The 53,270-nt window shown below is 72.7% G+C and carries 54 protein-coding genes (1 of these 54 cut by a window edge); 16 read left to right on the forward strand and 38 right to left on the reverse strand.

Going from position 1 to position 53,270, the window contains the following annotated elements:
- Positions 1–561, reverse strand: the 5' portion of a protein-coding gene (gene hxlB / locus DEI83_RS01635) for a 6-phospho-3-hexuloisomerase (RefSeq protein ID WP_111080051.1). It extends 12 nt beyond the left edge of the window; the window shows 561 of its 573 coding nt (coding positions 1–561); the start codon lies at positions 559–561; its stop codon lies off the left edge, out of view.
- Positions 562–674: 113 nt separating this feature from the next.
- Here hxlB and DEI83_RS01640 point away from each other — a divergent pair, with 113 nt between their 5' ends.
- The 3 genes from DEI83_RS01640 to DEI83_RS01650 all read left to right on the forward strand — a co-directional run bounded on the left by DEI83_RS01640 (position 675) and on the right by DEI83_RS01650 (position 2,668).
- The gene (locus tag DEI83_RS01640; protein ID WP_258371007.1) at positions 675–1,613 is read left to right on the forward strand and encodes a LuxR C-terminal-related transcriptional regulator; all 939 of its coding nucleotides are present in this window, start codon (positions 675–677) and stop codon (positions 1,611–1,613) included.
- 66 nt (positions 1,614–1,679) lie between these two features.
- Complete coding sequence (locus tag DEI83_RS01645; RefSeq protein WP_111080130.1) at positions 1,680–1,991, forward strand: transcriptional regulator; 312 nt, start codon at positions 1,680–1,682, stop codon at positions 1,989–1,991.
- Positions 1,988–2,668 (forward strand): nucleotidyl transferase AbiEii/AbiGii toxin family protein, encoded by a 681-nt coding sequence (locus DEI83_RS01650; RefSeq protein WP_181431024.1) that lies wholly within the window; start codon positions 1,988–1,990, stop codon positions 2,666–2,668. The genes DEI83_RS01645 and DEI83_RS01650 overlap by 4 nt, the downstream gene beginning before the upstream one ends.
- On the opposite strand, the gene DEI83_RS01655 is transcribed toward DEI83_RS01650, so the two are convergent.
- From DEI83_RS01655 to DEI83_RS15675, 7 genes are all read right to left on the reverse strand, one after another.
- A complete protein-coding gene (locus tag DEI83_RS01655) occupies positions 2,644–3,330 on the reverse strand; it encodes a response regulator (RefSeq protein WP_111080053.1) in 687 nt (228 codons plus the stop codon). The genes DEI83_RS01650 and DEI83_RS01655 overlap by 25 nt on opposite strands.
- A complete protein-coding gene (locus DEI83_RS01660; protein ID WP_111080054.1) occupies positions 3,327–5,819 on the reverse strand; it encodes an ATP-binding protein in 2,493 nt (830 codons plus the stop codon). Before DEI83_RS01660 ends, DEI83_RS01655 begins: the two co-directional genes overlap by 4 nt.
- A gap of 123 nt (positions 5,820–5,942) precedes the next feature.
- On the reverse strand, positions 5,943–6,545 hold the full coding sequence (gene kdpC, locus DEI83_RS01665; protein WP_111080055.1) for a potassium-transporting ATPase subunit KdpC: 603 nt from the start codon (positions 6,543–6,545) through the stop codon (positions 5,943–5,945).
- Positions 6,542–8,689 (reverse strand): potassium-transporting ATPase subunit KdpB, encoded by a 2,148-nt coding sequence (kdpB, locus tag DEI83_RS01670; protein WP_111080056.1) that lies wholly within the window; start codon positions 8,687–8,689, stop codon positions 6,542–6,544. Before kdpB ends, kdpC begins: the two co-directional genes overlap by 4 nt.
- Positions 8,686–10,368, reverse strand: a complete 1,683-nt coding sequence (gene kdpA / locus DEI83_RS01675; RefSeq protein ID WP_111080057.1) for a potassium-transporting ATPase subunit KdpA — start codon at positions 10,366–10,368, stop codon at positions 8,686–8,688. The genes kdpB and kdpA overlap by 4 nt, the downstream gene beginning before the upstream one ends.
- On the reverse strand, positions 10,368–10,457 hold the full coding sequence (locus tag DEI83_RS01680; protein ID WP_017887940.1) for a potassium-transporting ATPase subunit F: 90 nt from the start codon (positions 10,455–10,457) through the stop codon (positions 10,368–10,370). The genes kdpA and DEI83_RS01680 overlap by 1 nt, the downstream gene beginning before the upstream one ends.
- Complete coding sequence (locus tag DEI83_RS15675; protein ID WP_146243206.1) at positions 10,454–10,726, reverse strand: hypothetical protein; 273 nt, start codon at positions 10,724–10,726, stop codon at positions 10,454–10,456. Before DEI83_RS15675 ends, DEI83_RS01680 begins: the two co-directional genes overlap by 4 nt.
- Positions 10,727–10,786: 60 nt before the next feature.
- On the opposite strand from DEI83_RS15675, the gene DEI83_RS01685 reads away from it, so the two are divergent.
- Entirely contained in the window at positions 10,787–11,527 is a 741-nt protein-coding gene (locus DEI83_RS01685; RefSeq protein WP_111080058.1) for a hypothetical protein, read from the forward strand.
- 35 nt (positions 11,528–11,562) lie between these two features.
- Here the strand turns inward: DEI83_RS01685 and DEI83_RS01690 are convergent, their stop codons facing one another.
- Positions 11,563–12,393, reverse strand: coding sequence for a putative RNA methyltransferase (locus DEI83_RS01690; RefSeq protein ID WP_111080059.1), 831 nt, complete (start codon positions 12,391–12,393; stop codon positions 11,563–11,565).
- A gap of 36 nt (positions 12,394–12,429) precedes the next feature.
- On the opposite strand from DEI83_RS01690, the gene DEI83_RS01695 reads away from it, so the two are divergent.
- Positions 12,430–13,044 (forward strand): hypothetical protein, encoded by a 615-nt coding sequence (locus DEI83_RS01695; RefSeq protein WP_111080060.1) that lies wholly within the window; start codon positions 12,430–12,432, stop codon positions 13,042–13,044.
- A 131-nt stretch (positions 13,045–13,175) separates the two neighbouring features.
- A complete protein-coding gene (locus DEI83_RS01700) occupies positions 13,176–14,114 on the forward strand; it encodes an aldo/keto reductase family oxidoreductase (protein WP_111080061.1) in 939 nt (312 codons plus the stop codon).
- A 33-nt stretch (positions 14,115–14,147) separates the two neighbouring features.
- Here the strand turns inward: DEI83_RS01700 and DEI83_RS01705 are convergent, their stop codons facing one another.
- The 12 genes from DEI83_RS01705 to DEI83_RS01760 all read right to left on the reverse strand — a co-directional run bounded on the left by DEI83_RS01705 (position 14,148) and on the right by DEI83_RS01760 (position 25,612).
- Entirely contained in the window at positions 14,148–14,348 is a 201-nt protein-coding gene (locus DEI83_RS01705; protein ID WP_111080062.1) for a hypothetical protein, read from the reverse strand.
- A gap of 50 nt (positions 14,349–14,398) precedes the next feature.
- Complete coding sequence (locus DEI83_RS01710) at positions 14,399–14,665, reverse strand: hypothetical protein (RefSeq protein ID WP_111080063.1); 267 nt, start codon at positions 14,663–14,665, stop codon at positions 14,399–14,401.
- Positions 14,666–14,719: 54 nt separating this feature from the next.
- Entirely contained in the window at positions 14,720–16,357 is a 1,638-nt protein-coding gene (locus DEI83_RS01715) for a serine/threonine-protein kinase (protein ID WP_111080064.1), read from the reverse strand.
- Between the two features lie 45 nt (positions 16,358–16,402).
- On the reverse strand, positions 16,403–17,242 hold the full coding sequence (locus tag DEI83_RS01720) for a phosphatase PAP2 family protein (RefSeq protein ID WP_111080065.1): 840 nt from the start codon (positions 17,240–17,242) through the stop codon (positions 16,403–16,405).
- 49 nt (positions 17,243–17,291) lie between these two features.
- On the reverse strand, positions 17,292–18,977 hold the full coding sequence (locus DEI83_RS01725) for a bifunctional 3'-5' exonuclease/DNA polymerase (protein WP_111080066.1): 1,686 nt from the start codon (positions 18,975–18,977) through the stop codon (positions 17,292–17,294).
- 48 nt (positions 18,978–19,025) lie between these two features.
- Positions 19,026–19,220 carry a multidrug transporter gene (locus tag DEI83_RS01730; RefSeq protein ID WP_146243207.1) on the reverse strand — a complete coding sequence of 65 codons (195 nt, stop codon included), beginning with the start codon at positions 19,218–19,220 and terminating at the stop codon, positions 19,026–19,028.
- 46 nt (positions 19,221–19,266) lie between these two features.
- Positions 19,267–20,073 carry a hypothetical protein gene (locus DEI83_RS01735; RefSeq protein ID WP_111080068.1) on the reverse strand — a complete coding sequence of 269 codons (807 nt, stop codon included), beginning with the start codon at positions 20,071–20,073 and terminating at the stop codon, positions 19,267–19,269.
- Positions 20,070–20,984: a carbohydrate ABC transporter permease gene (locus DEI83_RS01740; RefSeq protein WP_111080069.1), complete on the reverse strand. Its 915-nt coding sequence runs from the start codon at positions 20,982–20,984 to the stop codon at positions 20,070–20,072. The genes DEI83_RS01735 and DEI83_RS01740 overlap by 4 nt, the downstream gene beginning before the upstream one ends.
- Positions 20,981–21,940: a carbohydrate ABC transporter permease gene (locus DEI83_RS01745; protein ID WP_111080070.1), complete on the reverse strand. Its 960-nt coding sequence runs from the start codon at positions 21,938–21,940 to the stop codon at positions 20,981–20,983. Before DEI83_RS01745 ends, DEI83_RS01740 begins: the two co-directional genes overlap by 4 nt.
- Before the next feature lie 131 nt (positions 21,941–22,071).
- Positions 22,072–23,388 carry a sugar ABC transporter substrate-binding protein gene (locus tag DEI83_RS01750; protein WP_111080071.1) on the reverse strand — a complete coding sequence of 439 codons (1,317 nt, stop codon included), beginning with the start codon at positions 23,386–23,388 and terminating at the stop codon, positions 22,072–22,074.
- Positions 23,385–24,635: a Gfo/Idh/MocA family protein gene (locus DEI83_RS01755; protein ID WP_111080072.1), complete on the reverse strand. Its 1,251-nt coding sequence runs from the start codon at positions 24,633–24,635 to the stop codon at positions 23,385–23,387. The genes DEI83_RS01750 and DEI83_RS01755 overlap by 4 nt, the downstream gene beginning before the upstream one ends.
- A gap of 188 nt (positions 24,636–24,823) precedes the next feature.
- Positions 24,824–25,612 carry a DeoR/GlpR family DNA-binding transcription regulator gene (locus DEI83_RS01760; protein WP_111080073.1) on the reverse strand — a complete coding sequence of 263 codons (789 nt, stop codon included), beginning with the start codon at positions 25,610–25,612 and terminating at the stop codon, positions 24,824–24,826.
- Positions 25,613–25,743: 131 nt separating this feature from the next.
- Here DEI83_RS01760 and DEI83_RS01765 point away from each other — a divergent pair, with 131 nt between their 5' ends.
- The 5 genes from DEI83_RS01765 to DEI83_RS01785 are packed head-to-tail and all read left to right on the forward strand — an operon-like array spanning position 25,744 to position 30,524.
- Positions 25,744–26,622 carry an SIS domain-containing protein gene (locus DEI83_RS01765; protein ID WP_111080074.1) on the forward strand — a complete coding sequence of 293 codons (879 nt, stop codon included), beginning with the start codon at positions 25,744–25,746 and terminating at the stop codon, positions 26,620–26,622.
- The gene (locus tag DEI83_RS01770) at positions 26,622–27,596 is read left to right on the forward strand and encodes an ROK family protein (RefSeq protein WP_111080075.1); all 975 of its coding nucleotides are present in this window, start codon (positions 26,622–26,624) and stop codon (positions 27,594–27,596) included. Before DEI83_RS01765 ends, DEI83_RS01770 begins: the two co-directional genes overlap by 1 nt.
- Complete coding sequence (locus tag DEI83_RS01775) at positions 27,593–28,729, forward strand: N-acetylglucosamine-6-phosphate deacetylase (protein ID WP_111080076.1); 1,137 nt, start codon at positions 27,593–27,595, stop codon at positions 28,727–28,729. The genes DEI83_RS01770 and DEI83_RS01775 overlap by 4 nt, the downstream gene beginning before the upstream one ends.
- Positions 28,726–29,691 (forward strand): 1-phosphofructokinase family hexose kinase, encoded by a 966-nt coding sequence (locus DEI83_RS01780; RefSeq protein ID WP_111080077.1) that lies wholly within the window; start codon positions 28,726–28,728, stop codon positions 29,689–29,691. The genes DEI83_RS01775 and DEI83_RS01780 overlap by 4 nt, the downstream gene beginning before the upstream one ends.
- Positions 29,688–30,524, forward strand: coding sequence for a class II fructose-bisphosphate aldolase (locus tag DEI83_RS01785; protein ID WP_111080078.1), 837 nt, complete (start codon positions 29,688–29,690; stop codon positions 30,522–30,524). The genes DEI83_RS01780 and DEI83_RS01785 overlap by 4 nt, the downstream gene beginning before the upstream one ends.
- 66 nt (positions 30,525–30,590) lie before the next feature.
- On the opposite strand, the gene DEI83_RS01790 is transcribed toward DEI83_RS01785, so the two are convergent.
- The 4 genes from DEI83_RS01790 to DEI83_RS01805 form a co-directional block, all read right to left on the reverse strand.
- Positions 30,591–32,900, reverse strand: a complete 2,310-nt coding sequence (locus tag DEI83_RS01790) for a S8 family serine peptidase (RefSeq protein WP_111080079.1) — start codon at positions 32,898–32,900, stop codon at positions 30,591–30,593.
- Between the two features lie 129 nt (positions 32,901–33,029).
- Positions 33,030–34,427: an L-serine ammonia-lyase gene (locus DEI83_RS01795; protein ID WP_111080080.1), complete on the reverse strand. Its 1,398-nt coding sequence runs from the start codon at positions 34,425–34,427 to the stop codon at positions 33,030–33,032.
- 66 nt (positions 34,428–34,493) lie between these two features.
- Positions 34,494–34,688 carry a PspC domain-containing protein gene (locus DEI83_RS01800; RefSeq protein WP_111080081.1) on the reverse strand — a complete coding sequence of 65 codons (195 nt, stop codon included), beginning with the start codon at positions 34,686–34,688 and terminating at the stop codon, positions 34,494–34,496.
- 105 nt (positions 34,689–34,793) lie between these two features.
- Complete coding sequence (locus DEI83_RS01805) at positions 34,794–35,732, reverse strand: NADP-dependent oxidoreductase (protein WP_111080082.1); 939 nt, start codon at positions 35,730–35,732, stop codon at positions 34,794–34,796.
- A 90-nt stretch (positions 35,733–35,822) separates the two neighbouring features.
- Between DEI83_RS01805 and DEI83_RS01810 the strand changes: the two genes are divergently transcribed.
- A complete protein-coding gene (locus tag DEI83_RS01810; protein ID WP_111080083.1) occupies positions 35,823–36,641 on the forward strand; it encodes a shikimate 5-dehydrogenase in 819 nt (272 codons plus the stop codon).
- 116 nt (positions 36,642–36,757) lie between these two features.
- Here the strand turns inward: DEI83_RS01810 and DEI83_RS01815 are convergent, their stop codons facing one another.
- The 9 genes from DEI83_RS01815 to DEI83_RS01855 form a co-directional block, all read right to left on the reverse strand.
- Positions 36,758–37,201 carry an SRPBCC family protein gene (locus tag DEI83_RS01815; RefSeq protein ID WP_111080084.1) on the reverse strand — a complete coding sequence of 148 codons (444 nt, stop codon included), beginning with the start codon at positions 37,199–37,201 and terminating at the stop codon, positions 36,758–36,760.
- 1 nt (position 37,202) lies between these two features.
- A complete protein-coding gene (locus DEI83_RS01820; RefSeq protein WP_111080085.1) occupies positions 37,203–38,648 on the reverse strand; it encodes an NAD(P)/FAD-dependent oxidoreductase in 1,446 nt (481 codons plus the stop codon).
- Positions 38,649–38,695: 47 nt separating this feature from the next.
- Positions 38,696–39,367 (reverse strand): hypothetical protein, encoded by a 672-nt coding sequence (locus DEI83_RS01825; protein WP_111080086.1) that lies wholly within the window; start codon positions 39,365–39,367, stop codon positions 38,696–38,698.
- A 127-nt stretch (positions 39,368–39,494) separates the two neighbouring features.
- Entirely contained in the window at positions 39,495–40,514 is a 1,020-nt protein-coding gene (locus DEI83_RS01830) for a glycine betaine ABC transporter substrate-binding protein (RefSeq protein WP_111080087.1), read from the reverse strand.
- Positions 40,511–41,275 carry an ABC transporter permease gene (locus tag DEI83_RS01835; RefSeq protein ID WP_111080088.1) on the reverse strand — a complete coding sequence of 255 codons (765 nt, stop codon included), beginning with the start codon at positions 41,273–41,275 and terminating at the stop codon, positions 40,511–40,513. The genes DEI83_RS01830 and DEI83_RS01835 overlap by 4 nt, the downstream gene beginning before the upstream one ends.
- Positions 41,272–42,597 (reverse strand): ABC transporter ATP-binding protein, encoded by a 1,326-nt coding sequence (locus tag DEI83_RS01840; protein ID WP_111080089.1) that lies wholly within the window; start codon positions 42,595–42,597, stop codon positions 41,272–41,274. The genes DEI83_RS01835 and DEI83_RS01840 overlap by 4 nt, the downstream gene beginning before the upstream one ends.
- Positions 42,584–43,231, reverse strand: coding sequence for an ABC transporter permease (locus DEI83_RS01845; RefSeq protein WP_111080090.1), 648 nt, complete (start codon positions 43,229–43,231; stop codon positions 42,584–42,586). Before DEI83_RS01845 ends, DEI83_RS01840 begins: the two co-directional genes overlap by 14 nt.
- A 206-nt stretch (positions 43,232–43,437) precedes the next feature.
- Positions 43,438–44,079, reverse strand: a complete 642-nt coding sequence (locus tag DEI83_RS01850; protein ID WP_111080091.1) for a hypothetical protein — start codon at positions 44,077–44,079, stop codon at positions 43,438–43,440.
- A gap of 114 nt (positions 44,080–44,193) precedes the next feature.
- Entirely contained in the window at positions 44,194–45,114 is a 921-nt protein-coding gene (locus tag DEI83_RS01855; protein WP_258371008.1) for a phosphotransferase, read from the reverse strand.
- 52 nt (positions 45,115–45,166) lie between these two features.
- Between DEI83_RS01855 and DEI83_RS01860 the strand changes: the two genes are divergently transcribed.
- A complete protein-coding gene (locus DEI83_RS01860; protein WP_146241506.1) occupies positions 45,167–45,598 on the forward strand; it encodes a hypothetical protein in 432 nt (143 codons plus the stop codon).
- A 46-nt stretch (positions 45,599–45,644) separates the two neighbouring features.
- On the opposite strand, the gene DEI83_RS01865 is transcribed toward DEI83_RS01860, so the two are convergent.
- Both DEI83_RS01865 and DEI83_RS01870 read right to left on the reverse strand, forming a co-directional pair.
- Entirely contained in the window at positions 45,645–46,430 is a 786-nt protein-coding gene (locus tag DEI83_RS01865; RefSeq protein ID WP_111080094.1) for a ThuA domain-containing protein, read from the reverse strand.
- Entirely contained in the window at positions 46,427–47,590 is a 1,164-nt protein-coding gene (locus tag DEI83_RS01870) for a Gfo/Idh/MocA family protein (RefSeq protein ID WP_111080095.1), read from the reverse strand. The genes DEI83_RS01865 and DEI83_RS01870 overlap by 4 nt, the downstream gene beginning before the upstream one ends.
- A 155-nt stretch (positions 47,591–47,745) precedes the next feature.
- Here DEI83_RS01870 and DEI83_RS01875 point away from each other — a divergent pair, with 155 nt between their 5' ends.
- A complete protein-coding gene (locus tag DEI83_RS01875; protein ID WP_111080096.1) occupies positions 47,746–49,182 on the forward strand; it encodes a DUF4832 domain-containing protein in 1,437 nt (478 codons plus the stop codon).
- 82 nt (positions 49,183–49,264) lie between these two features.
- Positions 49,265–49,723: a DUF3817 domain-containing protein gene (locus DEI83_RS01880; protein ID WP_111080131.1), complete on the forward strand. Its 459-nt coding sequence runs from the start codon at positions 49,265–49,267 to the stop codon at positions 49,721–49,723.
- Positions 49,724–49,864: 141 nt separating this feature from the next.
- Here the strand turns inward: DEI83_RS01880 and DEI83_RS01885 are convergent, their stop codons facing one another.
- Both DEI83_RS01885 and DEI83_RS01890 read right to left on the reverse strand, forming a co-directional pair.
- Entirely contained in the window at positions 49,865–52,075 is a 2,211-nt protein-coding gene (locus DEI83_RS01885) for an NADP-dependent isocitrate dehydrogenase (protein ID WP_111080097.1), read from the reverse strand.
- 182 nt (positions 52,076–52,257) lie between these two features.
- Positions 52,258–52,746 carry a hypothetical protein gene (locus tag DEI83_RS01890; RefSeq protein WP_111080098.1) on the reverse strand — a complete coding sequence of 163 codons (489 nt, stop codon included), beginning with the start codon at positions 52,744–52,746 and terminating at the stop codon, positions 52,258–52,260.
- Between the two features lie 193 nt (positions 52,747–52,939).
- Here DEI83_RS01890 and DEI83_RS16105 point away from each other — a divergent pair.
- The coding region (locus DEI83_RS16105) for a hypothetical protein (RefSeq protein ID WP_220036743.1) at positions 52,940–53,270 on the forward strand (331 nt) is incomplete at its 3' end.

The raw sequence follows: 53,270 nt of genomic DNA on the forward strand, positions 1-53,270 counted from the left end.
GGCGTGCCGCGGCCAGAGGTCGTCGGCGGAGTGTCCGCTGCGCTGCCAGAGCGCGTGGAACAGCGCGTCGCCGAGCAGGACGACGCCCTGCTCGAACAGGCTGCCCGCGTACTGCGCCGAGGCGGTGCCGGAGCGGTCGGTCTTCGTCGCGGCCGGCAGCACGAGGGTGACCTCGGCCAGCTCGGCGAGCGGCGACGACGCCGTGGTCGACACGGCGACGACCTGCGCGCCGACGTCCACCGCGGTGCGCGCGGCCTGCACGATGCCGCTGGTGGTGCCCGACCCGCTCGCGGTGAGCAGGACGTCGCCGGCCTCGATCGCGGGGGTCGTCACCTCGCCGACGACGTGGACGTCGAGCCCGAGGTGCATGAGGCGCATCGCGGTCATCCGCAGCGCGAGCCCGGAGCGGCCAGCGCCGTGCACGAAGACGCGCTCGGCACCATCGAGCAGGTCGAGGGCCCGGGCAGCGGGAGCCGGATCGCTCTCCCCGACCGCGTCGACGAGGTCGTCGAGTTCGTGGCTGACGAGGTCGAGCGAGTTGGCGAGCGTCTGTTCGGACATGTCTCGAGCCTGCGCCTGTCAGGTGCAGTGCGCCGCTACCCGACACGGCGGGCGTCCCGTCCGATCGGGTGGGCGGGCTCGCCGTGCAGAGCAGGGCGGGTAGGTTCGGCCTGGTGGACGACGAGACGGACCCGGAGACCGGCCGGGAGGCGCGTACCGCCCTCGACGACCAGGTGACGCCCGTCCCGAGGCCGGATCGGGCCTCCCGTCCGGCGCTCCCTGCACCCATCGGTGGCACCGTCGGCCACGCGAGCCGCGCTGAGGCCGCGGAGCACGCGCGCGTCGTCGCGGACCTGACCGACCGGCACTCGCTCACCCTCGAGTCGGTGCTCGCCGTCCTGCGCTCCCCCCGTGTCGGCGATGCGGCAGCCCGGGCGGAGGCGGTCGAGGTCGCGTCCGCGGCGCTCGTCGACCTCCGGACCTCGAGCGACCGACAGCGGGAGGTCCTGCTCGAGCCGGTGACGGGGGCGTTCTCCCGCCTCCGCGCCGACCTGCGTCCCCTCGTCCGGTTCGGTGACCTCGACGTGCAGTTCGTCGAGCCGCCCGCGACGGGACGGGCACTCCCCGGGGACGTCGCACATGCCGCCCGGGCGATCGTCCGGAACGCGGTGCTCACCCTCGTCGACGAGGGCAGCGCGAGCCGGGTCCGCATCCAGTGGGACTGCGATGGGCGCAACCTGCTCATGCAGTTACGGGACGACGGTGCCGGGACGCACGACGTGCAGGACGACGCCATGCGGCCGATCGCCGAGCGGGTCGGGGTCCTCGACGGACGGATGCAGGTCGACTCGACGCCGGGCTGGGGGTCCGTGCTCGACATCACGATCCCGCTCGACCCCGCCCCCGGATCGGTGTCGAGCCCGGACGAGGCCGACCTGACGCCCCGCGAGGCCGAGGTCCTGCGCCTCGTCGCAACGGGCGTCGGCAACCGCGAGATCGCGGACGGCCTCGGCATCTCGGTGAACACGGCGAAGTACCACGTGGCGAACCTGCTCCGGAAGCTCGGGGCGCGGACCCGGGCGGAGCTCGCGGCGCACGTGCACGCCGGCTGAGGCGGTAGCACCCGGGCGGTGGCGTCCTGCCGACGGCTCTGGCACGATCGGAGCGAGGGAGGTGTGATGAACCCGCGTGTGCTGTTCCAGGACGTCAAGCCGGTCGACGTCGTCGCCTCCCTCGAGGACCTCCACGGCCCGGCAACCGGTCCGCTCGTGCTCCCGCTGGAGGTCTACTGGGGTCCGGAACCGCTGGTCGACCTGGCATCAACCTCGGACGTCGCCAAGGCCTACCAAGCGGTCCTCCGCGAGGGTGACACCAGAACTCAGGCGGCCCTGCTCGATCGGGACCTGCTCGTTCGGACATGGCCGGATCTCCTGCTGCCCGATCGCGTCCGCGCAGCGTGGGAGGCGCATTTCCCGGAGTTGACGGCGTGACCGACCTCCGCGCTGCGCAGCGAGAGGTCACCGCGCTCGTCCTGAGGACGGTCGGCGGACAGGGCTTCGTGCTCGCCGGCTCTGGCGCGATCCGCGAACACGGCCTCGTCGACCGGTCGACCCGTGACATCGACCTGTTCACCGACCGGTACGACCGCGAGTTGTTCCGTACCGCAGTCGAGGACGCGGTCGGCGTCCTCTCCGGACACGGCTACCGGGTCGACATCCGACGGCACGACGAGCTGTTCGCGCAGCTCCTGGTGACGTCCGCGCAGGGTGACCGTATGGAGATGGACTTCGGGTACGACTGGCGCGGCCAGGCCCCGGCGGATCTCCCGATCGGACCGGTGCTGGCCGCGGACGACGCCGTCGCAGCCAAGCTCGACGCGCTCTACGGCCGCCTCGAGGTGCGCGACTTTATCGACGTGGACGCGATCCGGGCCTCCGGCAGGTGGACGGACGCCGATCTCCTGCGTCTCGTCGCTGAGCGGGACGACGGGTACGACCCAGTCGTCTTCGCACAGCAACTCCGCCTCGTGACCCGCGTCGCGGACGACCGGTTCGCCGAGTACGGCGTCGCTCCGCCGGAGGTCGCCGCCCTCCGCCAGCGCGCGCTCGCCTGGGCGGGCGAGTTGGAGGACGAGACCGGCGGTCAGCCCGCCGGCGCGAACCGGTAGCCCATGCCCGACTCGGTCACGAGGTAGCGCGGGTGCGACGGCTCCGGCTCGAGCTTCCGCCGCAACTGTGCCATGTACAACCGCAGGTACCCCGAGTCGTTGCCGTGCGTCGGACCCCACACCTCGGTGAGGAGCATCTCGCGCGTCAACAGCCGGTCCGGGTTCGTCACGAGGACCTCGAGCAACCGCCACTCGGTCGGGGTCAGGCGGATCGCGGGACCGTCGGGCGCGGTGACCTGCTTGGCGACGAGGTCCACCACGAGGTCGCCGATCCGGATGGTGGGAGCCGCCTCACCGCCGACGGGTGCCCGGCGTCGGCCGAGCGCCCGGAGCCGCGCGAGCAGCTCGTCCATCTCGAACGGCTTGGTCACGTAGTCGTCGGCCCCGGCGTCGAGGGCGTCCACCTTGTCGCCGGAGTCCGTCCGCCCGGACAGCACGAGCACCGGCACCTGTGACCAGCCGCGGATGCCCTCGAGCACCCCGATGCCGTCGAGCCGGGGCATGCCGAGGTCGAGCATGACGATGTCCGGCCGCTCGGTGATGACGGCGTCGATGGCGGCCCGGCCGTCCCGGGCGGTGACCACCTCGTACCCGCGGGCGTTCAGCGTCACGGCGAGCGCACGCACGAGCTGCACGTCGTCGTCCGCGATCAGGACCTTCATCTGCCCACCACTCCCAGGTGCCCCGCGATCGGCAGCCGCACCACGACGGTGAGACCACCACCCGGGGTGTCGTCGACCTCGATCGTGCCGCCCATGCCCTCCGTGAAGCCCCGCGCGAGTGCCAGGCCGAGGCCGAGCCCGTTGTCGTTGTCGGTGTCCCCGAGCCGTTGGAAGGGCTGGAACACGTCCTCGCGCCGGTCCTCGGGGATGCCGGGACCACGGTCGGCGACGCGGAGTTCGACCCCGCCGGCGAAGGCGCTCGCCGCGATCCGGACCCGCTGGCCGTCGGGTGAGTACCGGACGGCGTTCGCGAGCAGGTTCACGACGACGCGCTGCAGGAGCACCGGGTCGGCGAGGACGGGCGGGAGTTCGGCGGGCAGGTCGAGGTCGACGTCCTCCGGACCGAGTTCGAGCTCGTCCAGCGCGGGGGCGACGACCGTGTCGAGCGAGGTCGGCACGGGCGACGCGGCGAGCACCCCGGCCTGCACCCGACTGACGTCGAGCAGGTCGGCCAGCAGGACCGCCAGTTGCCGGAGGCTCTCGTCGGCGGTGGCGAGGAGGGCCTCCCGGTCGGCTTCGCCCAGCCGCACGTCACGCGCACGGAGGGACTGCACGGCGGCCGACGCGGCCGCGATCGGTCGCCGGACGTCGTGGCTGACGGCCGCGAGGATGGCGCTGCGCACCCGGTCGACGGCCGCGATGCGTTCCGCGTCGACGGCGGTGCGGGTGAGCGCGCGGTGTTCGAGGGCCGCGTCGAGCTGCTGCTCGACGACCCGCAGCAACCGGCGCTGGGCCGGGTCGTCGGGCGCACCGGCGAACTCCAGGACGGCGCCGGACGGGAGGGTCGTGGCCGCGTCCGGCGCGTCGCCGAACTCGCCCGACGTGGCCGGGACCTCGTCACCCTGGCGGACGCGGACGCCCGCGTAGCCGAACGCCTCGCGGGTGCGCTCGACGAGGGCCTGGAGGGCGTCGTCACCGCGGAGGACGCTGCCGGCGATCCCGACGAGCAGCCCCGACTCGGCGGCCGCGCGACGGGCGGTGCGGGAGCGGCGGGCGGACCGGTCGACGACGAAGCTGACGAGGACCGCGCTGACGACGTACATGACGAGGGCGACGAGGTGCCACGGCTGCTGGACGGTGACCTGGTGCAGGGGTTGCACGAAGAAGAAGTCGAGGCTCAGCCCGGACAGCACCGCGGCGAACACGGCGGGGAGCATGCCGCCGACGAGGGCGACGACGAGGACGAGCAGCTGGTACGCCAGGACGTCGACGGTGATGGAGTCCGGGTCGTTCCCGAAGGACAGGACCCAGGTCAGGAGCGGCCCGGCGACGAGCGACAGCACGAAGGCGGCGACGATCCGGGAGCGGGACAGGCTGCCACCGAGCTTCGGCAGGGCGAGTCCGCCGCCGGCGCGTTCGTGCGTGACGACGTGGACGTCGATGTCCCCGGACTCGCGGATGACCGTGCTGCCGATGCCCGGGCCGGTCAGCGCGGCGGCCAGTCGGCTCCGACGGCTGATGCCGATCACGATCTGGGTGGCGTCGACGGAGCGGGCGAACCGGACGAGCGTCGTCGGCACGTCGTCGCCGACCACCTGGTGGTAGGTCCCGCCGAGCTGTTCGAGGAGGGCACGCTGCGTGCCGAGGGCACCGGGGTGCCGCTCGCGCAGGCCGTCGTTCGTGGTGACGTGCACGGCGGCGAGCTCGCCACCGGCGGAGCGGGCGGCGATGCGGGCACCGCGGCGGAGCAGGGTCTCGCCCTCTGGGCCCCCGGTGAGGGCGACGAGGACGCGTTCGCGGGTCTCCCACCGGTTCGCGATGCCGTGTTCGGCTCGGTAACGCTTCAGGGCGTCGTCGACCTCGTCGGCGAGCCAGAGCAGGGCGATCTCGCGGAGGGCGGTGAGGTTGCCGAGACGGAAGTAGTTCGACAGGGCTGCGTCGACACGGGCGGCCGGGTAGACGAGGCCGTCGGACAACCGGTCGCGCAGGGCCTGCGGGGAGAGGTCGACGACCTCGATCTGGTCGGCGGCGCGGACCACGGCGTCGGGGACGGTCTCGCGCTGCACGGTCCCGGTGATCTCGCGGACGACGTCGCCGAGGGACTGCATGTGCTGCACGTTGACGGTCGAGATGACGTCGATGCCCGCGGCCCGCAGCGCCTCGACGTCCTGCCAGCGCTTCTCGTGCGGGCTGCCGGGGGCGTTGGTGTGGGCGAGTTCGTCGACCAGGGCGACCTCGGGGCGGCGGGCGAGGACGGCGTCGAGGTCCATGTCGTCGAGTGCGACCCCGCGGTGCTCGACGCTGCGGCGCGGGACCACCTCGAGCCCGTCGACGAGGGCGGCGGTGGCGGCGCGGCCATGGGTCTCGACGACGGCGACGACCACGTCCCGACCGTGGTCGGCCATCCGGCGCCCCTCTTCGAGCATCGTGTAGGTCTTGCCGACGCCCGGGGCTGCACCGAGCAGCACCCGCAGCTTGCCTCGCTTCACGTGCTCATCCTCTCCTGCTCGCGGCCCGGCGCGGACCGGATCCGCACGACGTCGTCCAGCTCGGACCGCGGTTGCCCGTGGCCCGTGCGGGTCTCGTTCGTGCGGGTCCGGTCCACACCGTGGTCAGCCGAGTTCCGCCAGGGCCAGGTTCAGCTCGAGCACGTTCACCGCCGGGTCGCCGAGGAACCCGAGCTGGCGGCCGTCGGTGTGCTCGGCCACCAGCGCACGGACGTCCACCTCGGACAGGCCCCGTGCCGCGGCGACGCGGGACACCTGCTGCTCCGCGTACGCCGGGCTGATGTGCGGGTCGAGGCCGGAGCCCGAGGCCGTCAGCGCATCCGCCGGGACCTCGGAAGCGGGCACGCCGTCGGCCGCCGCGATCGCGGCTCGACGTTCCTCGACGGCCTTGGTGAGGTCGGGGTTGGACGGGCCGAGGTTCGACCCCGTGGACGCACCGGCGTCGTACCCGTCCTCGCCGGCGGCGGAGGGGCGGGACTGGAACCAGCGGTCCGCGTCCTCGCCGGCGAAGGACTGCCCGATGAGCGAGGACCCGACGGTCTTCCCCGACGAGTCGGTGATCATCGACCCGTTCGCCTGGGACGAGAAGGCCGCCTGGCCGACGCCCCACACCGCGAGCGGGTAGGCGACGCCGAGGACGACGGTGGACAGCAGGGTGAGGCGCACGGCCACACCACCGGAACGGAGGAAGGAGCGAGTGGAAGTCATGACGAGAACCCCGGGATGAGACCGACCACGAGGTCGATCAGTTTGATGCCGATGAAGGGGACGACCACGCCGCCGAGCCCGTAGACGAGCAGGTTGCGGCCGAGGATCGACGACGCCGAGCCCGCGCGGTACCCGACGCCACGCAGCGACAGCGGGATGAGCGCCACGATGACGAGCGCGTTGAACACGATGGCCGACAGGATCGCCGACGCCGGACTGTGCAGCCCCATGACGTTGAGGACGCCGAGGCCGGGGAACGCCACCTGGAACATCGCCGGGATGATCGCGAAGTACTTCGCGATGTCGTTGGCGATCGAGAACGTGGTCAGGGCGCCGCGGGTGATGAGGAGCTGCTTGCCGATCCGGACGACGTCGATGAGCTTCGTCGGGTCCGAGTCGAGGTCGACCATGTTGCCGGCCTCCTTCGCCGCGGTCGTCCCGGTGTTCATCGCGACGCCGACGTCCGCCTGCGCCAGGGCGGGGGCGTCGTTCGTGCCGTCGCCGGTCATCGCGACGAGGTTGCCGCCCTCCTGCTCCCGCTTGATGAGCGCGAGCTTGTCCTCCGGGGTGGCCTCGGCGAGGAAGTCGTCGACGCCGGCCTCGGCCGCGATCGCCTTGGCGGTGCGCGGGTTGTCCCCGGTGATCATCACGGTGCGGATGCCCATGCTGCGGAGCTCGGTGAAGCGCTCGGCGAGACCGTCCTTGACGACGTCCTTGAGGTGCACGACGCCGAGCAGTGCGACCTGCCCCGACGGGTCCTTCCGGGCGACGACGAGCGGCGTCCCGCCCTGGTCGGACACCTCCGCGACGGTCGCGTCGACCGCCGCGACGATGCCGGGGTCGGTGGTCCCCGCCCAGGCCATGACCGCGGCGGCGGCACCCTTGCGGACCTCCGTACCGTCCGGCAGGTCGACGCCCGACATGCGGGTCTGTGCGGTGAACGGCACCTCGACCGCACCGGCCGGGAGGCCCGTCACGGCTCCGGCGGCGAGCGCCAGGTCGACGATCGAGCGCCCCTCGGGCGTGCCGTCGGCAGCGCTGGACAGTGCGGCCGCGGCCGTGAGGTCGACCTCGGTCACGCCCGGTACCGGCACGAACCGGGCGGCCCGACGGTTGCCGTACGTGATCGTGCCGGTCTTGTCGAGCAGCAGCGTGGTGATGTCACCGGCGGCCTCGACCGCGCGGCCGGACATCGCCAGGACGTTGTGCTGCACGAGCCGGTCCATGCCGGCGATGCCGATCGCGGACAGCAACGCACCGATGGTGGTCGGGATGAGGCAGACGAGCAGCGCGACGAGCACCGTGATGCTGACCGTCGAGCCGACGAGCCCGGCGATGGGCTGCAGCGTGAGGCAGACGATCACGAAGACGATCGACAGTGACGCGAGCAGGATGTTCAGCGCGATCTCGTTCGGCGTCTTCTGTCGGGCGGCGCCCTCCACGAGCCGGATCATCCGGTCGATGAAGGTCTCACCCGGGGTCGACGTGATGCGCACCACGATCCGGTCGGACAGCACGCGGGTGCCGCCCGTGACGGCGCTGCGGTCGCCGCCGGACTCGCGGATCACCGGGGCCGACTCGCCCGTGACGGCCGACTCGTCGACCGAGGCGATGCCGTCGACCACGTCACCGTCGCCCGGGATCACCTCACCGGCGACCACGACGACGAGGTCGCCCTTCGCCAGGTCGACGGACGCGACGTCCTCGGTCGGTGCCGAGAGCGCGGCCGGGTCGGCGGACGAGTACCCGACGACGCGGCGCGCGCTGGTCGTCGACCGGGTCTTCCGCAGGGTGTCGGCCTGGGCCTTGCCCCGGCCCTCGGCGACCGACTCCGCCAGGTTGGCGAACAGCACGGTCAGCCACAGCCAGACGGCGATGACGATGGTGAACGACGACGGGACGGGGGCGCCGGAGTCGGTCGCACCTCCCGTCTGGCTGAACGGCTCGACGACGGCGGTGACCGTCGTCAGGGCGGCGCCCACCTCGACGAGGAACATGACCGGGTTCTTCCACATCAGCCGGGGGTCCAGCTTGCGGAACGCGCCCGGGAGGCCCGCCGCCAGTTGGCGGGGTCCGAATGCGGACGAGCGGGTGGCCGGCCGGGGGGCCGGGGTCACCTCCGGTTCGGAGGTCGTGGTGCTCATGACAGTCCTTCTGCGAGCGGCCCCAGTGCGAGCACCGGGAAGTACGTGAGTGCGGTGACGATGACGGCGACGCCACCGAGGAGCGCGACGAACAGCGGCCGGTGCGTGGGCAGCGTGCCCACGGTCGCCGGGACCTTGTCCTGCGCGGCGAGCGACCCGGCGAGCGCCAGGACGAACACCATCGGCACGAAGCGGCCGAGCAGCATCGCGACGCCGAGCGCGGAGTTCATCCACGTCGTGTTCGCGGTGAGGCCACCGAACGCCGAACCGTTGTTGTTGCCGGCGCTGGTGAACGCGTAGAGCAGTTCGGACAGGCCGTGGTTGCCCGGGTTGTAGATGCTCGTGCCGAGCACCTGCTCCCGGACGCCCGGGATCACCAGGGACAGCGCCGTGCCGAGCAGCACGACCGTCGGCGTGACGAGGATGTACAGCGCCGCGAAGGTCATCTCCTTGGCGCGGATCTTCTTGCCGAGGTACTCCGGGGTGCGACCGACGAGCAGGCCGCCGATGAACACCGTGATCACGGCGAGCACGAGCATGCCGTACAGGCCGGAGCCGACGCCGCCGGGGGTGACCTCGCCCAGCATCATGTTGACGAGCGCCATCATCCCGCCGAGCGGGGTGAAGCTGTCGTGCATGGCGTTCACGGCGCCCGTGGACGTCGAGGTCGTCGCCGTGGCGAAGAGCGTCGAGCCGAGGACGCCGAAGCGGACCTCCTTGCCCTCCATCGCCGCCCCGGCCGCCTGTGTGGCCGCACCGCCACCGGCGAGCTCGGCGATCGACATCGCCGACAGGGACACCAGGAAGATGCCGCTCATCACGGAGACGATCGCGAGGCCCTGGCGGGTGTCACCGACCATCCTGCCGAAGGTGCGGGGCAGCGAGAACGGGATGACGAGCATGAGGAAGACCTCGAACAGGCTCGTCCACGCCTGCGGGTTCTCGAACGGGTGCGCGGAGTTGACGTTGAAGTACCCGCCGCCGTTCGTGCCGAGCTCCTTGATGGCCTCCTGCGAGGCGACGAACCCGTCGGGGATGTGCTGCGTACCACCGGTGAGCGTCGTGACGTCCGTGCCGGCGCCCCACGACTGGACGACGCCGCCCGCGACGAGCACGAGTGCGGAGACGAAGGCCATCGGCAGGAGCACCCGACCGGTGCCCCGCACGACGTCGACCCAGACGTTGCCGAGCGTGCCCGACTTCCGACGGGCCAGCCCGCGGACCAGGGCGACGGCGACGGACAGTCCGACGGCGGCGGACAGGAAGTTCTGCACCGCCAGGCCGGCCATCTGCACGGTGTACCCGACGGTGACCTCGGGCGAGTACGACTGCCAGTTCGTGTTCGCCACGAACGAGGCCGCGGTGTTGAACGCGAGCGAGGGGCCCACGGCGGGCAGGCCGAGGTCGCCCGGCAGCACCACCTGGATGCGCTGGAGCAGGTAGACGAGCAGGAGCCCGACGACGCTGAACAGCAGCACACCGCGGAGGTACGCGGCCCACGACTGTTCGGCGTCCGGGTCGACGCCGATCACCCGGTACACCAGGCGTTCGCCGCGGCCGTGACGGGTGCTCGTGAAGACGCGCGCCATCCAGTCGCCGAGCGGCCGGTGCGCCACGACGAGGAGCAGCACGAGGAGGGCGACCTGGGCGATGCCGGCCCAGGTCTGCGCGGCGCCCATCAGAACCGCTCGGGGCGCACGAGCGCCCAGACGAGGTACACGACAGCGGCGATGCCGAGGACGGCAGCGGCGATGGTGATGCCGATCACAGCCGCTCCACCCCCTTGGCGATCAGTGCCACGACGCCGAACACGGCGAGGACACCGGCGACGACGAAGACGTCGAACACGTGGGACTCCTGGAGGTAGAGGTGCCCGCGGCAGGTGCCGTGGACCGCACCGGTCGTGGTGCGGTACCGATGCTGGATCCGCGGGTGGGCTTCCCGGCCGGTCCTAACGGTTCCCTGACGGTGCCGTGACCGACACGTGCGCGGCCCTAACGCCCACTCGTCGATCGCGGAGCGGAGCCGCTCGACCACCGGCGAGGACGGCGGTTATGCGGACCGGACGGGCAGCCTGCGGGTCCGTACGCTGACCCCATGGGGACCACGTTCTTGTCCGTGACGATCGCCTTCGTCGCCGCCGCCGTCATCCCGGGCGTGGTGACGGCGGCCATCCGCAGGGGGGACCGGAAGCGGAAGCACCAGCGCGTGCTCGCCGGCGCGGCCCCGGACGCACTGTTCACCGTGCGGCCGAGACGGTGGCAGCGGGTCATCCTGCGGACCATCGGCATCCTGGTCATCGTCCTCGGTGGCGTGCTGCTGCTCGGTGCGACCTCGACCACCGACGACCCGGACGCGCTGCCGATGGGCATCGCGGGCGGGGTCGGTCTGCTCGGCGGGGTCGCGTTCGTCCTGCTCGCCGGGGCCCTGGCCCGGACGCGGATCGATGCGCTGCCGGACCGGCTGGTCGTCCGGAAGGGCTTCCGGGCGGAACGCGAGGTGCACCACACCGCCATCGCGTCGATCCGCCCCTGGACCGGCCCGTACGGCGGGATCCAGGCGCGGGACGCGAAGGGGACCGTGCTGTTCGACACCGTGTCGATCGCGATCGGCTACCCCGACCTCGAGGCCTGGCTCGCCGAGCGCGCACCCTGGGCATGGGTCGCGTACGCGGGCGCGGGCACCCCGGCACCGAACTGGCCCGCAGCGGGCGCTCCGGCGCAGGGGTGGCCAGCACCGGGTGCCCCGTCCCCGGGGGCTCCCGCCCAGGGCTGGCCGGCACAGCGCGGACCGTCGGAGCCGTGGCCGACACTGGGACCGGACGCCCCGGAGTACTGACGCGCCGGAGTCCTGACGGGCTCGCCGCCCGACGCTCAGCGCGCGGGAGTCCAGGTGCTGACGGTCACCGACGCCGTCACCGTCTCCGGTGCGAACACCGTGTCCGGCGCCACGTGGTGGTGACTCGGCCCCATGTGGACGACATCGTGCACATCCTCCGCGGTCAGCGACATCGTCCACGTCAGGTCCTCGCTCGAGCGCAGTGCGAACGCGGGCGTCAGGCTGTCGTGCAGACGCCGCTCCTTCTCCGGGTCGACGCTGATCGTCGCCGCCGCGAGCTCCGCCAGGTGACCGGCCCGGGGCGTGACGACGACGAGCACGCCCTCCGGGTGCAACACCCGGGCGTACTCGTGCTGGTTGCGGGGCGCGAAGACGTCGAGCACGACGGCTCCGGCACGGTCGACGACCGGGAGGCGCTCGGTCACGTCCCCGACGACGGCACCGACATGCGGGTGGATGCGGGCCGCGCGGCGGACGGCGACGGCCGACAGGTCCAGGGCGACCCCGAGCCTCCCGGCCGGACGACCGGGCGAGGCCGTCCCCTCGAGCGCGTGCGCGAGGTAGGTGCCGGGGCCGGAACCGACGTCGAGGACCACACCCGGTGCGCTCGCGTCGGCGACCACGATCGAGAGCGCCCGCTCGACCGGCGCGTAGTGCCCCCGGCCGAGGAAGCGCAGCCGTGCATCGACCATCTCCGGCGTGTCCGCGGTGAGAGCCCGCCGTCTGGCGGGCAGGAGCGTCAGGTGACCCTGCTTCGCCTCGTCGTACCGGTGCCCGTTCGCGCACCCGGCCTGCCCGGGCGCGGTGCGGGCGAGCGGCTCGCTGCACACCGGGCACGCGAGCACGGGGAGGAGGTCGTCACGCACCGGTCCAGGGTACGGGCGTGCCGGTAGGTTGCGGTCATGGCCGTCATCCACGAAGCGACACTCACCCCCGGCAAGCTCGACGCGATCAGCGCCTGGCTGCCCGGACAGCCGTGGAGCGGGGTCCCCGCCGGCACCACGGTGGAGCAGGTCGGCCGCTTCCGGTTCGACGACCCGGACGGTGAGGTCGGCGTGGAGACGTACCTCGTGCGCGCCGCCGACGGGCCGGTGCTGCACGTGCCGCTGACCTACCGCGGGGCGCCGCTCGCCGGCGCCGAGGCATTCCTCGTCACCGAGATGGAGCACTCGGTCCTCGGCCGCCGCTGGGTCTACGACGCCGTCGGCGACCCGGTGTACGCCGACGTCCTGCGGCGGGCGATCGCCACCGGTGGCCACGAGGCGGAACTCGAGCGGGCCTCCGGGGCGGGCACCCTCGAGAAGGAGGGCCGGGCCTCCGGTGACGGCAACGACCCGACGTCACCGACGATCACCACGGTCGGGGCCCGCACCGACGGCACGGTCACCACCGTCACGACCGACCACGGGGCGCTCGCCGTGCTGCGGGTGCTCGGGGTCGACGTCCCCGCCGGGGCGGCCCTGACCGCCGGCTGGGGCACCGACGGCTCGGCGGTCGTCGCGGTCCTGCTGCCCTAGACGGGCCGCCGCTGGGCAGCGCGTCGTGCGCGGGCGGGCAGTCCGCCGTGCGCTGGCGGGCAGTCCGCCGTGCGCTGGCGGGTACGGCCAGTGCCTGGCTCACACCGGCGGCCGCTGGCAGGATCGGTCGGGTGAAGACACTGGAGTTGCCACAGACGGACCTCACCGCTTCCGACGTCGTCGTCGGACTGATGCGGATCAACGACATGAGCGACGAGGACATCCGGGCGTTGTACGCCGCCTCGCGCGACGCGGGCGTGACGATGTTCGACCACGCGGCCGTCTACGGCGGCTGGCACGGCTGCGAGGCACGCTTCGGTGCGGCGGTCACACTGTCCGCGGCCGAGCGGGCCGAGATCGTCCTGCAGACCAAGGTCGGCATCCGGCCGACGAGCAACGGCGCGTACTTCGACTTCTCGTACGAGCACATCCTGTCCTCGGTCGAGGAGTCGCTCACCGCCCTGCGCACCGACCACATCGACGTGCTGCTCCTGCACCGTCCCGACGCCCTCGTCGAGCCGGACGAGGTCGCCAGGGCCTTCGACGAACTGCACGCCGCGGGCAAGGTGCACCACTTCGGCGTCTCGAACCACACCCCCGGACAGACCGAGTTGCTGAAGAAGTCCGTGCGGCAGCCGCTCGCGTTCAACCAGGTGCAGTTGAGCATCACGCACGCGAACGTCATCACGCAGGGCCTCGTGGCGAACATGGCCGGACTCGACCAGTCGATCGACCGGGACAACGACATCCTCAACCACGCCCGCCTGAACGACGTGACGCTGCAGGCCTGGTCACCGTTCCAGAAGGGCTTCTTCGACGGCGTCTTCCTCGGCGACCGTGAGCAGTACGCCGAGCTGAACGACGTGCTCGAGGAGATCGCTGCGGCGCACGGCGTCACCCCGACCGGCATCGCGGTGGCGTGGATCACCCGGCACCCCGCGCACTTCCAGGTGGTGCTCGGGACGACGAACCCGCAGCGCGTGCAGGACTCGGCGGCCGGTTCGGACGTCGAGCTCAGCCGCGAGGAGTGGTACCGCGTCCTGACGGCTGCCGGGCACACGGTGCCCTGACCGCCGCTGCCGCGGAGGCCCCGCGCTGCCGTCTCAGGACGTCGGCTCGGGGCCTTCGCCGTCTCGCCGGAGGACCGGCGCTGCCGTCGGGTCGGTCGTGCCGCCGGGGACGACCGCGACCTCGATCCCGAGGGCCGCGAGCGGGTCCTCGTCGAGCTCGAGCCCGTCGCTGCTGACCTGGTCCTCGGGGATGGCGCGGCCCTTCGACGGGTCGAACGCACTGCTCATCGACATGCGACGAGCCTGCACGTCCGACCCTGGAGCCGGCACAACGCCGGCTGTGGTCAGGCGCCGAGGTCGTCCGGGTGCAGACGGTCGCCGGGGTTCGGCGTCCGGAAGACCGGGCCGCCGCCGGCCTCGTCCTCGTCGTCGTGCCGGACCGGGGAGTCCCCGGGGTTCCCGGTCACCTCGGCCCCCGAGACGTCGGCTCCCGACGGCTCCCGGCCGGAGGCCGCGCGGGCCTCCTCGACCTCGAGTTCGTCCTGGTCGGACCCGTCCACGGGGACGTCGCCGCCCGGCTGCGTGGGATCGAACGGTGCGCTCATCGACATGGGTTGAGTGTGCTCCTCGGAGGTGGACAGCGTCTCCGGGGTGTCCGCTGCGCGTCAGCCGCGGCCGGGAGCGTCGCCGGACCCGCCGGGGGCCTCGCCGGACTTCCCCGGCCCACCGCCCTTCCCACCGCCGTTGCCGTTGCCGTTGCCGTTGCCGTTGCCAGGGGCCTGCTGCGACGTCGTGTCGACTCCGGTGTCCAGGGGTTCCTGGACCGGCAGGGTCGTCTCGACGCTCGGCTCGGGGACCGACGTGGGCAGTTGCTCGGCGGGCTCGCTGGACTCCTCGGTCGGTTCCGAGGGCTCCTCGCTCGGCTGCTCCTCCGCCGGTTCGCTCGGCTGCTGTGGCGCGGGCTCGCTCGGCTGCTCCTCGGCGGGTGCACTCGACTCGTCCTCACCGGGCTGCTCGTCCGAGGGCTGCTGGCTCGACTCGGTCGGACTCGGCGTGCCCTCGTCACGGCCGAGGGCGAGCGCCGCGACCAGCACCCCCGCGACCAGGAGGACGGCGAGGACGATCACCGGCAGCACCCAGCGCTTCCGCTCGCGCTCCTCGGGCTCGGCACCGGACCCACCGGCCGGGACGGCCGTCGCGCCGGCACGACCGCCCGTGCCACCACCGGCGGCACCGGCACCGGCTGCTGCCGCACCGGCCGTACCCGGCGTGCCGAGCACCGTCGTCGCCACGTCGTCGTCAGCGGTGCCGGCGGACTGCACCGGCAGTCGGCGGGTGGCGGTGTCCGCCTCGGAGGCCCCGCTCATGGGCATCGCGCGCGTCGCCTCGTCCGCCGCCGCGGCCCCGGCCCCGGCGGCCGCCCCGGCCACACCGGCGCCGGCGGCCGCCCTCGTGAGCGCCCCCGGGCCTCCCGGCAGGAGCTGGGTGGCGGGCGCGACGTCGTCGCGGCCGAGCGCCCGGAGCCGTGCTGCCGCCTCCGCGGCGGTCGGACGGTCCTCCGGGTGCTGCGCGGTCATCACGTGCAGCAGGGTGCGCCACGCCGTCGGCAGGTGTTGGTCGATCTCGGGAGCCCGGGCGAGCCGGGCGGTGGCGGCCTCGACCGCGCTGCCCGGGAAGGCCTGCTTACCGGTGAGTGCCTCGAGGAGCATGAGGCCGAGCGCGTACACGTCGGCCTCGCCGGTCACGGGCTGGCCGAGGACCTGCTCCGGGGCCAGGTAGGCGGCCGTGCCGATCACGGTGCCGGTCCCGGTGACGCGGGCGGCGTCGCGGAGCAGCGCGATGCCGAAGTCGGCGAGCTTGACGTGCTCGCCGTCCTGCTCGAGCAGCACGTTCGCGGGCTTCACGTCACGGTGGACGATGCCCTGCGCGTGCACGGCGGCGAGACCCTCGGCGACCTGCGCACCGACGCGAGCGGTCGTCACCGGGTCGAGCGGACCCTCTCGCAGCCGGGTCGCGAGGTCACTGCCGGGGACGAGCTCCATGACGAGGAACGAGTCCCCGTCCGCGGTGTCGAGGGCCGCGTCGAACAGGGTCACCAGGTTCGGGCTGCGGAGCCCGGCGAGCACGTGGATCTCGGCCTCGGCGCGGGCGCGCTCCCCGTGGTCGACGGGGCCGATGCGGAAGAGCTTGACCGCGACCTCACGCCCGAGCTGCTCGTCGACGGCGCGGTACACCGATGCCATCCCGCCGTGTCCGAGGGTCCCGGTCACCCGGTACCTGCCGCCGATCAGCCGTTCTTCCATGCGGGGAAACCTACCGGGCGTAACTGGCGAGGGCGCGCAGCCGCGTCAGGACGGGGTCGGCTCGGCACCCCGGTGCAGCGCGGTCAGGTACAGCCGGTGCGCCGTGACCACCAGCGCCAGCCAGGCGAGCCCGAGGGCCCACGCCGCCAGGACGTCGGTGGTCCAGTGGTGCCCGAGGAACACCCGCGAGATCCCGACCGACACGACGAACAGCGTCCCCGCGACGATCGTCCAGACCCGGGTGACGACCCGGCTCTGACGGAGGAGCAGCAGGTACACGATCGTGCCGACGATCACGGTCGCGTTGAGGGTGTGCCCGGACGGGAACGACGGCGAGTGCTCGTACGGCGGGACGGCGTCGGACAGTGGCGGCCGGCTCCGCCCGATGAGGTCCTTGCCGGCGACGGTCATCGCGAGCGAGCCGGCGCTGGCGGAGACGAGGAGCACGAGCGGCGTCCACGCACGGCGCTGGACCGTGAAGCCGACCAGGAAGAGCACGGCGACGATCGGCATCCCGATCGTGCCGGCGATGTCGGTCCACCACGTCACGCCCTGGTCGAGCACGGGCGAGCGGAGCGTCAGCATCCAGTCGAGCACGGGACGGTCGAGCACGGCGACGTCGTCGGCTTCGCGCACGGCGTCGTAGACCTCGGACGCGGCCCAGGTCGCGGTCACCACGACCCCCATCCCGACGAGCAGCGTCAGGACCAGGAGCGGGAGCGCGCCGAACCGCCGTCCGAGCGCCGCCCACGAGTCCGCGACGGTCCGCCCGGCGCGGGACCGCCAGCGGGTGAGGTCGACCTCGCCGACCGTGCGGTCGGCGCGCTCGCGCTCCACGCCGCCGATCACGGGGGTCCGACCGGAAGGGGTGTCGTGCTGTTCCATCCGACCAGCTTGGCCTCGCGCGGCTGGGGAGACGCGGCCGGCGGTGCGCCTACTTCGCCTCGGAGTAGGCCCCGACGACCGCGACCGACAGCGGGAAGGTGACCGGGAACCCGCCGAACATGATCCGCCCGGCGTCGACCGCGGCCGCGCGGACCTGCTCGGCCACCCACTCCGCGTCGGCGCTGGGCGCGTGCACGACGAGTTCGTCGTGCACGAAGAACACGATGTGGGGCCCGGACGTGACAGGCCCGTCCGTCCGCGCGGCCAACCGGGTCCGGAGACCGCCCATCCACGACAGCGCCCACTCCGCCGCCGTCCCCTGCACCACGAAGTTCCGCGTGAACCGGCCCCAGCTGCGTGCTCGCGACTCGACCGCCCGCTGCATCCCCGGCGACCCCTCCACCGAGTACGCGCGGTTCCTGGCCTCGAACCAGGACGGCTCCGGGACGGGCGAGGTCCGGCCGAGCCGGGTCGTCACGGGCTCACCACGTTCCCCCGCACGGGCCGCCTGCTCGACCAGGTCGAGTGCCCGCGGGAAGGCCCGGGCGAGCCGTGGCACGAACCGGCCGCCCTCGCCCTGCGTGGCGCCGTACATCGCACCGAGCATCGCCGTCTTCGCCTGTTGCCGCGTCTGCACCGCGCCGGAGGCCACGACCCCGTCGTACAGGTCCTGCCCGTCGCCGGCGGCCGCCATGTCGGTGTCACCGGACATCGCCGCGAGGACCCTCGGTTCGAGCTGGGCCGCGTCCGCGACGACGAGCGCCCACCCGGGGTCGGCGACCACGGCGGCCCGGACCTGCTTCGGCAGCTGCAGGGCGCCGCCGCCGTTCGCGGCCCACCGCCCGGTGACGACACCGCCGACCACGTACTCGGGGTGGAACCGTCCGTCCCGCACCCACTCGTCGAGCCAGGTCCAGCCGTTGGCGGTGAGCAGCCGGTACAGCCGCTTGTACTCGAGCAGCGGCTCGATCGCCGGGTGCTCCAGGTGCTGCAGCTCCCACTTGCGAGTGCTCTCGACGACGAGTCCGGCCCGCCGCAGGGAGCGCAGGACGTCCGCGGGCGAGTCCGGGTTGAGGTCGCGGTCGTCGAGCCGCTCGCGCAGGACCTCCGCGAGTTCCTCGAGCTTCCGTGGCCGCACCCCGTACGGCACCCGCGGTCCGAGGGCGTCGGCGAGCAGCCGCTCGTGCACGTCCGTCCGCCACGGCAGCCCGGCGTGCTTGACCTCGGCCGCGACGAGCGCGCCGGCGGACTCGGCCGCCAGCAGCAGTCGGAGCGCGCCCGGCTCGGTCGACCCGGCCACGGCGTCGAGCTGCGCGCGGAGCTCCGCGACCGGGTCGAGGTCGTCGTCGGCCGGGGCGAGCGCGAACAGGTCGTCGTCGAAGAGCGACGCCTGCGTGACGGGAGCGGGCCGTGCCTCCAGGACAGCCGGAGCGTCCCACCCGCTCGTCGGCGCCTGCGCGAGGGCGGACCCGCGAGCGGCCAGCGCGGTCCGGAGGACCCGGTGCCCCAGGCGCAGGTCCACGCAGCGCGCGACCCGACCACCGGCGGCGAGCACGGCCGGGTACCAGCGTGTGGTGTCGGACCAGACCCAGCGCACGCCCGGTCCGTCGGTCGCGGCGACGAAGGCCGGGAGGTCCGACTCGGCCAGGCGCGTCGACTCGCCGTCCGGCTCCCCCGCGTCCGTCAGCGGCGTCGCCGTGACGCCACCGTGGACACGGGCGAGGACGAGGTGCACCCGACGATTCTGCCGTGCACCGCCGTCATCGTCGGTCGACGTGCCCGCTCAGTCGCCCGGTCGGACCGCGGCACTGTCCGCGACGTCGATGCGGACGTCCCCGGACTCGGTCTCCTCGACCTCGATGCGGGGGGCCTCGTCGTGCTCGTCGGACCCCGACATGCGCCGGAACGTGTCGTGTCGACGCTCCTCGAAGGTCATGTCGACGCCGTCGTCCAGGTGGTCTCGGTCGGGAGCGCTCATGTCCGTCACGGTACGCCGACCCGGGGCCCAGAGCGCACGTCGACGGTCAGCGGTCGACCGGTGCGGTGCCGGTCCGTTCGACCCAGTGGCCGCCCGCCGCCCACCGGTCGTGGACCGCACGCTGCAGCCTGCCGACGGGTTCGACCCGACGCGCTGCGAGCCGGTCCGTCCCGAACACGAACTTCGCGACCGACTCGTCCCCGGCCACCTCGTCGTGCGGACCGGGCGGCAGCAGCCGGAACCGCGCCGCGAACCGGGCGGTGTTCGACGCCGGACCGAGGGCGTCCGCGACGCCGGGGTCCAGCAACCACGAGGAACACACCCACGTCCGCACCGCCGTACCGGGATCGAGCGTCCGGAGCACGTCGGGTGCCGCCGCGAACGACCGGTCACAGGCGTCCGGGTCGAGCGGCCCGGTCTCGGGGACGTGCACGCCCCAGGCCGCGGTCCCGTCCGGCAGCTCGGCGGACCGCTCGAACTGGAGGCGCCCCACGGCCACCACGCGTCCGGTTGCCACCTGTGCCAGCCAGTCGAGCCCGGTGCCGTCGAGGCCGTAGCGCTCGACCTTCCGGTCGACGTCGGCGACGCTCGACGCGGCGTCCTCGGGGCTGCACCCGTGGGCGACGAGCCACCGTTCGGTGTCGGGCAGCACCGCACGGAGGGCGGCGAGGACCGCGGCCTCCCGGTCGGCCGGGTCGAGGTGCCGCACGCTCGCCTCGAGCGATGCGGTCAGCCCGGCGGGGTCCGCCGACGAGCCGACGGCGGCGGTGAGGAGCGTGACGGGGTCGGACCGGGCCTCCCGGTCCGCGCCGACCCGTCCCGCTCCGACCGGCCCCGGTACCCCCGCGGTCACTTCAGGCCGGAGGACGCGAGCCCGTCGATCACCCGGCGCTGGAGCACGATGAACAGGACGAGCACGGGGGCCATCGCCATCAAGCTGGCTGCCATGAGCAGCGGGTAGTCGATCGTCCGGTCGCTCGACAGCGTCGCGAGTCCGGCTGCGAGCGGCATGTCCTCGGCGCGGGTGGAGACGACGAGCGGCCAGAGCAGCTCGTTCCAGGACCACAGGACCGTCGTGATCGCGAGCACGCTGATCGAGGGTCGAGCCAGCGGCAGCATGATCCGCCAGAAGGTCTGGAACGGGTTCGCGCCGTCCATGCGGGCCGCTTCCTCGAGCTCGGCGGGCATGTTGAGGAACGCGGTGCGCATGAGGAACGTGCCGAAGGCGCTGAACAGCCCGGGGGCGACGATGCCGGCGAGGGTGTCGAGCCAGCCGAGGCCCTGCACGATCTGGTACTGCGAGATCAGGTACACCTGCGACGGTACGAGCAGGATCGACAGGACGATCCCGAGGATGACCGCGCGACCGCGGAACCGCATCCGGGCGAAGGCGTAGCCGGCCAGGGTGCAGAGGACGATCTGCGCCGCCGTGCGGATGAGGGTCACCCAGATCGACGTGGCGAGCTGGTCGAGGAACGGCAGCCGGTCGAACACGCGGACGAAGTTGCCCCACTGCAGGTCGCCCGGCCAGAACGTCGGCGTCGGCGACGTCACCTGTGCGTTCGTGGACAGCGCCATGATGATCTGCCAGAGGAACGGGAAGGCCATCACGAACCCGCCGACGCCGAGGACGACGTGGATCCACCAGTGGCTGCCGCCGCGGCGACCCGGACGCGACTGTGCGCGGACCGGGGTCCGGGTCCGGGTGGCGGCCTTCGTGGCAGCCGTCAGCTTGCTGCCGTGCGCGTCGATGATGCCGGTCATGACTGGACCCACTTCCGCTGGACCCGGAACTGCACGACGGTGATGATGCCGATGAGCAGGAAGATCACCATCGCGATCGCAGCCGCGAAGCCCTTGTCGTTGTCGATGAACCCGGCGCTGTAGAAGTAGAAGACGAGGGACATCGTCTTCGGGATGACCGGATTGGTGGAACCGAGGATGGCGTAGAGCAGGTCGAACAGCTGGAAGCTCGAGATCGTCGTGATGATGAGCACGAAGAAGATGCTCGGCGTCAGCAGCGGCACGGTGATCGAGTGGAACTGTCGCCAGCGGCTCGCCCCGTCGAGTTCGGCCGCCTCGTACAGCTCCGGTGGGATGTCCTTGAGCCCCGCGCCGAGGATGATCATCGAGAAGCCGAGGGACGACCAGAGCCCGACGAGCGAGACCGCGACGAGCGCGAAGCCCGGGGTCGAGATCCAGTACGGGCCGTCGACGCCGAACAACCCGAGGAACCAGTTCACGATGCCGAAGTCGCCGTTGAACATGATGCGCCAGACCAGCGCGATGGCGGCGGGCATCGCCACGTAGGGCAGGAAGAACAGGACCCGGTAGAACTGGGCGAAGCGCAGGCCCGGGGTGTTCAGCAGACTCGCGAGCCACACGGCGATCGGGATGCCGGCCAGGACGACCACCGTGTAGACGATCGTGTTGACGAGGGACTGGTACAGCTGCGGGTCGGTCACCAGGCGCTCGTAGTTCGCCAGCCCGGTGAAGCTCGAGCCGCCGAAGACCCCCCAGCTCGTGAACGAGTAGTAGAACGTCTGCAGGATCGGCCAGATGAAGAACGTGGCGACGCCGACCAGCAGCGGCAGGACGAACAGCCACGGCCAGACACCGTCGGTGCGTCGCGCCTGCTTCGACCTCGCGGGTTCGGAGGGACGGGTCTCGGGCGGCGGAGACGCCTGCGCGGCGTCCGGTCGCTGGGTGTTGATCGTCATGAGGTCGCTCCTCGGCCAGGGCGGTCGGATCGGGTGGTCCGGGTGGTGCTGCGTGCTGCTGGTACTGCGGGCGTTCGGCCCGCGGTGGGGGCTGCCGGCCGGTCAGGTGGAGCCCGACCGGCCGGCCTCCCTCACTCCTTGGCGAGTGCCGCGTCCATCTTCCGGGCGAGTTCCTCCGTCACCTGGTCGACGGGCTCGGACCCGTCGAACGCACTCGGCAACAGGTTCGTCTCCAGCGTGTTCCACGCGGCGGTGTTCTTCGACACCGGCAGCGGCTTCGCGTAGTCGACCGCGTCGAGGAAGACCTGCAGGTCCGCGTCCGGCATGGTCTTCGTGAAGGCGTCCTGCGTGCCGGTGTAGGCGGGGATGACCGCGCCCATGTCACCCTGCTGCTGCTGGGCGGGCTTGCTCGCCAGGTAGGCCTGGAGTGCCTGCGCGGCGGCCTTGTCCTTCGACCCTTCCGCGACGACGTTCGAGACGCCGTGGATGACGGTCGCCTGCTCCTTGCCCTTCGGCAGCGGGTAGGCGACGACGTCCTTCTCCATGTCGGAACCGATCAGCGCCGACCGGAACCAGCTGCCACCCTGGTACATCGCGACCTTGCCGGAGGTGAACCACTGGTCCGCCGTGGTGTCGGTCAGCTGCTTGATCGAGGGCGAGGCGCCGGACTCGATCAGGTCGGTCCAGAAGCCGATGCCCTCCTGCGCGGCCTTCGTGTCGTACGCCGACTCGTCCCCGTCGATCACGGAGCCGCCGGCCTGGAAGATCGTGTCGTAGTAGGTCGTCTGGCCGTCCATGCCCGCGGCGGCACCGTACGCGCCGTCGGACTTCAGCTTGCCGGACAGCTCGGCGCCGGTCTCCTGGAAGTCGTCCCAGGTCCAGTCCTTCGACGGCATGACGACGCCGGCCTTCTCGAACAGCGCCTTGTTCATCCAGACGCCGATGGTGTCGAAGTCCTTCGGCACGCCGTACTGGGTGCCGTCGTACGTGTAGAGCTTGTTGAGCGCTGCCGAGTAGTTCGCCGGGTCGATCGCACCGGACTCCACCGAGCCGGTGATCGGGGCGAGCTTGCCGTTGGCTGCGTACAGCTGGAAGTTCGGCCCGTTCATCCAGAACAGGTCGGGCAGGGTGTTGCTCGAGCCCTGGGTCTGCAGCTTGGTGAAGTAGTTGGCGTACGGCGTGACGTCGACGTTGACCGTGATGTCGGGGTACTCCTCGTTGAACCCCTCGATGTTGGCCTTGATCGCGTCGACCTGGTTCTGGTCCCAGACGGCGTACGTCAGGTTCGCCTTCGTGTCCTTCGCGACCTCGCCGGAACCGGAGTCGGAGGACCCCGCGGAGGAGGCGCTGCTGCAGCCGGCGAGCAGCGCGACGGCGCTGACGGCGGCTGCGAGACCGAGCAGTGCGCGGCGGCGGCCGCGGCCCGGGTGGGCGGTGGGAGCGGTCATCGGGTGGTCCTTTCGGGAACGTCGTCGCGGTCGGGAGTGGTCGCGAAGTGTCGGAGGGTGGCGTCGGGGAGCGGCGGCACGTCGATGGGGACGGAGCCGTCGCGGAGCGAGCGGGTGGCGAGCGCCCCGGCGGCGACGGCGGCCCGTGCCGCGATCGGGGACAGGGTGGTCGGCTCGCCGAACGCCAGGGAGCGGAGGAACTCGGTCATGGTGAGCAGGTCGGCGTCGGCGTGGCCGTCCTCGACGCCGTCGATCGGGTACTCGACGTCCCCGGCCACGTCCCAGTTGCGGCGGTGGTTCCAGACCTTGACCATGCCGCCGCCGGTGTCCCCGATGTTCTCGAGGCGACCGTGGGTGCCGATCACCGTGTAGTTCCGCCAGTAGTCGGGCGTGAAGTGGCACTGCTCGTAGCTGGCCTGCACGCCGTTCTCGAGCGTCATCATGACCATCGAGACGTCCTCGACGTCGACGACGGGGTTCAGGCCGGTCTGCTCGGCGGGCGGCCAGTTGTCGAACGAGAACCAGTCGGTCATCAACTCGTCACTGCGGTCCCGGCGGTCCGTGACGTCGCCGTAGACCGAGAGCGAGCCCATGCCGACGACGCGGCTGGTGTACGCGTTGGCGAGGGCGTGCACGACGTCGAGGTCGTGGCTGGCCTTCTGCAGCAGGAGCGAGTTCACGCGGCTGCGGTCGGCGTGCCAGTCCTTGAAGTAGTAGTCGCCGCCGTTGCCGACGAAGTGGCGCACCCAGACGGCCTTGACCTCGCCGATCTCGCCGCGCCCGATCACGTCGAGCATCAGGCGGACCACGGCCGCGTGCCGGAAGTTGTGACCGACGTAGAGCGGGGTACCGGTCTCGGCGGCGGTGTTGAGGACGGCGTCGGCGTCCTCGAGGGTGATGGCGAGGGGCTTCTCGAGGTAGACGGCGATGCCGGCACGGAGCAGGTCGATCGCGATCTCGGCGTGCGTCCAGTCGGGGGTGGTGACGATCGCGGCGTCGACGAGGTTCTCGGCGCCGTCGGCTCCGATCAGTGCGCGGTGGCCGTCGACGACGGTGGCGTCCGGCCAGGCATCGGCGGCTCGCTGCCGCCCCGACGCCGTGACGTCGGCTGCGGCCACGATCCGGGCGTCGACCCCGTCGACCCCGTCGGCGTCGAGTCCGGCGGCGGCGACGTGGTTCGCGATGGACGACCGCTGACCGATGCCGACCACGCCGACCCGCAGTGTTCGCGTGCTCGTGGTGCTCATCTCGCTCCCTTGCGTGATTGTGACGGCCGTGATGCCAAATCGATCATGAATGCACAATATGTGCTCATGGATCGCTCACGGAAGCGAGATACGAGGGTTTTACACGCCGGTAACGTGCCGCCCGGGCGGCCCGGGCCGCCCGGGCCGCCCGGGCCGCCCGGGCCGCGCGTCGGGCCCCTGGCGGAGGATCAGTCGGCGACGACGAGCTCCGCGCCGGCGGCGGCCAGGTCTGCGGCGAACTGCGCCGGGACGTCCCGGTCCGTCACCAGGACGTCGATGCGGTCGAGCGGGCAGATCCGGGCGAAGGTGGAGCGCTCGATCTTCGTGGAGTCGGCGACCACGATCACCCGCCGTCCGACGGAGGCGAAGTGCCGGCTGACCTCCGCCTCACCCTCGTGCATGGTGGTGGCGCCGTACTGGCCGGTCAGGCCGTCGACCCCGAGCACGACCACGTCGAGCGCGAACTCGTCGAGCGTGTCGCGCACCAGGGGGCCGATCAACTCGTAGGACTGGCGACGGGCGACGCCGCCGGTCACGACGATCTTGACGTTCGCGCGGACGGAGAGCTCGTACCCGATGTTGAGCGCGTTCGTGACGATGGTGATGCCGTACTCCCCGTCGGCGCGGAGGAAGCGCTCGCTCTTGCCGAGTTCCCGTGCCACCTCGGTCGTCGTCGTCCCGCCGTTGAGCCCGACCGTGTCACCGGGGGCCACGAGTGCGGCCGTCGCCCGGGCGATGGCGGTCTTCGCCTCGGCCTGACGGGCGATCTTGTACTGCAGGGGCAGCTCGTAGCCCGCTCCGAGTGCCGCGGCACCGCCGTGCGTCCGGGTCACCAGGCGCTGGTCGGCGAGGGTGGCGAGGTCGCGACGAGCGGTCGCCGCGGAGATCCCGAGCGCGTCGCCGATCTCGGTGATCGAGACGTTGCCGCGATCGCTCACCAACTCGAGGAGGGCGTTGAGCCTCTGCTGCGGGGTCATGGCGTCATCCTACGGGCGCTGGTCCGGCACCCTCGTGATCGGAAATGACGTTTTGTACTTGCATCGCGCACGATCGATCGTCATGCTGGCCCGTACCGATCACCAAGGATCGGTCCGACCGGAAGGACACCATGTCCGACACCTTCGTGGGCGCCGAGCTGGCATCGCAGCCGGACTCCTGGCGCTCCGCCGCGGCCCTGCTGCCCTCGTTCATCGACGTCCTCCCCCAGCCGGGTGAGCGCGTCGCCGTCATCGGCTGTGGCACGAGCTGGTTCATCGCGATGAGCTACGCCGTCGCCCGCGAGTCCGCAGGCCTCGGGCAGACCGACGCCTTCGCCGGCTCCGAGTACCCCGCCGCGCGCCAGTACGACCGCGTCGTCACCATCTCGCGCTCGGGCACCACGACCGAGATCATCGACCTGCTGCGCGCCCTGCCCGACCAGCGGACCGTGCTCATCACGGCCGTGCCGGACAGCCCGGCCGCCGCGGACGCCGACGACGTCGTCGCGTTGCCCTTCGCCGACGAGCGCTCCGTGGTGCAGACCCGGTTCGCCACCACGGCGCTCGCGCTGCTCCGCGCCTCCCTCGGCGACGACGTCGAGGCCCTCGCCGCCCAGGCCGAGACCGCGTTGACCCTGCCGATCGACGACCTGCTCGACGCCGAGCAGGTGACGTTCGTCGGCCGTGGCGCCGCGGTGGGCCTGACGTCCGAGGCCGCCCTGAAGACGCGCGAGGCCGCGCAGTTCTGGGCCGAGTCGTACCCGGCCATGGACTACCGCCACGGTCCGATCGCGATCGCGCAGCCCGGCCGCCTGGTCTGGTCCCTCGGCCCGGTGCCGGACGGTCTCGCCGACGAGGTCGCGGCCACCGGTGCCCGCCTCGTGCACCACGACCTCGACCCGCTCGCCGGACTCGTCGTCGTGCACCGGTTCGCCGTCGCCCTCGCCGAGCGCCGCGGTCTCGACCCGGACCACCCGCGCTCGCTCACCCGGTCGGTCATCCTCACCTGATGACGGCACGCGGGGCAGTGCTCGGGGTCGACGTCGGCGGCACGGGCATCAAGGCCCGACTGACCGCCGATGACGGACGGTTGCTCGACGAGCAGCGTGTCCCGACCCCGCGAGACGACCCCGCGGCCGGGGCCCTCGCCGTCGTCGTGGCCGACCTCGCCGTGCACGCGCGCTCGGTCGCCCGACAGCACGGCGCCGGCCTCGACGCCGTCGGCCTGGTCGTCCCCGGTGTGGTCGACGAGGCCGCCGGCCGCTCGGTGCTGTCCGTGAACCTCGGCTGGCAGGACGTCCCCGTCCGCCAGCGGGTCGCTGCGACCCTCCGGGCGACGGGCACCGACGTCCCGCTCGCGTTCGGCCACGACGTGCGCGCCGGGGCCCTCGCCGAGGTGCGGGCCGGCGGGCTCGACCGCGGCACGGTCGCGTTCGTCCCGGTGGGCACCGGGCTCGCGAGCGCCCTCGTCGTCGACGGGCGCGTCGTCAGCGGTGACGGCTGGGCCGGCGAGATCGGCCAGGTCCGCATCGTCCACGGTCCGCACGCGGGCCTCCGGGTCGAGGAGGTCGCCTCGGCCGGTGCCGTCGCACGCCGGAGCGGCGCACCGACCGCGCACGCCGCGATGCTCCGCGTCCGCGCCGACGACCTCGTCGCCCGCCGGGCGTGGGACGACTGCGTCGACGTGCTCGCCGACGTGCTGGCCTGGCTGACGGCCGCCGCGGGGTGTCACACCCTGGTCATCGGCGGCGGACTCGCGCAGTCCGGTCCGCTCCTGCTCGACCCCCTCACCGCGGCGCTGGGCGACCGGCTGGTCGGCGTCCGCGTCCCGGCCGTCGTCGGCGCACGGCACGGTGACACCGCCGGCGCGATCGGGGCCGCTCTCCTGGCGCAGGAGCTGCTGGACCGCGACCTCCCGAGCCACCGCCGGCAGGACGACGACCGTCCGCACCGAGACGACGGCCGGACGGCGGTGTCGGCGTGACGACGCTCGTCCGCGCCCCACGGGTGGTCACCGCCGAACTCGACCTGGTCGACGGGTGGATCACGGTGACCGACGGTCGGGTCGCCGCGGTCGGCAGCGGCCCGGCACCCTCGTGCGACCACGTGGTCGAGGCTCCCGGCACCGTCGTCCCGGGCTTCGTCGACCTCCACGCGCACGGCGCCCTCGGCCACGACTTCGCCTCGTGCTCGGCCGACGACGCCCGCGCCGCCGTCGCGCACCACGCCGGACGCGGCACGGCACACCTCGTCGCGTCGATCGCGACCGGGACGGGGCCGGACACGGTCGCCGCACTCCACCGCCTCGGACCGCTCGTCGCCGACGGCACGCTCGCCGGCCTGCACCTCGAGGGGCCGTGGCTCGCGCCCGCCCGCCGCGGCGCGCATGCGGTCGCCCTGCTGCACCCGCCGTCTGCCGCCGAGGTCGACCTCCTGATCGACGCCGGAGGCCCAGCCCTCCGGGTGGTCACGCTCGCCCCCGAACTCCCCGGTGCGATCGACGCGATCCGCCGCCTGGTCGACGCCGGGATCGTCGCCGCGATCGGCCACACCGACGCCGACAGCGAGCAGGTGCAGCGAGCGGCCGACGCCGGCGCCACCCTGGTCACCCACCTCTTCAACGGCATGCCCCCGCTGCACCACCGTGTGCCCGGTCCGGTCGGGGTCGCCCTGACCGACGACCGGCTGACCGTGGAGTGCATCGTCGACGGCCACCACCTGGACCCGGTCGCCGTCGACCTGGTCCGCCGCACCGCCGGTGACCGCCTGGTGTTCGTCTCGGACGCGATGGCCGCCACCGGCTGCGCCGACGGCGCCTACCGGATCGCCGGGTCCGACGTCGTCGTCGAGGGCGGTGTCGCGATGCTCGCCGACCGGTCCTCGCTGGCCGGCAGCACCATCACCGTCGGCGACGCCGTCGCCCGGGTCCTCGCCGCTCGTCCCGGGGGTCGGCCCGGTCGTGCTCGTCCTGACGACGTCCGGGAGGCCGTGGCCGCCTCGTCCGTCCGGGCCTCCGCGGTGCTCGGCCTGCGTCCACCCCTCACCGTCGGTGCCGCCGCCGACCTGGTCGTCCTCGACCCTGAGGGCCGCCCCACCGTCCTGGAGGTCCCCGCGTGATCGTCGTCCTCACCCCGAACCCGGCGGTGGACGTCACCTACCGCGTCGCCGAACAGGCCGTGGGTGTGACCCAGCGCGTGCTCGACGTCGCCCGCCGACCGGGCGGGAAGGGCGTCAACGTGGCCCGGGTGCTCCACGCGGCGGGCGTGGAGACGACGTCGGTCCTGCCGCTCGGCGGGACCACCGGCTCCTGGACGGCCGAGGCACTGCAGCGCGACGGGCTCACGACGACGGCCGTGCCGGTCGCCGGGGACACACGGACCACGGTGACGGTCGTCGACGACCTCGCGCACCCGACCATGTACGGCGAACCCGGACCCGCGGTCACCGCGGACGAATGGGCTGCGGTGGGCGTCGCGGTGCACGGGACCTGCGCCGCCGCGTCCGCATTCGTCGTGTCCGGGTCCCTCCCGCGCGGCGCCGATCCCCGTGTGGTCCGCCCCTGGGTCGGCGGCGCGGTCGACGCGGGGGTGCTGGTCGTGGCCGACCTGTCCGGTCCGGCGCTGCTCGAGGCCGCGTCCGCCGGCGCCACGATCTGCAAGCCGAACCGCGACGAGCTCCTCGACGCCACCGGTGCCCCGGACGAGCGGGCCGGCGCCCTCGACCTGCTCGCACGCGGAGCCGGGGTCGTCGTCGTCTCCGCGGGCTCGGCGGGCATCAGCGCGCACACGCCGGACGGGGTCGTCTCCGTCGCGGCGGTCCCCGACGTCCACGGCAACCCGACCGGCGCGGGCGACGCCGCCACGGCCGGGCTCGTCCTCGCGCTCACGGCGCCCGACGGCCGCCGCACGACGGGTGCCCCGGCGCCGGACCCCCTCGGACACGACGTCCTCCGGCACGCCCTGCGCAGCGCAGCGGCGTACGGCGCCGCCGCGGTCCTGCGCCCCGTCGCGGGCGAGGTCGACCGCGACGCCGTCGACCGATTCCTGACCCAGCTCGACCGAACCGGGAGCTCCACATGACCACCGCACTCACCCTGACCGGCATCCTCGACACCGCCCGCACCGCCCGCCGGGGTGTCGGGGCGTTCAACGTCGTGCTCCTCGAGCACGCCGAGGCCATCGTCGCCGGCGCCGAGCACGCCGGGTTGCCGGTCGTCCTGCAGGTCAGCGAGAACTGCATCCGCTACCACGGCGGCCTGACGCCGATCGTCACCGCGACCCAAGCCGTCGCGCGGGCCGCCGACGTCGAGGTCCTGGTGCACCTCGACCACATCGAGGACCGAGCACTCGTCCACGCCGGGATCGCCCTCGGCGTCGACTCCGTCATGTTCGACGGCTCGCATCTGGACCACGACGCCAACGTCGCGGCGACCCGGGAGCTGGCCGACGCGTGCCACGCCGCCGGGATCGCTATCGAGGCGGAGCTCGGCGAGGTCGGCGGCAAGGACGGTGTGCACGCACCCGGTGTCCGGACCGACCCGGACGAGGCCGCCGCGTTCGTCGACGCCACCGGCGTCGACGCCCTGGCGGTCGCGGTCGGGACCTCACACGCGATGCAGACCCGCGAGGCGTCCGTCGACCGGGACCTCGTCGAGCGGCTGCGGGCCTCCGTCCCGGTGCCGCTCGTGCTGCACGGCTCGTCGGGCCTGTCGGACGAGGAGCTCCGTGGGGCGGTCCGGGCCGGCATGACGAAGGTCAACATCTCGACGCACCTGAACGGCTTGTTCACCCGGGCCCTGCGCGACGTGCTCGACGAACGGCCGGACCTGGTCGACCCGCGCCGCTACGTCGCCGCGGGTCGGGACGCCGTGGCCGCCGAGACCGCCCGCCTGCTCACGCTCCTGGCCGGCTGAGCGGGACGACCACCGCCGGACCGTCCGTAGCGCTCACCGCGGAACGCGTCCGGCGGTCCGGTCGGCTCAGCCGCGGGTGTGGCTCGCCCAGACCGCCGCGCTGCCCTTGCGGAGCACGACGTTGCCGTCCGACTGCATCCGCAGGGTCATGCCGGTCCCGCCGCGCTTCGCCGTGCCGGTCGACCAGCGCTTCTCGCCGAAGGGACCGGCGAGCACGAGGTCGCCGCTCGGCAGGAGCAGGAGGGACGCCCCCGCACCACCGCCGGACTTCCGGAACAGGACCGTGCTGCCGGAGGTGGCGACGAGCTGCCCGTTCGAACGGACGCTGAGGCGTCGGGTACCGCTGGCGTCCCGGATCGACTGACCCGGCACGAGGGTGGCACCGGGGACGAGCCGGTCGGTGCCGGGTGCACCGTTGCGCCAGAGGACGACCCCGTCGCGCGCGGTCACGCGGACGTCGCCGGCGTCGTCAACCGTCAGGCGGGCGCCGCCGGAGGTGGTCGTCGCCGACGTGGACCAGACGACCGCGCCGGACGGTGCCACGACGGAGAGCCGGCCGCTCGGGTCGAGCCGGAGCCCGGCACCGTCGGCCTGTCCGCTGCTCTGCCAGAGGCGTCGACCGTTGCCCCACTCGACCAGGGAGCCGTCACCCTGCAGGTCCAACCAGTACTGCCCGTTCGGGGAGTGGATGGACGTCCCGGCGGGCACGGTCCGCGTCCCCGAGGTCATGGACGTGGCGTCCGCCCCGGCCGCGGCGGCCGTCGTCGTCGGCGGGGTGCAGTCCGGCGCCGTCGGGAGCACGCGTCCGAGCGCCGACCAGTTCGGCGACCCGAGTCCGGTCGCCGCGTCCCAGCCGCGGGCTGCGCGCCACGTGCCGTTGCTGCCGGTGACGACGTCGCGGAACGCGGCGGGGTTCGCGTAGAGGGCCTGGTGCACGTCGCCGACTCCGGCAGCGCACCCGCGCGCGGTCAACGCCACCGCGAGCTGTCCGGCGAGCACCGGGGACGCCAGGCTGGTGCCACCGCCGAGCACGAAACCGTGCGCGGTCGACATGTAGACCGCGAGTCCCTCGGCGGGGTCGGCGAGTGCGGCGACGTCCGGCAGCTGGCGCCTGGTCCCGCTGGTGCCCGTGCCGGTCTGCCATGCGGGCCTGGCGTAGGCCCGCGAGGTACCACCGCCACCGGCTCCGAGCGAGTTCGACCACCCGGCCTCGGTCCAACCCGTCCTGGTCTTGGTGAGCGACGTGCCCCCGACACCGACGACCGCGGGCGAGGACGCCGGGTAGGAGACGTCGCGGATGGTCGTCGTCGGGCCGGTCGGGCACTGCGCGCCGTCGTCCCCGGTCGCGGCGAAGACGGTGGCACCGGCTGCGACGATCCGCGAGAGCGCCGCGTCGAGCGCCGCCCGCGCTCCGGCCGGGGTCCGCGTCTCACAGCTGCCCCACGAGATGCTCACCGCCGTGATGCCCGCGGTGCGGACCTCGTCGGCGATGCGGCTGTAGGCGTCGTAACTGCCCCGGAAGGAGTTCTCGGTCACGTAGACCCGCTGCCGAGCGCCCGGAGCGACGGCGAGGAGCGCCTGCTGGTCGAGCGCGACCTCGGTCTCGCCCTGGTTCCCGTCGCCGACGTGGGGGTCCGCGCCCGCCACCGCGATCTGGTCGAGCGCCGGGAGCTTCCGCCCGGCCGCCACGGCGTAGGCGCTGAGGTCGTTGCGGTCCCAGCCGGAGAACTGCACGGTCGCGATGGTCGCACCGGCCCCCGCCGTCGCCGATCCGGACGACCGGTAGGCCCCGGCGAGGTCGGCGGGGGCGTACCCGCCGGGGACGGCAGCGTGGGCCAGTGCCGGGCGGGTGTCGAGCCCGAGCACGGAGACCACGGCGCCGTCGAAGGCCCGTGGCAGGGTCGGCTCGGCGACGGGGTGCATGCCGTCACCGGTGCCGACCAGTTCGACCCCGAACAGGGCCTCGGCCTGGGCAGCGGTGCCGTGTGCCTCGACCTCCCACGTGTCCGGGTCGGTCACGGTGAAGCCCGCACCCGTCAGCACGGCGCGGGCGCGGGACCGGGCGTCGTCGACGGGGGCGACCGCCGCCACCGCCGCAGCACGCTGGTCGGCGGTGTCACCCGAGGTCGACACCGGCAGGGCGGCGAGGGCGGCCGGGTCGACCGGGCGGAGGACCAGCGTCAGGTCGACCGGGGTGTCGTCGGGGGTCGCACCGGCCGTCGGGTCGGACGGCGCCGGCACACCACCGGCGGCCGGATCAGCAGGCGCGGTGGGCACGGTGGCGCTTGGCTGCGCCTGCGCGGGGAGGCCCGTGCCGGCGACGGCGAGCGCCACCACGACGGCGGCGGCGAGGAGGGTCGGCGTGCGGGGTGACATCAACGATCGCTTCCGGGGTCGGAGACGACGGCCGTCCCGGGCCGCCGGTCCGCTCGGTGACGGACGTTGCACGCTAACCCGGGGTGGCACGGGTGCTGCAGCCCCAGTTCCGGGGACCGCGGCGGGAGTTCAGCAGAGCGGGACGTTCACCGCGAGGCCGCCCATCGCGGTCTCCTTGTACTTCGTCGACATGTCGGCACCGGTCTGCCGCATCGTCTCGACGACCTGGTCGAGCGACACGTGGTGCACCCCGTCGCCGCGCAGGGCCATCCGGGCGGCGTTCACGGCCTTGTTCGCGGCGATGGCGTTCCGCTCGATGCACGGGATCTGCACGAGGCCGCCGATCGGGTCGCAGGTCAGCCCGAGGTTGTGCTCCATCGCGATCTCGGCCGCGTTCTCGACCTGCTCCGGGGTGCCACCGAGGACCTCGGCGAGCCCGGCCGCCGCCATCGAGGCCGCGGACCCGACCTCGCCCTGGCAGCCGACCTCGGCTCCGGAGATCGACGCCCGCTCCTTGTAGATCGAGCCGATCGCACCGGCGGTGAGCAGGAACCGCACGACGGCGTCGTCCCGTTCCGTCCGGGACCCGCGTGCGACCGGTCCGACGTAGGTCAGTGCGTAGGCGAGCACCGCGGGGATGATCCCGGCAGCACCGTTCGTCGGCGCGGTGACGACGCGACCGCCCGAGGCGTTCTCCTCGTTGACCGCCATCGCGGTGAGGTTCACCCACTCCATCGCGAAGAGCGGGTCGTGGTCCGGGTCGTCGCGGGTGAGCTGCTCGTACCAGTCGGCGGCGCGACGCCGGACCTCGAGTCCACCGGGGAGCGTGCCGGTGCGGCGGACGCTGCGCTCGACGCAGTCCTCCATCACGGCGTGGATGCGCAGGAGTCCGGCACGGACCTCGTCCTCGGTGCGGCTCGCGGTCTCGTTGGCGAGCGCCACACCGCTGACCGGGAGGCCCGCGGTCGCGCATGCGGACAGCAGCTCGGCTCCGCTGGAGAAGGGGTGGGGCACCGCGTCGGTCTCCACGGGGATCGCGGTGCCGGCGACGTCCTCGCCCGGCTCCTCGTCTCCGTCGCGGGCGATGAACCCGCCGCCGATCGAGTAGTACGTCTCGACCGCGGTCTCGGTCCCGGTCGCGTCGAACGTCCGGAGGCGCATCGCGTTCGGGTGCCGGGGCAACATCGTCAGCGGGTGCAGCACGATGTCGTCGAGCCGGAAGGGGACGGCGGTCCCGCTCGCCAGGGTCAGTCTGCCGGTGGACTCGAGGGCGTCGAGCGCGGCCGTCATCACGTCGGGGTCGACGTCCTCGGGTCGGTGCCCCATGAGCCCGACCGCGACGGCGCCGAGCGTCCCGTGTCCGCGACCGGTCGAGGCGAGCGAGCCGTAGAGGTCGACGCGGATCGTGTCGACCGGGCCGTCCGCCGTGCGCGCGGCGAACTCGGCGGCGGCGCGCATCGGTCCCACGGTGTGGGAGCTCGACGGGCCGACACCGATGCTGAACAGCTCGAAGACGGAGACCGGCACGACGGCGAGCCTACGCCGTCCGGACGGGTCGGCCAGTGTCGGCGTTCCGCTCGCCGGGCGGCACCCTCAGCGACGGGTGCCCTGCGTCGGCATCACGACCCAGAGCACCACGTAGGCGATCCAGAGCGGCCCGGGGAACAGGCTGAGCAGGACCCAGAGCACGCGGACGGCGGTGCGGGACCAACCGAAGCGGTCGGCGATGCCGGCACAGACCCCGGCGAGCATGCGACCGGAGCGGGGACGGTGGAGTGTGTTCGTCATGTCCCCGACGCTACGGGGTCCCGCTGCGCGGCGGCAGCCGGGCCGCACCCGGCTCGAGGGTGGGGGCAACCCCACCAGCGCTGGACGGGCCTCCCGGCAGCCGCCCTACGGGAGCAGGACGATCTTGCCGCGGGTGTGGCGCTCCTCGAGCTCGGCGTAGGCGTCCTGCACGCGGTCGAGCGGGTAGGTCGCGGCGATCGGGACCTCGATCGAGCCGTCGGCGACCATGTTCGCCAGCGCCGACAGGATCTCCGGGTCGGCGGTGTCCGCGCTGCCGGAGGCCCTGGCCCCGACCTCGGCCGCAGCGTCGAAGGCGATCACGGTCTCGATGCGGTCGGCGGGGATCCCGAGGGTGATGCCGAGGTGCACGTACTCCGGGCCGAACGTGTCGATGAGCGCGTCGATGCCGTTCGTGGCGAGTTCGCGGATGTGCTCCTCGAGCCCGTCGCCGTACGCGACCGGGCGGGCCTTCTTCCCGCGCAACCACTCGTGGTTCGCCTCGGAGGCGATCGCGATGACGTCGACGCCCTCGTTCGTCAGCAGCTGCGTGACGAACCCACCCACGCCACCGGCAGCACCGGAGACGACGACCGTCTCGCCGGCTCGCGGGTCGACGGCACGGACGGCTGCTGCCGCGGTGGTGGCGATGACGTCGAGACCGCCCGCCGCCTCCCACGAGAGCAGGCGGGGCTTCGGGACGAGCTGTCCGGCGGGGACGGAGACGTACTCGGCCTGGCTCGAGCGCTCCCACGACCAGCCCAGGACCTCGTCGCCCTCCTCGAACCCGTCGACGTCCAGGCCGATCGCGGCGACGGTGCCGGCGAGGTCGGTGCCCTGGCCGGACGGCAGTCTCGACGGGTCGTGGTCGTCCACCACGCCCTGGCGGATCGCGGACTCGCCGGGGTTGACGCCGGCGGCGCGGACCTTCACGAGCACGCGGCCGGGAGCGACGTCGGGGACCGGGACCTCGGCGACGTGCAGGACGGAGCGGTCGCCCCACTCGTCGAAGCGGACGGCGCGCATGGTGTCAGGGAGAGCAGTCATCCCGCGTCACGGTACGCCAGCGGGCCGCTCCCCGTCCGGAACGACACTTCATGGACCGCTCCATCAGCGCCCTCGTGGGACACTGACGCCATGCCCATCCTCCACAAGGACATGCAGCTGTGCATCTCGCTCGCCGCCCGCCCGAGCAACATCGGCACCCGCTTCCACAACTTCCTCTACGACGAACTCGGACTCGACTTCGTCTACAAGGCGTTCACCACGACGGACCTGCCCGGCGCGGTCGCCGGCATCCGTGCGCTCGGCATCCGCGGCTGCTCGGTGTCGATGCCGTTCAAGGAGGACGTGATCCCCCTCGTCGACGAGCTCGAGGAGTCGGCGCGGGCGATCCGCTCGGTCAACACGATCGTCAACGACGGCGGGGTCCTGACCGGCTCGAACACCGACTACGAGGCCGTCGCGTCCCTGCTTGACTCGCACGGGGCCGACCGCTCCGCCCGGGTCCTGCTCCGCGGGTCCGGCGGCATGGCGAAGGCGGTCACGGCGGCGTTCCGGGGTGCCGGGTTCGAGCAGCTCACCGTCGTCGCCCGGAACGAGGCGACCGGCAGCGCCCTCGCCGACCAGTACGGGTACGCCTGGGTCGATGCCGAGGACCGTGCCGGCGACGCCGACCTGCTCGTCAACGTCACGCCGCTCGGCATGCGCGGCGACGAGGAGACGACGCTGTCCTTCGCACCCGACCGCATCGCGTCGGCGCAGACCGTGTTCGACGTCGTCGCGTTCCCCGCCGAGACCCCGCTCGTCCGGGCCGGTCGCGAGGCCGGGGCGCACGTCATCACGGGTGCCGAGGTCATCGCCCTCCAGGCGGCCCGTCAGTTCGAGCGGTACACGGGCGTCGCGCTCACCGCGGACCAGGTCGCCCGGGCGAGCGCGTTCTCGCGCGAGGAGTAGCGCGGCACCCCCTCGCTCAGACGCCGCCATCTCGCCCGGACGCCGCGGGATCCGGCGGCGTCTCGCGTAGGGCGCGGCGTCGCACGCACACGGGGGCGTGTCAGCGCTCGCCAGCGTCAGTGGCTGCGCGCGCGTCCCGCGGCGACCCAGCCGAGCCGGCGTGCGGTCTCGCGGTTCCGGAACCAGATGCCCGGCTGCGCGATGAAGCCGGGGACGAGCGAGCCGGGACCCTTGACCGGGTTCTCACGGATCGTGACGCGGCAGCCTCGGGGGTGCGGCTCGACCTCGACCTCGACGCGCGCCTCGCCCACCGGCCAACCCCGGGCCTGGATCACCATGCGGCGGGGCTCGTCGTACTCGAGCACGTGCGTCGTGTCGTTGATCACGAACGGCCAGATGCCGAACGAGTGGTGGATCTTCGTGCCGACCGCGGGCCAACCGGGGTCCTCGCCGCGCATCCGGGAGGCTCCGACCACCCAGGTGGGGTAGAGCCAGCCGTCGCGCAGGACGTCGAAGACCTCTTCCGGCGTGCAGTGGATGATCCGGACGTTCTTCGCCATGTCAGCTCCTCGGTGCCAGGTCGACGTCAACCGGCAGCCCGTAGGTGTGCCGGAGGGCGCTCTTCGCCGCGTGCCAGCCTGCCATGCCGTGCACTCCCGGGCCCGGGGCCGCGGACTGCGACGCCAGGTACATGCCGCCGCCCATCCGCCACGGGTCACTCGAGAGCACCGGGCGCTTGACCAGCTGCCAGAAGCTCGCGGCACCGGCGGCGATGTCCCCGCCGGAGTAGTTCGGGTTGTACTGCTCCATGTCGACGGCGGTCCGGCTGTTCGTCGCGACGATGGTGTCGCGGAAGCCCGGGGCGAACCGTTCGATCTGGCGGATGACGGACTCCTGGTGGTCGACCGTCGAGCCGGCGGGGACGTGCGCGTACGCCCAGAAGACGTGTCCGCCCTCGGGCGCCCGGCTGGGGTCGACGACCGTCGGTTCGGAGCCGAGCACGTACGGCCGGTCGGGGTCCTGCCCGCGGGCGACCTGCGCCTCGGCCTCGGCGATCTCGGCGCGGGTGCCGCCGATGTGCACGGTGCCCGCGCGACGGAGCTCGGGGTTCGTCCACGGCACCGGCTCGGACAGCGCGAAGTCGACCTTCGCCGCCGCGTTGCCGAACCGGAAGCGGCGCAGTGATCCGCGCTTCGGCGACGGCAGCTGGTTCCCGGCGATGCTGAGCATGGTGGGGACGCTCGTGTCGAAGAACACCGCCTTGGCCGGTGTCAGGTCCCCGAGCGAGTGAACTTCACGGCCGGTCTCGATCGTGCCGCCGTGCGCGACGAGGTCGGCGGCGAGCGCGTCGACGATCGCCTGGCTCCCGCCGATCGGCACCGGCCAGCCGCGGGCGTGCGCGTACACGCCGAGCGAGAGCGCTGCGGCCGCGGTGGCGAGGGACGGCATGTGCTGGATCGAGTGCGCCGCCACGCCGCTGATCATCGCCGGGGCGACCTCGTCGCGGAAGCGCAGGTTCCAGGCGCGGGAGCCCTGTTCGAGCGCGCGGAGGCCGAACCGGGCCACGGTCACCGGGTGCCGTGGGACGTGCAGCAGGGCGTCGGTGGCGAAGTCGGACACCTGGTCGGCGTTCCGGACGAGCGGGGCCATGAGCTGCCGGTACGCCCCGCCGTCGATGCCGAGGCTGTCCGCGGTGCGCTCGAGGTCCTGGTACGCGATGCCCGCCCGGCCGTTGTCGAGCGGGTGGCCGTACTGGACCTCGGGCAGTCGGAGCTCGATGCGCTGCTCCATGCCGAAGGCGCGGAAGAACTCGGACTGCAGTGCCATCGGGTGCACGGCCGAGCAGACGTCGTGCAGGTGGCCCGGGAGGGTCAACTCCTTCGTCCGGGCACCACCACCGATGGTGTCGTTCCGTTCGACCACCTCGACGCTGAGCCCGGCGCGGGCGAGGGTCACCGCCGCGGCCAGCCCGTTCGGTCCGGCTCCGACGACCACCGCATCAACCATGCGGGTGAGCCTACGGAGCGGCGGCTGGACGTGGTACCGGCGCCCGGTCAGCTCGTGGTGGTGTCCGCCTCGGCCGGGTCCGTGCCGTCGTCCGACCCGTCCGCGTCCGTCGGGTCGTCGTCACCGACCGGTCGGCCCGTGCCGACGGGGTGCTCGGCGACGAGTGCCGCGAAGTCCTCGTCCAGGAGCTGCTGCACGCGCTCCTCCCGCCCGACCTCGTAGTCGTCGGCCGGCCGCTGCGCCCATCCGAGTCGTCCGACGACGGTCGTGCCGATGTCGTCCCAGGCCCGGGCCCGAGCGGCGAGCACGATGCCGTCCACGAAGTACTGGTCGTCGCGACGGGCGTCGAGCCGCCGGGCGAGTTCCTCGTACGTCGCCTCGCGCGTCCGGAGCTTGAGGTCGTCGCCGCGGCGGTAGTCGTGCTGGTGCTGCGACCTCCCGCCCTGCTTGCTCGACCGGACCCGGATCTCGCGCATCCGCTCGGCGTCGGCGCGCTGTTCCTCGGCCATCCGGTGGAGTTCCTGGCGGGTGGCGTCGGCGATGAGGGCGTGGTCGAAGTACCCCTGGTCGCGCAGGGCGTTCGTGATGATGCGGTTCGCGACGGCCACGGTGACGGCGGCCTTCGCGATGAGGAAGCCCTCGTCCACGGCGCGCTTCAGTTCGACCTGGCTGACGGGTCGGTCGCGCACGTCGGGCTTGCGTCGTCCGAACAGTGCCATGCGACGACGATACCGGCGACGGACGACGGTCCGCCCGGAGCCGGGCCCTGACCCGCGTGATGACGGACGGGAGGCCCGTGGCGGTGTCGCCACGGGCCTCCCGTCCGTCGTCGGTCGCGCAGCGACCTCAGGGCTCCGTGATGAAGCCCTCCTCCACCATCCACTCGAACGCGACGTCCGCGGGCTCGCGCCCCTCGACGTCCACCTGGCGGTTGAGCTCCTGGAGCACCGCATCGGTGAGCTTCGGCGAGATCTGGTCGAAGACCCCCTCGAGCTGCGGGTACTCCTCGAGCGCCGAGGTCGACAGCACGGGGGCGACGTTGTACGCCGGGAAGAACCCGCGGTCGTCCTCGAGCACGCTCAGCCCGAGGGACTTGATGCGGCCGTCGGTCGTGAAGACCTCGCCGAAGTTGCACGTCCCGCGGTCGGTCGCCGTGTAGACCGTGCCGGTGTCGAGGATGTCGACGTTGTCCTTCGGGATCGCGCCGTCGCCGGACCCACCCAGCGTCAGCCCGTACTTCTCGAGCATCGGCTTGAAGCCGTCGGCACGGGAGTTGAACTCCGACTCGACGCAGAACGTCCGCTGGTCGGCGGGCAGCTCCGCGATCTGGGACAGCTTCGTGATGCCGCCGAGGTCCTCGACCGCTTCCTTCCGGACGGCGAACGCGTACGTGTTGTTCATCGGCGCCGGCGCCAGCCAGGTCAGCCCGTTGCCGGCGTCCTCGTCCTTGACCGCCTGCCACTGCTCGGTCTTGTCCGGGATCCCCTCCTTGTGCCCCATGAAGGTCAGCCAGGCGGTTCCCGTGTACTCGTACGTCATGTCGGCGTCGTGCGAGGTCATGAGCTGCCGGACGGCCACCGAACCGGGCACGTTCGTCTCGTCGGTGACGTCGAAGCCCGCGGCCGAGGCGGCCAGCACGGCGATCTTGCCGAGCACGAGCTGCTCGGTGAAGTTCTTCGACGTGACGGTGAGCGGGGCGTCCTCGGGCAGGCTGTCGATCTGCTCGATCGTGCCGGGCGCGGCAGCCGGCACGAAGGACGCTGCGGGCTGCAGCCCGCAGCCGGCCAGGAGGCCCGTGGTGACGCCGGCCAGGGCGGCAGCGGTCAGCAGCCGGCGGGCACGGCGGGTGGTGGGTCGGCGGGTCATCGGAGTCCCTTCGGTCGGGCGTACGTCTCGACGATGCGGCCGAGCCAGTCGATCGACAGGGCGAGCAGGGCGATGAGGAGCGCGCCGGCGACGAGCACCTTCGGCAGGAAGAGGTTCACGCCGGTGGTGATGAGCAACCCGAGGCCGCCGGCACCGATGAACGTGGCGAGGGCGGCGGAACCGACCAGGAGCACGAGCGCGGTGCGGATGCCGGCGAGCATGACGGGTACGGCGAGGGGCAGTTCGACCTTGAGCAGCACCGCGGCGGCGCTCATGCCCATCCCCCGGCCGGCTTCGACGAGACGGGCGTCGACGCTCTCGATGCCGATGATCGTGTTCCGCAGGACGGGCAGGATCGCGTAGAGCACGAGCGCGACGACCGCGGCCCAGAACGTGAACCCGAGCCAGAAGGCCAGGAGCACGACGAGGCCGACCGCGGGGGCCGCCTGGCCGAAGTTCGCGACCGCCAGGATCGTGCCGCTCGCCTTCCGCAGCGGGCCGCGCGTGAGGGCGATGCCGAGCGGGATGGCGACGACGAGCACGATGATCGTCGACACGACGGTGAGCAGGACGTGCTGCCAGGCCAGGTCGAGCAGCCCGGACGGGTTGAGCGTGGTCCGCTCGGTCGGGGTGAGGTCCGCGGTGGCGAGCCACACCGCGAACGCGGCGAGGACGACGAGGATCACGACCGGCTGGATCACCAGCCCGCGCCAGCTGGTCCGCTTCCCGGTCGCCGGGGAGGCGGTGACGACGTCGCTCACCGGTCGTCCCGGCCGTCGGCGGGCACCGCGTCGGTGTCGAACGAGTCGCCGGCGGACCCGGCGGGCTCGTCCCCGAGGTCGACGGCCGGGCTGCTCGGCATCGCCTGGAGGGGGTTCGTGTTCGTCCCGACCGGGGTGTACGCCTGGTCCTCGGCAGCCGCGGCACGGGTGCGGGTGATCGCGTCCATCACCGTCTCGACCGTGATGACGCCCCGGAAGGCGTCCCGGCGACCGGTGACGAGCGCGGCGCCGGCGCTCGAGACGAGCATGGTGTCGAGCGCGTCGTTGAGGGTCGATGCCTCGGAGACGACGGGCAGACCCGCCTCGATGCCCTCCGGGATCCGGTCCAGGCGCTCGAGCTGGCGGCGCGACGGCCACCCGATCGGCCGCTGACGCCGGTCGACGACGACGGCGTGCCCGTGGCCGCCGGCCTCGCGCATGCGCTGCAGGACGGCCTCGGTCTGCTCGCCCGGCGAGCAGGTGACCGCGTCGGCCAACCCGACCTCGCGGACACGGGTGAGCGTGAGCTGCTTGAGCCCGGCGCCCGACCCGATGAAGTTCTCGACGAACTCGTTCGCGGGCTCGGCGAGGATCCGCTCCGGGGAGTCGTACTGCACGATGTGCGCGCCCTCGGAGAACACGACGATCCAGTCGCCGAGCTTCACGGCCTCGTCGAAGTCGTGCGTGACGATGACGATCGTCTTGTGCAGCTCCGCCTGGATCCGGATGAGCTCGTCCTGCAGGCGCTGTCGCGTGATCGGGTCGACGGCACCGAAGGGCTCGTCCATGAGCAGGACGGGCGGGTCGGCGGCCAGGGCACGGGCGACACCGACGCGCTGCTGCTGACCACCGGAGAGCTCACGGGGGTAACGGTCGCGGTAGGTGTCGGGGTCGAGCGACACCAGGTCGAGCAGTTCGTCGACGCGGGCGGCGATCTTCTCCTTCGACCAGCCGAGCATCTTCGGCACGACCGCGATGTTCGCCGCGACGGTCATGTGCGGGAAGAGGCCACCGGCCTGGATGACGTAGCCCATCCGGCGGCGCAGCTCGTCGCCGTCGATCTTCGTGACGTCGTCGTCACCGACGACGATGCGTCCCTCGGTCGGTTCGATAAGCCGGTTGATCATCTTCAGCGTGGTGGTCTTGCCGCAGCCCGAGGGGCCGACGAGCATGACGATCTTGCCGGCCGGGATCTCGAGCGTGATGCCGTCGACCGCGGGCTTCGCCTGGCCCGGGTACCGCTTCGTCACCTGGTCGAGCAGGATGCTCCGGCCGGTGACGTCGGTGTCGGGCGCGGTGGTCGGGGAGTCAGTGCTGGACACGGATACCTCTCGAGGTGGTCAGGCGGCCGAGGCCGAGGAGCAGGAGGTCGAGGACCAGGGCGAGCAGCACGACGCCCACGGTGCCGACGACCACGGAGTTGAGGGAGTTCGCACCGCCGAGGCGGGAGAGCCCGGAGAAGATGAAGCTGCCGAGCCCGGGGCCGAGTGCGTACGCCGCCACGGCGGCGACGCCCATCACCATCTGCGCGGAGACCCGCACGCCGGTGAGGATGATCGGCCACGCCATCGGCAGTTCGACCTGCACGAGGGTGCGGAAGCGGCTCATCCCGATGCCCCGGGCCGACTCGACGACGGCGGGCGGGATCTCGTTCAGCCCGACGACCGCGTTGCGGAGGATCGGCAGCGCGGCGAAGAACGTCACGGTGACGACGGACGGCACGACGCCGAACCCGAGCGGCACGAGCAACAGGCCGATCACGGCGAACGAGGGCAGGGTGAGCCCGATCGTGGACACCTCGTTCGCGGCGGACCGCAGACCGGGGATCCGGTAGACGAGCGCCGCGAGGACCACGGCGATGACGGTCGCGAGCACGACGCACTGGACCACCAGTGAGAAGTGCTGCCAGGACGAGAACCAGATCTGGTCCCATCGCTCGGCGATGTACTGGAACACCGGTTCTCCGCTCCCTCCGGTCGGCAGTTCGACCCACGGAACGGGGCACGAACGGCCCCAAGCTACGCAGGTCCCCGACGTCCGGCCGACTGCGGGGCAACCGTTCCCGGGTGAACACCCATCGAACGTGCGATGAGAACCCCTGATGAGAGCAGAGCTGTACCGGGCACCCTGGGAGAACGGTAACGATCAGGAGGGATCGTCGGCTACAGGCCCGATCCGCGCCCCGTGACCTTCTCGCGCACGGCACGCATCCGCTCGACGACCCGGTCCGACTCCTGCACCGCGACCCGCTCGGCCGTGAGCAGCAACCCGGCGACCTGCTCCGCGGTCCGTCCACCGCTGTCGTTCCACCGGGTCAGGTCCCGCACGCGGGCCATCCGGACGTCGGGAGCGGGGCACCACGTCACCGGGGACCCTTCGGACACGGCGAGCGCGTGCCAGACGAGGTCGAGGGAGCGCTGCACCGGCTGTGCGTGCACCGCGTGTGGACCACCGGCAACGTCGACCACGGCGCCGACCAGGCACGCCCCGACGAGGGGCCGGCCGGTGACCTCGGTGGCGGCGGCGCTCGAGGCGGTCCGGGTCCGTCCGCGGTCGTCGAGGTAGGCGAACCAGGCGTGCTGGATCCACCCGCGCTCCACGACGGCTCGTGCGTCCGAGAGCACGCGCTGCAGGTCGGCGAGTTCGGCCTGGTCCGCCTCGAGACGCCGCAGGTGGGCTGCGGTGCGTCGTGCGGCGAGGTGGTCGAGCGCCCGCCGGACCCGGCTGCGCCGGTCGGGGACGGGACGACGGGAGGGAGCGGCGTCGGTGGCGACGTCGTGCTGGACGCGGAACTCGAGGGTCATGAGGGCCCCTCCCGATCTTCACGTGCACGGATGGTGTGGGGAGACGGTAACCCCGGGCTCCCGGTGGCGGTAGCCCCCGTCGTCCCGTCGTGCGCGAAGCGGAGGACCACTCGCTCAGTCGTCGAGGACCGCGTCGATCGCCCGGCGCGCCACCGCACGGGCGGACGGCTCGTCACTCACGGCGAGGGCCGAGGCGATCGAGACGGCCCAGCCGCGCGCCCGCCCCCAGGTGTGCGGGTCGAGGCTGCCGTCCTGCGCGGTGAGGCGACCCCGGAAGTCGGCCCGGGCCTCCCGGTCGAACGTCAGCCAGGCGGTCGCGAGGTCGACGGCCGGGTCCCCCGCCGTCACGTCGCCGAAGTCGACGACGGCGGACAGCCGGGCGCCGGTCGGCCCCGTCTCGACGAGCAGGTTGAACGGGTGCAGGTCGCCGTGCACCCAGACGGGAGGCCCGGCGTACCCGGGCAGGTCCGCCGCCGTCCGCCACGCGGTCGCGAGCTCGTCGGCCCGCGGCACGGGGTGTGACGCGAGCCGGGTGGCGACCGCCTCGGTCCTGGTGTGCAGCGGGACCGCACGCACCGGGTTGGCCGGGGCGTCCGCCGGCGCCGGCACGTGCAGGGCGGCCAGGAACGCGGCGAGGGTCTCGGCCACCGACGTCCCACCGGTCCTGCTGCCGATCGTCTCGCCCGGGAACCAGGGCACGACGCTCCACGACCAGGGGAAACCGAGGGCCGGCCGGCCGGTCCGGACGGGGACCGGGACGGGGGCGAGGTCTCCGACGAGGCGGGCGACCTCGGGCAGCCAGCGCTGCTCGTGCAGGGCGAGGGCCGCCGCCGCGGCCCGCCGAGGGAGCCGGACGGCGAGGTCGACGTCGGGACCGGCACCCGGGCGGAGCGCGGGGCCGATGCGGACGAGGACGTTGTCCCAGCCGCTCGCGACGACCGTGAGCGACCGGTCGGCGAGGTCCGGGTGCTGGTCGGCCAACAGAGCGCGGACGAGGGGGACGTCGACGTGGACCTCGGCTCCGGGGGTGGGCACGACGGCGATCGTAGCCGGGCGGTCGTCCGGGTTCGTGTCGTACCGTGCCGACATGCATGGATGGCAGGAGCCCAGGCGGTGGGCCAGGACCGGTCGGTGGCTGCTGGTGCCGATCGCCGTGCTCGACTGGTTCGCGCTCGTGCCGCAGCCGGTGTTCGTCGTGGCGTTCTCGATCGCCGTGGTCGGTCTGGTCGGGATGGGTGCGGCGCTCGTCGTCCACGCCCTCGGACGCCGACGGGGCACGATGGCGGCGCTCGGGGTCCTCATGCTCCTGGGCGGCCTGGCGATGTTCGGACTCGACCCGTTCCCGGGCTCCGTGCCGTTCCTCGAGCCGTGGTGGCCTGAGGTCCTCACCCAGCCACAGCACGTCGGCAGCGCCTACTGGCAGCTCGCGGCGCTCGGCGTCGTCCTGACCGGGTTCGGGCTGCTCGCCACACTGCTCGTGGCGGCCTTCACGGACAAGCCGGGGGCCCCAGCGCGCTGAGGCCCCCGGTGTGCTCCGGTCACGTCGCGGTGCGTGCTCGTCGAGGTCAGCCCTCGGGCAGGAACCAGTCCCTCGGGTGGGGGTCGGCGGTCAGCTGTCGGCGCGGGCCGGTGGGGGCCGCCCACTGCGCCGCGTTCGCGAGGACCCGCTGGATGTCGGGGTGGTGGTACACCGGGTACTCCTGGTCGCCCGGCGAGAAGTAGAACACCTTCCCGAGCCCGCGGCGGTAGGCGACGCCCGAGCGGAACACCTCGCCACCGGCGAACGTCGAGAGGAAGACCTCTTCGTCCGGGCGCGGGATGTCGAAGTACTCGCCGTACATCTCCTGGCGGTCGATCACGATCGGGTGCGGGACCCCGGCGGCGATCGGGTGCTCGGGTGCGATGGTCCAGACCAGTTCGCGCTCCCCGTCGTTGCGCCACTTCAGCGAGCACGTCGTGCCCATCAGGCGCGTGAACGGCTTCGAGTAGTGGCCGGAGTGCAGCACCACGAGGCCCATTCCGGCGTGCACGTGTCGGACCACCCGGTCGACGACCTCGTCCGCGACCTGGTCGTGGGCGATGTGCCCCCACCAGAACAGGACGTCGGTGTCGGCCAGGCGCTCCTCGGTCAGGCCGTGGTCGGGCTCCTGCAGCGTGGCGGTCGTGACGGTGTGGGTCGACGCGTGCTGGCCGTGGGCCGGGTGCGTGCCGTCGGCACCGTCCGCGCCGGGGGCGAGTCGGGCCTCCAGTCCGGCGGCGACGACCGTGTGGATGCCGTCGGGGTAGTGCTCGCGGACGGTCTCGTCGCCGCGGGTCTCGTGGACGTTCTCGTTCCAGACGACGATGTTCACCGGACCACCTCGACCTCGTGTCCGGCCTGCGCCGACGCGTAGATGGCGTCGACCACGCGGCTCCGGTGCAGCGCGAACTCGCCGTGGTGCCCGTCGTGCAGCCCGGAGCGGATGGTCGCGAGGAACTCCTCGATCACGCGCTGGTGGTGGCCCGCGGGGACCTGGACACCCGGGCGGGTGACCGTCGGGACGCCCTGCTCGTCGGAGTACAGGGTGACGGTGCCCTCGGTGGCGTAGTCGCGGACGAACAGGCGCGCGCCACCGGTCGAGCCGAGCAGCTCGACCTCGATGTCCTCGACGTCCTTCGAGTAGCTGGCCCACGACGCCTGGAGGAGCAGGCTCGCGCCGTCCTCGAAGCGGAGCAGGGCGCTCGCGAAGTCCTCGACGTCGAACGGACGACCGGTGGCGGCGGACACCGGGTCGCGGTCGCTGCCGCCGCGCCCGGCGCGACCGAGCTCGTTGTACGTGACGGCGCTCGCCGTCACCACGCGCGGCTCGCCCATGAGGTGCAGGGCGATGTCGAGCACGTGCGAGCCGAGGTCGATGAGCGGACCGCCGCCGGCGGTCTCCTTGTTGACGAACCAGCTGCGGATGCCGGGGATGCCGGCTCGTCGCATCCAGCTCGCGCGGGCGTGGTAGACGTTCCCGATCGGGCCGGTGCCGGGCGCGGCCAGGGCACCGTCGTCGGTGGTGTCGACGGCGTCACCCGCCGTCTGCCCGCCGCGCAGGTGCGTCGCGAGGAACTGCACGTCGGCACGGCGGCGGTGGTTGTACGCGACCTCGAGCACACGGTCGTTGCGGACGGCCGCGTCGACCATCTCCTGCGCCTGCTCGCCGGTGGTGGCGAGGGGCTTCTCGCAGAACACGTGCTTGCCGGACTCGAGTGCGGCGATGGCGATCGGGTGGTGCAGGCTGTTCGGCACGCCGATCGACACGATGTCCAGGTCGTCCCGGGCCACGAGGTCCTGCCAGTCGGCGTACGCGTTCGGGACACCACGGCTGGTCGCGAGTTCGCGGAGCCGTTCGGGTTCCTGTCCGGCGAGGGCGATCACCTCCACGCCGGGGAGTGCGGTGAAGGCGTCGAGATGGGTGGTCCCGGCGAAACCGAGGCCGACCACCCCCACGCGCAGCGTCTTCGATGCATCGGTCGTCTGCGACATGCGTCAACGCTACCCAGATTCCGATCGAATCGATACGACCACATCGCTCTGGTCTTTCCTGACCGTTTGACCTACCTTCAGATCACATCCGCGCAGGACGGCGGCACCAGGGGGTGTCGACGAGCGTCCGCGCCGAGGGATCAGGGGCTCGTCCGATGCAGCACCGCACCATCACCACCGCCGCCCTCGCGGCCGTGATCGCACTCGCCGTACCGACCGGGGCCTGGGCCTCGTCGCCCGGTGGTCACCACGCACCGCCGACCAGGACGACGGTGTCGTACACGGCGAGCGACGCGGTCATCCCGAACCCGTCACGCGGCTTCGACCACACCACCGAGACGCACTTCCGCGCCGACGGGACCGGGTACACCCCGCTCGACGCCGCGACGCTCCGGGGGTACCGCGCCGAGGGCGTCACCCAGATCGTCCGGGTGTTCTACATGGAGGCGTTCGTCGACCAGCGACGCCTCAGCCCGGCGTGGCTCCGGCTCGTGCAGCGGGACTACGACACCGCGCGGGCGGCCGGTGTCGGCGTGATCACCCGCTTCGCCTACGTCCAGGGCGGCGCCTGGCCGTACACGGCACCGTACGGCGACGCCGACCTGCCGACCGTGCTCGCCCACATCGAGCAGCTCACGCCGACCCTGCGCCGGAACGCCGACGTGATCCCGACCCTGCAGGAGGGCTTCATCGGCCTCTGGGGTGAGGGCTACTACACCGACCACTTCGCCAGCGACCCGGCCAACCCGGGCGTGCTGACCGAGGCGGACAAGGAGGCCCGACGCCAGGTGGTCCAGGCGGAACTCGCCGCCCTGCCGAGCAGCCGCTCCATCCAGGTACGCACCATGCAGATGAAGCAGGACGCGCTCCGCACCACCTCGGGCACCGCCGGGGCGCTCACGCCGCAGCAGGCGCACGACGGATCTGCGGCGTCCCGGATCGGCCACCACAACGACTGCTTCCTCGCCTCGCCCGACGACTTCGGCACGTTCCTCAGCGACCCGCTGTCACTCGACCAGGACTACCTGGCCGCCGAGTCGCGGTACGTGCCGGTCGGCGGTGAGACCTGCGCCGTGAACACACCGCGGTCCGAGTACCCGTCCGCCTCGGCCGAGATGGCGAAGTACCACTACAGCTACCTCAACCTCGACTACAACAAGGACGTCCTGGCGTCGTGGGGGGACGCCGGCATGACGGACGCCGCGAAGAAGCTCGGCTACCGGTTCACCATGACGTCGAGCACCGTGACCTCGGGCAAGCACGCATCGGTGTCGGTGTCCGTCCGCAACGACGGTTGGGCGGCGCCGTACAACCCCCGGCCGGTGCAGCTCGTGCTGACGAACGGGCACCGGCGCGTCACCGTCCCCGTCCGTGCGGACGCGTCGTCGTGGCAGCCCGGGACGACCGCGACGGTCACCGCTTCGCTCGCTCGGGTGCCGTCCGGCAGGTGGCACGTCGCACTCGCGCTGCCGGCCCCGGAGCGGTCGATCGCTGCCGACCCGGACTTCGCGATCCAGACCGCGAACGTCGGGACGTGGGATGCCCGCACCGGCGTGAACGACCTCGACCAGGTCGTCTCCGTCCGACGCTGACGCGACCGCACCACGCCCCGGGCCCCGTCACGGCCCGGGGCGTCATGCGGTCCCCCAGCGCCGGTCCGCCACGATGGTCGACATGACGCCTCGATCCCTGTTCCGCGGCCTCGCGATCGCCGAACTCGTGACCTGGACGATGCTCCTGGTGGGCATGCTGCTGAAGTACGGCCTGGGCGCCGGTGACTGGCCGGTCCGCATCGGAGGCGGGGTGCACGGCTTCGTGTTCCTCGCCTACCTGGTCGTCACGACGGTCGTCGCGGTGAACCAGCGCTGGTCCTTCGGGGCCACGGCACTCGGTTGGCTCAGCTCGGTCGTGCCGTACACGACGCTGCCGTTCGAGGTCGGCGTCGCCCGCCGCGGGAAGCTCGACGGCCCGTGGCGCCGTGGTCCGGCAGCCGGGGATCGCCCTGGTCCGCTCGACCGCCTGCTCTTCGTCGTGGTGCGTCGCCCCGTGCTCGCCGCCGTCGTCGGCGTCGTGCTCGTCGCGGCCGTGTTCGGCGTGCTGCTCGTGCTCGGTCCGCCGGTCCCGTCGCGCTGACGGCCGGTCCCGTCGCGCTGACGGCCGGTCCCGTCGCGCTGACGGCCGTTGGTCGGGCGGCTCGCGCGGAGCGGCCCGCACGGACGCAAGGCCCGGTGCCAGCTGGCACCGGGCCTTGCGGTCTGCGGTGGGGTCGTGCGCCTACAGGCTGGCGAGCGCCGCGTTCAGCGTCGACGAGGGACGCATGACCGCACTCGTCTTGGCGTCGTCGGGCCGGTAGTACCCGCCGATGTCCGCCGGGTGGCCCTGCACGCCGTTGAGTTCGTCGACGATGGTGCGCTCCTGCTCACCGAGCGTCGTCGCGAGGCCCTGGAAGGCCGTGGCGAGTTCGGTGTCCTCGGTCTGCGCGGCGAGCTCTTCGGCCCAGTACTTCGCCAGGTAGAAGTGGCTGCCGCGGTTGTCGATCGAGCCGAGCTTGCGTCCGGGCGACTTGTCCTCGTCGAGGAAGGTGCCCGTGGCGCGGTCGAGCGTGTCCGCGAGGACCTTCGCCCGGGCGTTCCCGGTCACGCCGGCCAGGTGCTCGAGGCTGACGGCGAGCGCCAGGAACTCCCCGAGGCTGTCCCAGCGCAGGTAGTTCTGCTGCACGAGCTGCTGCACGTGCTTGGGTGCGGAACCACCGGCACCGGTCTCGAACAGTCCACCGCCGCCGAGCAGCGGGACGACCGAGAGCATCTTGGCCGAGGTGCCGAGTTCCATGATCGGGAACAGGTCGGTCAGGTAGTCGCGGAGCACGTTACCGGTGACGGAGATCGTGTCCTCGCCCCGACGGATGCGCTCGAGCGAGAAGCGCATGGCGTCCTCCGGCGACAGGATCTCGATCTGCAGGCCGTCGGTGTCGTGCTCCTGCAGGTAGGTGCGGACGAGGCCGATCAGGGCCGCGTCGTGGGCTCGGGTCTCGTCGAGCCAGAACACCGCGGGCGAGCCCGTGGCGCGGGCACGGCTGACGGCGAGCTTCACCCAGTCGCGGATCGCGACGTCCTTCGTCTGGCAGGCACGCCAGATGTCGCCCGGCTCGACGTCGTGCTCGAGCACGGTCGCACCGGTGGCGTTCGTCACGCGGACCACGCCGGCACCGGGGAGCTCGAAGGTCTTGTCGTGGGAGCCGTACTCCTCCGCCTTGAGCGCCATCAGGCCGACGTTCGGCACCGACCCCATCGTGGCCGGGTCGAAGGCGCCGTTGGCCCGGCAGTCCTCGATGACGGCCTGGTAGATGCCGGCGTAGCTCGAGTCCGGGATGACCGCGACGGTGTCGTGCTCCTCGCCGTCCGGACCCCACATGTGGCCGGAGGTGCGGATCATCGCGGGCATCGAGGCGTCGACGATGACGTCGCTCGGGACGTGCAGGTTCGTGATCCCCTTGTCGGAGTCGACCATGGCCAGGTCCGGCCCGGCGTCGATGCCGTCCTGGAACGCCTTCTTGATGTCGGCCCCGTTCGGCAGCGCGTCGAGCCCGGCCAGGATCGAACCGAGTCCGTCGTTCGGGGTGAGCCCGGCCGCGGCCAGGTCGTCGCCGTAGCGCGCGAAGACGTCGGGGAAGAACGCCCGGATGACGTGCCCGAAGATGATCGGGTCGGAGACCTTCATCATCGTGGCCTTGAGGTGGACCGAGAACAGGACGTCCTCGTCCGCGGCGCGCTGGATCTGCTTGCGCAGGAACTCCTCGAGCGCGGCGACGTGCAGCACGGTTCCGTCGACGACCTCTCCGGCGAGCACCGGGATGGGCTGCCCGAGCGTCTGCTCGGTGCCGTCCTGCCCGACGAACGTGATCGTCAGGGTGTCCTCGGCCGGAGCGACCCAGGTCTTCTCGTTCGACCGGAAGTCGTCGACGCCCATGGTGACCACGTTCGTCTTCGAGTCCGAGCTCCACCGGCCCATGCGGTGCGGGTGCTTGCGGGCGTAGTTCTTCACCGAGAGCGGCGCACGGCGGTCCGAGTTGCCTTCGCGCAGCACCGGGTTGACGGCGCTGCCCTTGACGCGGTCGTAGCGGGCACGGACGTCGCGCTCGTCGTCGGAGGTCGGCTCGTCCGGGTAGTCCGGCAGGTCGTAGCCCTGCGCCTGGAGCTCCGCGATGGCGACCTTGAGCTGCGGGATCGACGCCGAGATGTTCGGCAGCTTGATGATGTTGGCCTCTGGCGTGCCGGCGAGTTCGCCGAGCTCGGCCAGGGCGTCGTCCAGGCGCTGCTCGTCGGTGAGCCGCTCCGGGAACTGGGCGATGATCCGGCCCGAGAGCGAGATGTCGCGGGTCTCGACCTCGACCCCCGCGGTCTTCGCGAAGGACGCGATGACGGGCAGGAAGGAGTGGGTCGCGAGGAACGGGGCCTCGTCGGTGAGCGTGTAGATGATCTTGGCCATGCTGGCGGGTACTCCCTTGTTCGCGCGGTCCGTGCCCCCCACGCTACTCGCGGCGTGAGATGTCTCGACATCAAGATACCCGCCCGGTGGACGGAGGCCGAGAACCGGGCACCTGTGGACAGGAGGTCCCCGGCGAGACGCCCCGCGCCTCCAGGCCGAGCGGAGCCAGGAAGGTCAGCCCGTCAGACCGTCAGCCGGAACACCCGCAGCCCCGCGGTACGGAGCCCGGCGGTCCCGAGCCGGGTCCGGAGGTCACGGAACGGCCGACGGAACCCGGAGACGGCGGTGGCGGCACCGAGCTGGTGCAGCATCTCGGCCGTGAGCGCCCGTTCGAGCTTCGGCGCCAGGCGGGTCACACCGGACACCGTGATGACGATGCGCACGGCACCGGGTCGGAGCAACGGATCGATGAGCTCGGCCGCCTCCTGCGCGCGGTGGAACGCCGGGTCGTCGCCTCGACGACGGATCGCGATGACCGCGAGTTCGGCCGCTCCGGGACCGTCCAGGTCCGGCACGTCCTCGACCCCGACGACGCGCATCCGTGCAGCGTCCACACCGGCCCGGACCGCAGCCGACCGGAGGACGGGGAGCAGGTCCTGGGTACCGGCGAGCACGACCTCCGCCGACCGCAGGTCGATGGGTTCGTGCCGCTCCCGCGGCGATCGGGCCATGAGGGGTCCTCTCCGTCGCTTCCCCTGACCCTACTGACGCACCGGCCGGGAGGGCCGGATCACCCGTTCCGGCCCGGTCGACTCCCAGCGGGGCCGGGTCGCTCCCCCGCGGGAGTCGACCGGAGGCGACGGCGGAGGCCCGACGAACTGGGGCTGTACAAGCGGACAGCTTCGTGCAGAATGGTCTGCGGCCATGATTCCCCCTGACGCAGACCACCCCAGCAGCACGCCCGTCGTGCACCTGACCCGTCGCGCTGCCCTCGCAGCCGAGCGGGCCGGACAGGCTGGGCGGACGAAGGGTCCCGGGCGTGCAGCGGCCACCACGACCCCGGTGGACCGCGGCGCTGAGCCCGTCCGCAGCGTGGACGACCGTGCCGGAGCGTCGCGCGTCGCCGCTCACCGGGTGCCGGAGCGGCACCCGGACACCCGCATCCGCCGGGTCCCGCGCCGCCAGGTCGCCCTCGCGCCGCACGGTCGGGCGGTGGCGGCACCCCGCACGGCCTGTCTCTTATACACATCTGACG

Source organism: Curtobacterium sp. MCBD17_021, from assembly GCF_003234525.1.
GTDB lineage: Bacteria > Actinomycetota > Actinomycetes > Actinomycetales > Microbacteriaceae > Curtobacterium.

Coding starts and splice junctions, on each gene's coding strand:
- DEI83_RS01645 (WP_111080130.1), top strand. CDS start 1,680: ATGAACCCGCGTGTGCTGTTCCAGGACGTCAAGCCGGTCGACGTCGTC.
- DEI83_RS01655 (WP_111080053.1), bottom strand. CDS start 3,330: ATGAAGGTCCTGATCGCGGACGACGACGTGCAGCTCGTGCGTGCGCTC.
- kdpC (WP_111080055.1), bottom strand. CDS start 6,545: ATGACTTCCACTCGCTCCTTCCTCCGTTCCGGTGGTGTGGCCGTGCGC.
- kdpB (WP_111080056.1), bottom strand. CDS start 8,689: ATGAGCACCACGACCTCCGAACCGGAGGTGACCCCGGCCCCCCGGCCG.
- kdpA (WP_111080057.1), bottom strand. CDS start 10,368: ATGGGCGCCGCGCAGACCTGGGCCGGCATCGCCCAGGTCGCCCTCCTC.
- DEI83_RS01685 (WP_111080058.1), top strand. CDS start 10,787: ATGGGGACCACGTTCTTGTCCGTGACGATCGCCTTCGTCGCCGCCGCC.
- DEI83_RS01695 (WP_111080060.1), top strand. CDS start 12,430: ATGGCCGTCATCCACGAAGCGACACTCACCCCCGGCAAGCTCGACGCG.
- DEI83_RS01705 (WP_111080062.1), bottom strand. CDS start 14,348: ATGTCGATGAGCAGTGCGTTCGACCCGTCGAAGGGCCGCGCCATCCCC.
- DEI83_RS01710 (WP_111080063.1), bottom strand. CDS start 14,665: ATGTCGATGAGCGCACCGTTCGATCCCACGCAGCCGGGCGGCGACGTC.
- DEI83_RS01715 (WP_111080064.1), bottom strand. CDS start 16,357: ATGGAAGAACGGCTGATCGGCGGCAGGTACCGGGTGACCGGGACCCTC.
- DEI83_RS01720 (WP_111080065.1), bottom strand. CDS start 17,242: ATGGAACAGCACGACACCCCTTCCGGTCGGACCCCCGTGATCGGCGGC.
- DEI83_RS01730 (WP_146243207.1), bottom strand. CDS start 19,220: ATGAGCGCTCCCGACCGAGACCACCTGGACGACGGCGTCGACATGACC.
- DEI83_RS01740 (WP_111080069.1), bottom strand. CDS start 20,984: ATGACCGGCATCATCGACGCGCACGGCAGCAAGCTGACGGCTGCCACG.
- DEI83_RS01745 (WP_111080070.1), bottom strand. CDS start 21,940: ATGACGATCAACACCCAGCGACCGGACGCCGCGCAGGCGTCTCCGCCG.
- DEI83_RS01750 (WP_111080071.1), bottom strand. CDS start 23,388: ATGACCGCTCCCACCGCCCACCCGGGCCGCGGCCGCCGCCGCGCACTG.
- DEI83_RS01755 (WP_111080072.1), bottom strand. CDS start 24,635: ATGAGCACCACGAGCACGCGAACACTGCGGGTCGGCGTGGTCGGCATC.
- DEI83_RS01760 (WP_111080073.1), bottom strand. CDS start 25,612: ATGACCCCGCAGCAGAGGCTCAACGCCCTCCTCGAGTTGGTGAGCGAT.
- DEI83_RS01765 (WP_111080074.1), top strand. CDS start 25,744: ATGTCCGACACCTTCGTGGGCGCCGAGCTGGCATCGCAGCCGGACTCC.
- DEI83_RS01770 (WP_111080075.1), top strand. CDS start 26,622: ATGACGGCACGCGGGGCAGTGCTCGGGGTCGACGTCGGCGGCACGGGC.
- DEI83_RS01785 (WP_111080078.1), top strand. CDS start 29,688: ATGACCACCGCACTCACCCTGACCGGCATCCTCGACACCGCCCGCACC.
- DEI83_RS01790 (WP_111080079.1), bottom strand. CDS start 32,900: ATGTCACCCCGCACGCCGACCCTCCTCGCCGCCGCCGTCGTGGTGGCG.
- DEI83_RS01800 (WP_111080081.1), bottom strand. CDS start 34,688: ATGACGAACACACTCCACCGTCCCCGCTCCGGTCGCATGCTCGCCGGG.
- DEI83_RS01805 (WP_111080082.1), bottom strand. CDS start 35,732: ATGACTGCTCTCCCTGACACCATGCGCGCCGTCCGCTTCGACGAGTGG.
- DEI83_RS01810 (WP_111080083.1), top strand. CDS start 35,823: ATGCCCATCCTCCACAAGGACATGCAGCTGTGCATCTCGCTCGCCGCC.
- DEI83_RS01815 (WP_111080084.1), bottom strand. CDS start 37,201: ATGGCGAAGAACGTCCGGATCATCCACTGCACGCCGGAAGAGGTCTTC.
- DEI83_RS01820 (WP_111080085.1), bottom strand. CDS start 38,648: ATGGTTGATGCGGTGGTCGTCGGAGCCGGACCGAACGGGCTGGCCGCG.
- DEI83_RS01825 (WP_111080086.1), bottom strand. CDS start 39,367: ATGGCACTGTTCGGACGACGCAAGCCCGACGTGCGCGACCGACCCGTC.
- DEI83_RS01830 (WP_111080087.1), bottom strand. CDS start 40,514: ATGACCCGCCGACCCACCACCCGCCGTGCCCGCCGGCTGCTGACCGCT.
- DEI83_RS01850 (WP_111080091.1), bottom strand. CDS start 44,079: ATGACCCTCGAGTTCCGCGTCCAGCACGACGTCGCCACCGACGCCGCT.
- DEI83_RS01860 (WP_146241506.1), top strand. CDS start 45,167: ATGCATGGATGGCAGGAGCCCAGGCGGTGGGCCAGGACCGGTCGGTGG.
- DEI83_RS01870 (WP_111080095.1), bottom strand. CDS start 47,590: ATGTCGCAGACGACCGATGCATCGAAGACGCTGCGCGTGGGGGTGGTC.
- DEI83_RS01875 (WP_111080096.1), top strand. CDS start 47,746: ATGCAGCACCGCACCATCACCACCGCCGCCCTCGCGGCCGTGATCGCA.
- DEI83_RS01880 (WP_111080131.1), top strand. CDS start 49,265: ATGACGCCTCGATCCCTGTTCCGCGGCCTCGCGATCGCCGAACTCGTG.
- DEI83_RS01885 (WP_111080097.1), bottom strand. CDS start 52,075: ATGGCCAAGATCATCTACACGCTCACCGACGAGGCCCCGTTCCTCGCG.
- DEI83_RS01890 (WP_111080098.1), bottom strand. CDS start 52,746: ATGGCCCGATCGCCGCGGGAGCGGCACGAACCCATCGACCTGCGGTCG.